This window comes from Salegentibacter sp. Hel_I_6, assembly GCF_000745315.1.
Lineage (GTDB): Bacteria > Bacteroidota > Bacteroidia > Flavobacteriales > Flavobacteriaceae > Salegentibacter.
Map to the genome: position 1 here is coordinate 403,700 of NZ_JQNQ01000001.1, position 57,671 is coordinate 461,370.

The 57,671-nt window shown below is 36.1% G+C and carries 57 protein-coding genes and 1 other RNA gene (2 of these 58 running past the window's edge); 34 read left to right on the top strand and 24 right to left on the bottom strand.

All coding sequences use genetic code 11. The features are described 5' to 3' along the window. Together kdsB and FG27_RS01855 are read right to left on the bottom strand one after the other, a co-directional pair. Positions 1–185 carry the beginning of a 3-deoxy-manno-octulosonate cytidylyltransferase gene (gene kdsB, locus FG27_RS01850; RefSeq protein WP_037314723.1) on the bottom strand. 559 nt of this gene lie to the left of the window's left edge, so only the first 185 of its 744 coding nucleotides appear in the window; its start codon is at positions 183–185; the stop codon falls past the left edge of the window. Positions 186–249: 64 nt separating this feature from the next. Further along, the gene (locus FG27_RS01855; RefSeq protein WP_037314725.1) at positions 250–1,686 is read right to left on the bottom strand and encodes an ATP-dependent RecD-like DNA helicase; all 1,437 of its coding nucleotides are present in this window, start codon (positions 1,684–1,686) and stop codon (positions 250–252) included. Between the two features lie 119 nt (positions 1,687–1,805). On the opposite strand from FG27_RS01855, the gene FG27_RS01860 reads away from it, so the two are divergent. Genes FG27_RS01860 through FG27_RS01875 form a run of 4 tightly spaced genes read left to right on the top strand, consistent with a single transcriptional unit; the run spans position 1,806 to position 4,222 of the window. Beyond that, a complete protein-coding gene (locus FG27_RS01860) occupies positions 1,806–2,456 on the top strand; it encodes a hypothetical protein (RefSeq protein ID WP_037314728.1) in 651 nt (216 codons plus the stop codon). Then, complete coding sequence (locus FG27_RS01865) at positions 2,443–3,261, top strand: DUF3822 family protein (protein ID WP_037314731.1); 819 nt, start codon at positions 2,443–2,445, stop codon at positions 3,259–3,261. Before FG27_RS01860 ends, FG27_RS01865 begins: the two co-directional genes overlap by 14 nt. Then, a complete protein-coding gene (locus FG27_RS01870; RefSeq protein WP_037314734.1) occupies positions 3,258–3,800 on the top strand; it encodes an RsmD family RNA methyltransferase in 543 nt (180 codons plus the stop codon). Before FG27_RS01865 ends, FG27_RS01870 begins: the two co-directional genes overlap by 4 nt. A gap of 50 nt (positions 3,801–3,850) precedes the next feature. Beyond that, positions 3,851–4,222 carry a hypothetical protein gene (locus FG27_RS01875; RefSeq protein WP_037314737.1) on the top strand — a complete coding sequence of 124 codons (372 nt, stop codon included), beginning with the start codon at positions 3,851–3,853 and terminating at the stop codon, positions 4,220–4,222. Here FG27_RS01875 and rnpB read toward each other — a convergent pair. Beyond that, an RNA gene (rnpB, locus tag FG27_RS18835) (RNase P RNA component class A) lies at positions 4,220–4,541 on the bottom strand. The genes FG27_RS01875 and rnpB overlap by 3 nt on opposite strands. Positions 4,542–4,674: 133 nt before the next feature. Between rnpB and FG27_RS01880 the strand changes: the two genes are divergently transcribed. Beyond that, positions 4,675–6,507 (top strand): DNA polymerase III subunit gamma/tau, encoded by a 1,833-nt coding sequence (locus FG27_RS01880; protein ID WP_037321902.1) that lies wholly within the window; start codon positions 4,675–4,677, stop codon positions 6,505–6,507. Between the two features lie 2 nt (positions 6,508–6,509). Next, a complete protein-coding gene (locus FG27_RS01885; RefSeq protein WP_037314740.1) occupies positions 6,510–7,091 on the top strand; it encodes a tRNA-(ms[2]io[6]A)-hydroxylase in 582 nt (193 codons plus the stop codon). A 72-nt stretch (positions 7,092–7,163) separates the two neighbouring features. Here FG27_RS01885 and FG27_RS01890 read toward each other — a convergent pair whose 3' ends face one another. From FG27_RS01890 to pdxH, 4 genes are all read right to left on the bottom strand, one after another. Continuing rightward, positions 7,164–8,060 (bottom strand): Ppx/GppA phosphatase family protein, encoded by an 897-nt coding sequence (locus FG27_RS01890; protein ID WP_037314743.1) that lies wholly within the window; start codon positions 8,058–8,060, stop codon positions 7,164–7,166. A 62-nt stretch (positions 8,061–8,122) separates the two neighbouring features. Then, entirely contained in the window at positions 8,123–10,243 is a 2,121-nt protein-coding gene (ppk1, locus tag FG27_RS01895) for a polyphosphate kinase 1 (RefSeq protein WP_037314746.1), read from the bottom strand. Between the two features lie 3 nt (positions 10,244–10,246). Continuing rightward, positions 10,247–10,732, bottom strand: a complete 486-nt coding sequence (locus FG27_RS01900; protein WP_037314748.1) for a histidine phosphatase family protein — start codon at positions 10,730–10,732, stop codon at positions 10,247–10,249. 78 nt (positions 10,733–10,810) lie between these two features. Continuing rightward, positions 10,811–11,458 (bottom strand): pyridoxamine 5'-phosphate oxidase, encoded by a 648-nt coding sequence (pdxH, locus tag FG27_RS01905; RefSeq protein ID WP_037314752.1) that lies wholly within the window; start codon positions 11,456–11,458, stop codon positions 10,811–10,813. Between the two features lie 346 nt (positions 11,459–11,804). On the opposite strand from pdxH, the gene FG27_RS01910 reads away from it, so the two are divergent. The 5 genes from FG27_RS01910 to FG27_RS01930 all read left to right on the top strand — a co-directional run bounded on the left by FG27_RS01910 (position 11,805) and on the right by FG27_RS01930 (position 23,919). Next, on the top strand, positions 11,805–12,245 hold the full coding sequence (locus FG27_RS01910) for a hypothetical protein (RefSeq protein WP_231563231.1): 441 nt from the start codon (positions 11,805–11,807) through the stop codon (positions 12,243–12,245). 411 nt (positions 12,246–12,656) lie between these two features. Further along, positions 12,657–13,163: a hypothetical protein gene (locus tag FG27_RS01915; RefSeq protein WP_037314755.1), complete on the top strand. Its 507-nt coding sequence runs from the start codon at positions 12,657–12,659 to the stop codon at positions 13,161–13,163. Positions 13,164–13,189: 26 nt separating this feature from the next. Beyond that, positions 13,190–21,115, top strand: coding sequence for an HYR domain-containing protein (locus tag FG27_RS01920; RefSeq protein ID WP_037314759.1), 7,926 nt, complete (start codon positions 13,190–13,192; stop codon positions 21,113–21,115). 12 nt (positions 21,116–21,127) lie between these two features. Next, positions 21,128–22,039, top strand: coding sequence for a type IX secretion system membrane protein PorP/SprF (locus FG27_RS01925; protein WP_037314762.1), 912 nt, complete (start codon positions 21,128–21,130; stop codon positions 22,037–22,039). A 17-nt stretch (positions 22,040–22,056) separates the two neighbouring features. After that, positions 22,057–23,919 (top strand): OmpA family protein, encoded by a 1,863-nt coding sequence (locus FG27_RS01930; RefSeq protein WP_037314765.1) that lies wholly within the window; start codon positions 22,057–22,059, stop codon positions 23,917–23,919. An 84-nt stretch (positions 23,920–24,003) separates the two neighbouring features. On the opposite strand, the gene FG27_RS01935 is transcribed toward FG27_RS01930, so the two are convergent. The 5 genes from FG27_RS01935 to pyrR form a co-directional block, all read right to left on the bottom strand. After that, entirely contained in the window at positions 24,004–24,510 is a 507-nt protein-coding gene (locus FG27_RS01935; RefSeq protein ID WP_037314768.1) for a CAP domain-containing protein, read from the bottom strand. A gap of 180 nt (positions 24,511–24,690) precedes the next feature. Beyond that, positions 24,691–25,599, bottom strand: coding sequence for a ribonuclease Z (locus FG27_RS01940; protein ID WP_037314771.1), 909 nt, complete (start codon positions 25,597–25,599; stop codon positions 24,691–24,693). A gap of 10 nt (positions 25,600–25,609) precedes the next feature. Continuing rightward, positions 25,610–25,942 carry a hypothetical protein gene (locus tag FG27_RS01945; protein WP_037314774.1) on the bottom strand — a complete coding sequence of 111 codons (333 nt, stop codon included), beginning with the start codon at positions 25,940–25,942 and terminating at the stop codon, positions 25,610–25,612. Positions 25,943–25,984: 42 nt separating this feature from the next. Next, complete coding sequence (locus tag FG27_RS01950; protein WP_037314776.1) at positions 25,985–26,914, bottom strand: aspartate carbamoyltransferase catalytic subunit; 930 nt, start codon at positions 26,912–26,914, stop codon at positions 25,985–25,987. A gap of 8 nt (positions 26,915–26,922) precedes the next feature. Further along, entirely contained in the window at positions 26,923–27,462 is a 540-nt protein-coding gene (pyrR, locus tag FG27_RS01955; protein WP_037314779.1) for a bifunctional pyr operon transcriptional regulator/uracil phosphoribosyltransferase PyrR, read from the bottom strand. Positions 27,463–27,641: 179 nt separating this feature from the next. Between pyrR and FG27_RS01960 the strand changes: the two genes are divergently transcribed. From FG27_RS01960 to FG27_RS19195, 5 genes are all read left to right on the top strand, one after another. Continuing rightward, entirely contained in the window at positions 27,642–28,034 is a 393-nt protein-coding gene (locus tag FG27_RS01960) for a DUF302 domain-containing protein (RefSeq protein WP_037314781.1), read from the top strand. A gap of 87 nt (positions 28,035–28,121) precedes the next feature. Next, positions 28,122–28,445, top strand: coding sequence for a phosphoribosylpyrophosphate synthetase (locus FG27_RS01965; protein ID WP_037314807.1), 324 nt, complete (start codon positions 28,122–28,124; stop codon positions 28,443–28,445). 113 nt (positions 28,446–28,558) lie between these two features. Then, positions 28,559–29,218, top strand: coding sequence for a cation-translocating P-type ATPase (locus FG27_RS01970; RefSeq protein ID WP_231563232.1), 660 nt, complete (start codon positions 28,559–28,561; stop codon positions 29,216–29,218). A 62-nt stretch (positions 29,219–29,280) separates the two neighbouring features. Further along, the gene (locus FG27_RS01975; RefSeq protein WP_037314813.1) at positions 29,281–30,219 is read left to right on the top strand and encodes a ring-cleaving dioxygenase; all 939 of its coding nucleotides are present in this window, start codon (positions 29,281–29,283) and stop codon (positions 30,217–30,219) included. Positions 30,220–30,309: 90 nt separating this feature from the next. Then, entirely contained in the window at positions 30,310–30,789 is a 480-nt protein-coding gene (locus FG27_RS19195) for a DUF6132 family protein (RefSeq protein ID WP_081912574.1), read from the top strand. A 29-nt stretch (positions 30,790–30,818) separates the two neighbouring features. Here the strand turns inward: FG27_RS19195 and FG27_RS01985 are convergent, their stop codons facing one another. The 4 genes from FG27_RS01985 to ychF form a co-directional block, all read right to left on the bottom strand. Beyond that, on the bottom strand, positions 30,819–32,021 hold the full coding sequence (locus FG27_RS01985; protein ID WP_037314816.1) for a hypothetical protein: 1,203 nt from the start codon (positions 32,019–32,021) through the stop codon (positions 30,819–30,821). A gap of 83 nt (positions 32,022–32,104) precedes the next feature. Continuing rightward, positions 32,105–32,833, bottom strand: coding sequence for a class I SAM-dependent methyltransferase (locus FG27_RS01990; RefSeq protein ID WP_037314819.1), 729 nt, complete (start codon positions 32,831–32,833; stop codon positions 32,105–32,107). A gap of 99 nt (positions 32,834–32,932) precedes the next feature. Then, positions 32,933–33,604: a hypothetical protein gene (locus tag FG27_RS01995; protein WP_037314821.1), complete on the bottom strand. Its 672-nt coding sequence runs from the start codon at positions 33,602–33,604 to the stop codon at positions 32,933–32,935. Between the two features lie 162 nt (positions 33,605–33,766). After that, a complete protein-coding gene (gene ychF / locus FG27_RS02000) occupies positions 33,767–34,861 on the bottom strand; it encodes a redox-regulated ATPase YchF (RefSeq protein ID WP_037314824.1) in 1,095 nt (364 codons plus the stop codon). A gap of 228 nt (positions 34,862–35,089) precedes the next feature. Here ychF and FG27_RS02005 point away from each other — a divergent pair, with 228 nt between their 5' ends. Together FG27_RS02005 and recQ are read left to right on the top strand one after the other, a co-directional pair. Then, the gene (locus tag FG27_RS02005) at positions 35,090–36,025 is read left to right on the top strand and encodes a C1 family peptidase (RefSeq protein WP_037314827.1); all 936 of its coding nucleotides are present in this window, start codon (positions 35,090–35,092) and stop codon (positions 36,023–36,025) included. A 121-nt stretch (positions 36,026–36,146) separates the two neighbouring features. Further along, positions 36,147–38,249, top strand: a complete 2,103-nt coding sequence (gene recQ / locus FG27_RS02010; RefSeq protein WP_037314829.1) for a DNA helicase RecQ — start codon at positions 36,147–36,149, stop codon at positions 38,247–38,249. An 11-nt stretch (positions 38,250–38,260) separates the two neighbouring features. On the opposite strand, the gene FG27_RS02015 is transcribed toward recQ, so the two are convergent. The 3 genes from FG27_RS02015 to FG27_RS02025 form a co-directional block, all read right to left on the bottom strand. Then, positions 38,261–39,052 carry a tRNA pseudouridine(38-40) synthase TruA gene (locus FG27_RS02015; protein ID WP_037314831.1) on the bottom strand — a complete coding sequence of 264 codons (792 nt, stop codon included), beginning with the start codon at positions 39,050–39,052 and terminating at the stop codon, positions 38,261–38,263. 30 nt (positions 39,053–39,082) lie between these two features. After that, complete coding sequence (locus FG27_RS02020) at positions 39,083–39,880, bottom strand: 1-acyl-sn-glycerol-3-phosphate acyltransferase (RefSeq protein WP_037314834.1); 798 nt, start codon at positions 39,878–39,880, stop codon at positions 39,083–39,085. A 172-nt stretch (positions 39,881–40,052) separates the two neighbouring features. Further along, positions 40,053–40,694, bottom strand: coding sequence for a CoA pyrophosphatase (locus FG27_RS02025; protein WP_037314837.1), 642 nt, complete (start codon positions 40,692–40,694; stop codon positions 40,053–40,055). On the opposite strand from FG27_RS02025, the gene FG27_RS02030 reads away from it, so the two are divergent. Beyond that, on the top strand, positions 40,693–41,454 hold the full coding sequence (locus tag FG27_RS02030) for a peptidylprolyl isomerase (protein ID WP_037314840.1): 762 nt from the start codon (positions 40,693–40,695) through the stop codon (positions 41,452–41,454). The genes FG27_RS02025 and FG27_RS02030 overlap by 2 nt on opposite strands. On the opposite strand, the gene FG27_RS02035 is transcribed toward FG27_RS02030, so the two are convergent. Next, positions 41,451–42,167 carry an RDD family protein gene (locus tag FG27_RS02035; protein WP_037314843.1) on the bottom strand — a complete coding sequence of 239 codons (717 nt, stop codon included), beginning with the start codon at positions 42,165–42,167 and terminating at the stop codon, positions 41,451–41,453. The genes FG27_RS02030 and FG27_RS02035 overlap by 4 nt on opposite strands. Before the next feature lie 34 nt (positions 42,168–42,201). Here FG27_RS02035 and FG27_RS02040 point away from each other — a divergent pair, with 34 nt between their 5' ends. The 7 genes from FG27_RS02040 to FG27_RS02070 all read left to right on the top strand — a co-directional run bounded on the left by FG27_RS02040 (position 42,202) and on the right by FG27_RS02070 (position 49,482). Then, on the top strand, positions 42,202–43,179 hold the full coding sequence (locus FG27_RS02040) for a stage II sporulation protein M (protein WP_037314846.1): 978 nt from the start codon (positions 42,202–42,204) through the stop codon (positions 43,177–43,179). Next, positions 43,160–44,017 carry a hypothetical protein gene (locus FG27_RS02045; protein WP_037314849.1) on the top strand — a complete coding sequence of 286 codons (858 nt, stop codon included), beginning with the start codon at positions 43,160–43,162 and terminating at the stop codon, positions 44,015–44,017. The genes FG27_RS02040 and FG27_RS02045 overlap by 20 nt, the downstream gene beginning before the upstream one ends. Beyond that, positions 44,017–44,775 carry a DUF4129 domain-containing protein gene (locus tag FG27_RS02050; protein WP_037314852.1) on the top strand — a complete coding sequence of 253 codons (759 nt, stop codon included), beginning with the start codon at positions 44,017–44,019 and terminating at the stop codon, positions 44,773–44,775. The genes FG27_RS02045 and FG27_RS02050 overlap by 1 nt, the downstream gene beginning before the upstream one ends. Then, positions 44,768–45,982 carry a DUF4350 domain-containing protein gene (locus FG27_RS02055; protein ID WP_037314855.1) on the top strand — a complete coding sequence of 405 codons (1,215 nt, stop codon included), beginning with the start codon at positions 44,768–44,770 and terminating at the stop codon, positions 45,980–45,982. The genes FG27_RS02050 and FG27_RS02055 overlap by 8 nt, the downstream gene beginning before the upstream one ends. Further along, positions 45,963–46,964 (top strand): MoxR family ATPase, encoded by a 1,002-nt coding sequence (locus tag FG27_RS02060; RefSeq protein ID WP_037314857.1) that lies wholly within the window; start codon positions 45,963–45,965, stop codon positions 46,962–46,964. The genes FG27_RS02055 and FG27_RS02060 overlap by 20 nt, the downstream gene beginning before the upstream one ends. Before the next feature lie 59 nt (positions 46,965–47,023). Beyond that, positions 47,024–48,295, top strand: a complete 1,272-nt coding sequence (locus FG27_RS02065) for a DUF58 domain-containing protein (RefSeq protein WP_231563365.1) — start codon at positions 47,024–47,026, stop codon at positions 48,293–48,295. Positions 48,296–48,525: 230 nt separating this feature from the next. Beyond that, complete coding sequence (locus FG27_RS02070) at positions 48,526–49,482, top strand: LysR family transcriptional regulator (RefSeq protein ID WP_037314863.1); 957 nt, start codon at positions 48,526–48,528, stop codon at positions 49,480–49,482. 50 nt (positions 49,483–49,532) lie between these two features. Here FG27_RS02070 and FG27_RS02075 read toward each other — a convergent pair whose 3' ends face one another. The 3 genes from FG27_RS02075 to FG27_RS02085 form a co-directional block, all read right to left on the bottom strand. Then, positions 49,533–49,730: a hypothetical protein gene (locus tag FG27_RS02075; protein WP_037314866.1), complete on the bottom strand. Its 198-nt coding sequence runs from the start codon at positions 49,728–49,730 to the stop codon at positions 49,533–49,535. Between the two features lie 135 nt (positions 49,731–49,865). After that, positions 49,866–50,666 carry a TIGR00266 family protein gene (locus FG27_RS02080; protein WP_037314869.1) on the bottom strand — a complete coding sequence of 267 codons (801 nt, stop codon included), beginning with the start codon at positions 50,664–50,666 and terminating at the stop codon, positions 49,866–49,868. Then, positions 50,663–51,124, bottom strand: a complete 462-nt coding sequence (locus FG27_RS02085; protein WP_037314876.1) for a DUF4442 domain-containing protein — start codon at positions 51,122–51,124, stop codon at positions 50,663–50,665. Before FG27_RS02085 ends, FG27_RS02080 begins: the two co-directional genes overlap by 4 nt. 145 nt (positions 51,125–51,269) lie before the next feature. Here FG27_RS02085 and FG27_RS02090 point away from each other — a divergent pair, with 145 nt between their 5' ends. The 8 genes from FG27_RS02090 to FG27_RS02120 all read left to right on the top strand — a co-directional run bounded on the left by FG27_RS02090 (position 51,270) and on the right by FG27_RS02120 (position 56,790). Then, a complete protein-coding gene (locus FG27_RS02090; protein ID WP_037314878.1) occupies positions 51,270–51,806 on the top strand; it encodes a DUF4870 domain-containing protein in 537 nt (178 codons plus the stop codon). After that, positions 51,803–52,147, top strand: a complete 345-nt coding sequence (locus tag FG27_RS02095; RefSeq protein WP_037314881.1) for a PadR family transcriptional regulator — start codon at positions 51,803–51,805, stop codon at positions 52,145–52,147. Before FG27_RS02090 ends, FG27_RS02095 begins: the two co-directional genes overlap by 4 nt. Beyond that, entirely contained in the window at positions 52,140–53,885 is a 1,746-nt protein-coding gene (locus tag FG27_RS02100) for a PspC domain-containing protein (protein WP_037314882.1), read from the top strand. The genes FG27_RS02095 and FG27_RS02100 overlap by 8 nt, the downstream gene beginning before the upstream one ends. Continuing rightward, positions 53,882–54,025, top strand: coding sequence for a hypothetical protein (locus FG27_RS19075; RefSeq protein WP_156101179.1), 144 nt, complete (start codon positions 53,882–53,884; stop codon positions 54,023–54,025). The genes FG27_RS02100 and FG27_RS19075 overlap by 4 nt, the downstream gene beginning before the upstream one ends. A gap of 63 nt (positions 54,026–54,088) precedes the next feature. Beyond that, positions 54,089–54,907 (top strand): GIN domain-containing protein, encoded by an 819-nt coding sequence (locus FG27_RS02105; RefSeq protein WP_037314890.1) that lies wholly within the window; start codon positions 54,089–54,091, stop codon positions 54,905–54,907. Between the two features lie 44 nt (positions 54,908–54,951). Then, a complete protein-coding gene (locus FG27_RS02110) occupies positions 54,952–55,188 on the top strand; it encodes a hypothetical protein (protein WP_037314892.1) in 237 nt (78 codons plus the stop codon). Between the two features lie 115 nt (positions 55,189–55,303). Continuing rightward, on the top strand, positions 55,304–55,921 hold the full coding sequence (locus tag FG27_RS02115) for an alpha/beta hydrolase (RefSeq protein ID WP_037314895.1): 618 nt from the start codon (positions 55,304–55,306) through the stop codon (positions 55,919–55,921). A gap of 14 nt (positions 55,922–55,935) precedes the next feature. Continuing rightward, entirely contained in the window at positions 55,936–56,790 is an 855-nt protein-coding gene (locus FG27_RS02120) for a pirin family protein (protein WP_037314897.1), read from the top strand. A gap of 95 nt (positions 56,791–56,885) precedes the next feature. Here FG27_RS02120 and rpsA read toward each other — a convergent pair whose 3' ends face one another. Next, positions 56,886–57,671 carry the 3' portion of a 30S ribosomal protein S1 gene (rpsA, locus tag FG27_RS02125; protein WP_037314899.1) on the bottom strand. 1,065 nt of this gene lie beyond the right edge of the window, so the window shows 786 of its 1,851 coding nt (coding positions 1,066–1,851); its start codon lies off the right edge, out of view — the gene reads right to left on this strand; it ends in the stop codon at positions 56,886–56,888.

The following is a 57,671-nucleotide window of genomic DNA, read 5'->3' on the forward strand; positions in this document are numbered from 1 at the left end:
TCAGCATAAATTTTATCACTATCGGTTACCACATATACCTCATCAAATAAATCTGTGCTTTTTGCAGCTTCGTAGGTTCTGGTGATTACTGTTTTTCCATTTAGATCTTTTAAAAGTTTTCCTGGAAATCTGGTCGCCTCGTAACGGGCGGGAATCATAGCAATTATTTTAAGGGGTTTATCCATTATAAATTTTGATTTTAGAAGTTAAATTTAGGTTTTAAAATTTGAATTGAAGCAGATATAAAAACTATTTATTTACGAAAAAATCGTCTTTAAAACCTATTAAATATAGTTTGTTTGTTGCCCGTGTTACAGCGGTGTAAAGCCATCTTAAATACTCTTTCCCAACACCTTCAGGCAGGTAAGGCTGCTCAATAAAAACCGTATTCCACTGCCCACCCTGTGATTTATGACAGGTCATCGCATAAGAAAATTTAATCTGTAAGGCATTAAAGAATTTATTGTTCTTCACCTTCATGAACTTCTTGTATTTAGAAGTTTCATCTTCATAATCTTTCATCACTTCCTGGTAAAGTTGGTTAGATTCTTCATAGGAAAGTGAGGGCGTATTGCTGGTTAGCGTATCTAACATCACCACGGTTTCAAAAGGTCGCATTTTAGGATAATCTACCATTTGCACCTGTACTTCGGCAAAGCGAAAGCCGTAAAGCTCTTTAATCCCGAAAATTTCCAAAACTTTTACAATATCCCCATTGGCTATAAAACCGGCTTCAGAACTGGGTTTAACCCAAAAATAATTATTCTTCACCACCATAAGATAATCTCCAGCTGAAATTTCCTCTTCCTGGAACAAAATTCTAGACCGAATTTGTTGGTTATACAAATTTGCCCTTTTATTTGATCTTACTATAAAACTGGTTTCTTCATTACCCAACTCATTATAACATTCCTCAATAGCATTCATAATTTCATAACCGTCCTGCAACCTTATAACATCTGCTTTTGAGGTGATTTCAAACTGAAAACTATCGTAAAAACCGTCTTGCAAGCTTTGTCTTATTTTCGTGGCATTTAATAAAATATCACTTTCTTCGGCTTGTCTAACAACTTCATCCAGTTCAATATGAAGTACGTCCTTATTATAAGAAAACTGAAGTTTCTCAGCTTCCAGTGCCGGGCTAATTTCCATTTTTACAGGTGGAAGCTGTGCAGTATCTCCTATTAAAATAAGCTGACAATTTTGACCTGAATAGACATATTGAATAAGATCGTCTAACAAACTTCCATTTTCCATTAATTTGGAATTTGTTGGCGTATCAGAGATCATTGAAGCTTCATCTACAATAAAAATGCTGTTTTTATGCTTATTTGGTTGAAGGACAAATTGAACCCCGCTCCCACCACTTTTCTTTGGAAAATAAATTTTTTTGTGAATGGTAAAAGCTTCCTTTTTAGAATAATTAGAAATTACTTTAGCAGCCCTTCCAGTGGGTGCCAGTAGCACCCCAGATTTTTTAATTTTCCAAAGATTTTTAACCAGGGTACTAATTATGGTGGTTTTACCAGTCCCGGCAAAACCTTTAAGCATAAAAAGTTCTTCCTTATTATTGTTTAAAACAAAACGAGAAAGTTGTTGCAAAGCAAGATCCTGTCCTGCTTTAGCCGTAAAACCCAGATCGCTTAAAAGAAGTTTATAAAACCCGGAAGCATCGAGATTTTCCATAGATATTTATAAAAAATCAAAGATAGGAAGGGATTTTTAGGAAAGAAACTTTTACGAATAAAAAAAAATTGTAGATTTGTCGTGAAACACTAGTAATTTTAAAACAAAATTTAAAAAGCATGAGACTTGCAATTCAATTACTTCTTTGGGTGGTTATCATTGGTTTAGCCTACCTTACTTTTAATGCTGTTTACGAACCAATTCAGTTTACTAAAGTTAAAGAAAAGCGTTATGCCAAAGTAGTTGAAAACTTAAAGGACATTCGTAATGCTGAACTGGCACATAAAGAAATTGTAGGTTCTTTCGAAGATGATTTTGATAAGTTGGTGAGATTTTTAGATACTGCTGAATTTGCAGTTACACAACGTCGTGATACCACAGTTTTAGACGAAGAATATAAAAAACAATACGGAGTTGATGAATATATTGAAAAAGTAATTGTTGACACACTTAGCTTTGTACCAGTACGAGATTCATTGTTTAAAGGTGATAAAGAGCGTTATTCTAATATGATTAATATACCGATAGAAGGTGTAGATGCTAAGTTTGAGCTTGACGCAGGAACTATTAAAAAAGGACAATCTGATATTCCGGTATTTAGAGCAAGAGTTGCAAAAAGTGTAGTACTTCAAGGATTAGATAGAGAGCTTATTTTACAACAAAACCAAGTGCAATCTGTAGATGATATAAACGGACGTTATATCAACGTTGGCTCGCTTGAAGAAGTTAACACAAAAGGAAACTGGCCAACTCAGTATGGCGACGAATAATAGCAAAAAACAAATAAATTTAGAACTGTCCATTCAGGTTTCCCTGGATGGACTTTCTTTTTGTACCCTAAATTCAGCTGAAAAAGAATTGGTTCAATTCAAAAAAATCCGCTTTCCCCAACAGCTTGATCCGGTTAAATTACTGGATGAAATTCACAAAATTTATGCTGAAGAAAATAGCATTGCTGAAGCCACCCAGGTAAAATTAATATTTGATAATGCCCTTTATAGTCTTGTTCCGGGAGAATTTTTTAAAGAAGAAAATGCTTCTGATTACTTAAAATTCAATACCAAAATCCTTAAAACCGATTTTATTGCTCACGAGGAAATTGGAAATACAGGAATTATTAATGTTTATATTCCATATACCAACATAATTAATTTCTTCTTTGAAAAATTTGGGGAATTTGAATATCAGCATCTCAATACTGTTTTAGTAGAAAATTTATTGGCACTACCAAAAACCGACAGGCCACAAATATATGCCCATATTAAAAATAAGCAGTTTGAACTGGTAGTGATAGACAATGGAAAACTATTACTTTGTAATTCTTTTAGTTTTATTGAAAAGGAAGATTTTTTATATTATATTCTCTTCACTGCTGAACAACTTAATTTGAATCCCGAGCGATTCAGGTTAATATTACTGGGAGCTATTACCAAGGCTTCTCCCCTTTTTAAAATTGCTTTTAAATATATTAAGCATATAGAGCTCTTGGAGACCAATTTCAGCTTTAATAAGGAAAATGAACTTTCTGCTTTAAATGAATTGGAAGATTATGTTTTATTAAAATCATTTACATGAGAATTATTTCGGGAACACATAAAGGAAAAAGATTAATTGCTCCAAAAAAGCTACCGGTACGCCCTACTACCGATATGGCTAAGGAAGCCCTCTTCAATATCCTGAATAATAATTTTCAGTTTTCGCATCTTAGTGTGCTTGATCTATTTTCAGGAACCGGTAATATCGCCTACGAATTTGCTTCGCGTGGTAGTGAAGAAGTTACCGCAGTAGATGCCAATTTTGATTGCGTGAAATTTATTAAGAAGACTTCCAACGAATTAGATTTAAACATAAATACAATTAAAAGTGATGTTTTTAAGTTTCTTGAAAAAGCTTTTGTAAAGGCTGATATAATTTTTGCCGATCCTCCTTATGATTTCGATAAAGAGAAATTCCTTAAAATCCCCGAACTTGTTTTTGAAAAAAATCTACTTAATCACAATGGTCAATTAATTATTGAGCATTCTAAACATACTGATCTCTCAGATTTTCCTAACTTTAGAGAAGGACGACGCTATGGAGGTTCGGTATTTAGTTTTTTTGAGAATGCAGAATAAATTCTTCTATTGAAGAATCAAGCTAATCCTGGCTTACAAATTTGATTTTTATGACGGAGTGGATTAAGAAAATTGAACTTATTGATATTTCCCTGGAATTTTATGAAGGAATGGTAATTTCTGAAGTGAAAGACGATGTGGTTTTTGAAATACAACACGTAGAACAAATTCTAAGAATTTGCAATGAGGTTTATGAAGGTGCAGATTTTGTTTACATATCTAACAGGAAGAACAACTACAACGTGAATCCCACCATTTATTTTGAATTGAAAGACGTGAAGTCGTTATTGGGAATAGCAATTGTTAGCGAACGTTTTGAAGCTTTAAAAGTGGCTAATTTTGAAAAACAATTCTCCCCGGTTCCTTTTGATATTTTCTCGAATCTGGAAGAAGCCCGAGCCTGGGCAAAAACATTTTTATAAAAAAGCAGGCCTGTAATCCGGATTCTGTTCCTCCCGGTAAAACCGGAATTCCCCTTATCATTTATCTCAGGTTTTTGTTGCCAAAAACTTTTAGCTGCCTACCCTCCGATAGCAAGCGAGCAGCTTGCAAACACCGGTTTACATGGCATTGCACCGCATAGAGTTTACCTGATTTCACTACAGCATTACCTGTACATCCTTTCTGTTGCACTAGTCCTGATCCCAAATGGAACCGGTGGGCGTTACCCACTATGCCGCTCTTTGGTGTCCGGAATTTCCTCCACCGAATAAATTCGTTGGCGATAAGGCGGCCTGCTTCTACAAAGGTAGTTTTTTACAAGGCATAGCAATTAAAAAATTGTTGATTTCTTGGCTTTAATTGTTTAAAAATATAAGTGATAGCCTTAGAACTTAAGGTGGCTATTTTTATATTTGTAGCTCAACAAAATTCAATGGAACATTTTATAGTATCAGCTCGTAAGTACCGCCCACAAACTTTTAAAGATGTGGTTGGCCAACAAGCCATTACCAATACTTTAAAGAATGCCATTGAACACAATCACCTGGCACAGGCTCTCTTATTTACAGGGCCTCGTGGAGTAGGAAAAACAACCTGCGCACGTATCCTGGCCAAAATGATTAACCACGATGGTACGCAAAGCCCAGATGAAGATTTTGCATTTAATATTTTTGAACTCGATGCCGCTTCTAACAACTCGGTAGACGATATCAGAAATTTAATAGACCAGGTGAGAATTCCACCACAGGTTGGGAAGTATAAAGTATATATTATAGATGAGGTACACATGCTCTCTCAGTCGGCTTTTAATGCATTTCTAAAGACATTGGAAGAGCCGCCTCAGCACGCTATTTTTATTTTGGCTACTACTGAAAAGCATAAAATAATCCCGACCATACTTTCTCGTTGCCAGATCTTCGATTTTAAAAGAATTACGGTAAGTGACGCTAAAAATTATCTAGGATATATCGCCGAGCAAGAAGGAGTAAGTGCTGATGAAGACGCGCTGAACATTATTGCGCAAAAGGCTGACGGGGCGATGCGAGATGCGCTTTCTATCTATGATCGTGTGGTTAGTTTTAGTGGAAAAGAACTAACAAGACAAGCGGTTACCGAAAATCTTAACGTGCTGGATTATGATACTTATATTAAAGTAACCGATCTTATTTTATCGAATAATATCCCGCAATTACTACTTAGTTATAATGATATTCTTTCTAATGGATTTGATGGGCATCATTTTATTAGCGGTTTAGCTTCTCACTTTAGAGATCTTTTGGTATGTAAAGATCAAAAAACTATTCAGTTACTGGAAGTTGGGGAACAAACAAAAGCTCGCTATTTTGAACAAGCTTCAAAAACCGATCATCAGTTTTTAATTAAAGCTATAGATCTGGCAAATGAATGTGACCTGAAGTATAAAACAAGTCAAAACCAACGTTTGTTGGTAGAACTTTCATTAATGCAGCTTGCCTCTATCACTTTTGATGGAGAAAAAAAAAAGTTTGAACAAGCAATAATTCCGGCTTCGGTTTTTGAAAAGCAACCTAACACGCTTTCTTCAGAAGAAAAAGTTATGGTTCGCGAAAATGAACATGGAGAGACTTCAGCAGAACCTCCAAAGGAAAATCAGTTGCCTTCAGGAGAAAATAAAATTCCAGATAGTCATTGCGCAGATGATAAGGAAGATGATTATCATTCAGATAAAACTATTGTTCCCGAAGCGAAAGAAGAAGAAAAAGAACCTGCTCCGGTTCCTCCAGCTCCAGAACCAAAACCGGTTACCGATCACGAAATAAAAAAGGAAAAGGTTTCTGGACTATCTCTAAAAAGTATTCAGAAAAAACGGGAAATAGAAGCCCGGCTACAAGAGGCTTTACCTTCAAAAGAGGTGGTATTAAACGGTGAATTTACCGAAACACAATTGCAGGCCACCTGGAATGATTATGTGAAACGCATAAAGAAGCAGGGATCTAAAATTCTCGCTTCCATTCTTGAAACCGATTTACCCAAACTACAGGACAAAAATCGTATTGTTATAGAATTACCTAACGAAACGATGAAAATTAACCTGGAGCGAGAACAGAATAAATTGATGTCTTACCTGAAGCAAAAACTTCAGAATACAGAAATTAGGTTAGTGATTAATGTTAATGAGCAGTCGGCCAAGAAATATGCCTTCACTCCTATTGAGAAATACAACAAACTAAAGGAGAAAAATCCTCTAATAGATAAACTAAGAAGTACATTTGATTTAGACGTATAGATATGCTAGGACTAAAACTTCCCACCGACCCACGTTGGGCTAATATTGCTGAAAAAAACATCGAAGAAATTCTTATAGATCACGCCTATTGTGAACAGAAAGCGGCTTCTACAGCAATTTCCTTAATTGTTTCTTTCCCCGAATATACCGAGTTGGTAGATGAAATGATCGCTTTATCCAGGGAAGAAATGGGACATTTTAAAATGGTTCACGAGCAGCTTTTAAAGCGTGGCTATGTTTTAGGAAGAGATAGAAAAGATGAATATGTAATAAAATTACTTGGTTTCTTTCCAAAAGGTGGTAGTAGAACCACGCAATTAGTTCACCGGCTCTTAATCGCAGGATTAATTGAAGCCAGGAGCTGCGAACGTTTTAGGTTACTTTCAGAAGAATTAAAAGATGAGGAACTCGCCGATTTTTATCATAGGTTAATGATTAGTGAAGCCAACCATTACACGATGTTCCTAAAATTTGCCAGAAAATATGGTGACCGGGAAGAGGTTGATAAAAAATGGCAGGATTTGCTGGATTTTGAAGCTGATATAATGAAAGATCTAAGCAAAGATAAATCCATTCACGGTTAATCTTTTTTAAATCTAAAAGCCCAGAATATCCGTTTTTAGGAATCTGGGCTGGTTTAGAAAATTTAAAAAAGTCTACTTATTTTTTCCGTTATAAAGTGATTTTATAATTCCGTCGGCAAGTCCAATTTTAGGAACGAAAATCTTATCGGCTCTCGCCCACTTCATAGAATTCAAGTAAATTTTTGAAGCCGGAATAATTACATCTGCCCGGTCACTCTTAAGCTGAAGGTCCATAACGCGTTCCTCGTAGCTCAAAGAATTCAGTAAATCATTATACTTTTTAATATAAGCCAGGCTTAAAGGTTTTCCTTCTTTTTTACCACTGGTTTTAAAGATATTATTGATATTCCCACCAGATCCAATTAAATCGATATCCTTATAAGGCTTTGTAGTTTCCCTAACCCATTTCTCCATTTCATCCCAGGCGCCATCTTCAACTAGATCATTTAGCAAGCGAACAGTTCCAACTTTAAAAGATCTTGAAGCAACAGTTTTCCCGCCGCTGTATAAGGTATATTCTGTACTACCACCACCTACATCAACATACAGGTAGTTGCAATCATTTTTAATAAGTTCGTGTAAATCTGTGGCAGCGATTATAGCGGCTTCGTGGTTGCCATCTATAATTTCTATTTCCATGCCGGTTCTGGACTTTATTCTCTCAACTACTTCCGCTCCATTTTTGGCTTCTCGCATTGCCGAAGTAGCACAGGCTTTATATTTAACGATTCCGTGAGATTTCATTAAAAGATTAAAAGCCTGCATGGTATCTACCATACGCTCAATATTTTTTTCTGAAATCACATTGGTTTCAAAAACATCTTCTCCCAGTCTAATAGGAACCCTTACCAGCGATGTTTTTCTAAAATCTGTTTCTTCTCTTCCTTTTTGTTCTGTAATGGTAGAAACAAGAAGTCTAACGGCATTGGAACCTATATCTATTGCTGCGTAGTTTTTTTGTGTAATCACGAGTTTTAATTTTATATCGACTCAATAAGTGAGATTAATAAATATTGAAGTTTTATACTTGGTTATTTTTTATGGTATTTTTCTGCCTCGCTGTCAGACAATTTATTTAAATAATAATCATATAATTCAAATTGAGAACGCAGCTTTTTAGACTTGCTGTTTCTATAAGCGTTATCCTGTTTTTCGGTGATCATCCTTGCCTTTACATTATCGTGCCAGCTAATATCAAAAGTTTCTATTATTTCCTGTTTAATAGCCTCATCATAAATTGGGCAGGAAATTTCAACACGTAGGTCCAGGTTTCTGGTCATCCAATCGGCTGAGGAGATATATACTTTTGAATTTCCAGCGTTTTTAAAGATGAAAACACGCGGATGTTCCAAAAATTTATCTACAATACTAATCACTTCAATATTATCACTAAGTCCTTCTACCCCGGGAATAAGGCAGCAAACTCCCCGAACAATAAGTTTAATTTCTACTCCTGCCTGGCTTGCCTGGTAAAGTTTATCAATCATAGGATAATCTGAAAGACTGTTGAGCTTTAAGGCTATTCCTGAAGGTTTACCCTCTTTAGCATTTTCTATTTCTTTTTGAATCAAGCCCACAAAAGCATTTCTACTATAGTGTGGCGAAACAATTAAATGCTTGTATTTATTAACTTTATAATTGATCTCGAAGAAGTCGAAAACCTTATTCACTTCTTTCAAAATTTCGGTATGAGCAGTAAATAAGGTATAATCGGTATAAATACGCGAAGTAGATTCATTGAAATTTCCCGTACTAATAAATCCGTAACGCTTCATTTTTCCTTCCTCTTCCCGCTCTATTACACAAGCTTTACAATGCACTTTAAGTCCGGGGACACCAAAAATAAGTTGCACTCCTTCGGCCTGCATTTGCTCAGCATAACGAATATTGGCGACTTCATCAAAACGGGCCCTTAGTTCAATTTGAACAATTACTTTTTTACCATTTTTCACCGCATTAATTAAAGAACTGGCGATGTGAGATATTTTCGCTAATCTATATATGGTAATTTTTATGGTTCTCACCTTAGGATCTAATGCAGCTTCTCGCAAAAACTTAACCGTATAGGCAAAACTTTGATATGGCGCGTATAATAGAAAATCTTTCTTTGCAATACTACCAAATAGGCTGGTTTGCAAAATTAGCCCTGGGATTGGTAACGGATCAATAGGCTTGTAGAGTAAATCTTCACGTCCCAGGCTGGGAAAGTTCATATAATCCCTTCTATTATGATAACGCCCACCGGGGATAATACTATCGGTAGATTCTATTCCCATTTTATTCATCAAATATGAGAGAGTGTCTTCGGCGATATTCATATCGTAAACAAACCGCACAGGTTCTCCTTTTATCCGATCTTTAACGCTGCTGGAAATTTTTTCAATAAAGCTTTTACTAAGATCACTATCAATGTCTAATTCGGCATCCCTTGTAATCTTTATCATATGAGCCGAAATACTTTCGTATTCAAAAATATTGAAGATAGTCCCAAGGTTATAGCGTATCAAATCGTCTAGTAAAATAATATACTGATTTCCATTCTCTTCGGGTAGCACTACAAAACGTTCAATACTTCGTGGAATTTCTATGAGAACATATTTACGGTCTTTTTCGGTTTTATCTAACACTTTTGAAATTCCCTTTTGTGGAATTTCATCTTTCATCACCATTTTAACTGCCAGATAGGCGGCACTATCTTTTAAGCTGGGGATTTCAGGAAGGTCATTGAGAATAATCGTTACTAACGCGGGGCTTACTTTGGAAAGGAAAAAGTTTTTGATAAATTTTTCCTGAGAATCAGAGACTTGTTGCTCGTTTATAATATGAATATTATGATCTTTTAACTGATGCTGAATATCATGTAAAACCTTTAAACTTTCGGCCTGGTGGTTTATTACAATTTTAGTGATTTCTTCAAGAAGTTTACTGGCCTTTATGCCGCCAAGAACACTTTTTCCTGCTTTACCGGCTAGATCAATTCTTTTAACAGTTGCATATCTAACTTTAAAAAACTCGTCTAAATTATTAGAGAAAATTCCCAGAAATCTTAATCTTTCTATAAGTGGTACCGTTTCATCTTCGGCTTCCTGTAATACCCGTGCATTAAATTGTAACCAACTAAGTTCTCTGTTTAAATATTTTTTCTGCGGCATAAATTAGCGTAGGTTTTTAGGGAATAATTGAAGTAAGGTTTTACCGTTTTTAATATTTTTCCAGCTATCAGATTCGAAATCTATTACGCAAAGTCCTGTGGTAGGCAAATTATCAAGGGCTTTATCTCCCAGCTGATTCACTAAACCTGTCATAGCAGGATTGTGACCAAAAACCATTAATTTTTCAATGTTAGCTGGACAACTATTAATAATGGCTAATAATTGATTTTCATCAAAAGTATAAAGTTCTTTTTTAATTGTGAACCTGTCTTCTGGAATTTCTAATTCTTCCTTAAAAAGTTGAGCCGTAGTATTTGCCCTAACTGCTGGACTACTCCATAAGGTTAAATTTCCGCTTTGAAATTCTTTGAAAGTTTTCAATACTACTTCAGCGTCGTGATAAGCACGTTTCTTAAGTGGTCTCTTTTCATCGGGTAAATTATTTTCCCATGAAGATTTACCGTGTCTAACGAGAATTAGTCTTTTCATTTCTTTACCAATTTAACCCTTTAAAGGGATTATTATATTCCTATACTTTTTTTAAAGCCAACATTATGTTGGTTCATTTTAAGGCGCCAATCGGTTTCGCTCCCACATATCTTTTTCTATGAATTCGTAAATAATCCTATCGTGTAGTCGATTGTTTCTACCCTGCCAAAATTCAAAACTTCGGGGGCTTACAATGTAACCTCCCCAATGTAAAGGTCGTTCAACTTCTTTACCCTTATATTTTTCTTCTAATTTCTTTATTTCATCCTCTAATTCTTCTCGTGATCCTACAATATTACTTTGGTTAGAGGCCCAGGCACCCAGTTGGCTCCCACGTGGCCGGGATGCAAAATAAGAAGATGAATCTTCTTCTGAGGTCTTCATTGCAATTCCTTTTATAATTACCTGGCGCTCTAAAGCAGGCCAGAAAAATGAAAGACAAACTCTTGGATTTTCCTCTATATCCCTGGCTTTTTCTGAATTATAATTAGTGTAAAAACTAAACCCATCTATCCCAAAGGATTTCAGGAGAACAATACGATTCTTGGGAAAACCTTCAATTCTGCAGGTGGCTAAACTCATGGCATTTACTTCTGCTATTTCCGGATGCGCTTCTGCTTCCTCAAACCATGCGGTAAATAAGGTTAAAGGAACCGGAGGAATATTTTCTTCTAAAAGCTCGCTTTTTCCGTAACTCTGTCTATAATCTTTAAGACTTTTCTGCATTATATTTTGCTTTGCTGCAATTTACAAGATTTAGGCAGAAGCCGGAAAATATTTAAATAAGATTACAGATGAAAATGCTTGATCTGTAAATAATCTATAGATGAACTGCTATTCATCTCCTTTATTTACCAAAATATATCGATGAAAAACATTAGGTAAATTCATTTTTTACATTTAATCCATTTTAAAAGTAATACGGCTAAAAGTTTGAAATATAATTCATTGTAAGAGAGTTGTGTCCTAAATTTGTTTGAAACACTTAAATAGTAGCTTTTTTTAAAACAGTATAAACAAGTCAGGACTAATGAATTTTCTAAAAAATAACTTGCCGATCAAAAGAAATTTTTTGAAAAAAATTTTAATAGTCATTATTTCCGTTAGTTTGGGTAGTTGTACCGCCGGAATGACTAATCCCGATAGTTATCAAAGAAATCACGAGGTCTTTGCGGTAGACTTTAATCCACATAATCTAAATGAATTAAAGATCTATAAAATGGATGAAGGGGATTGGATCCCTTTTGAAACAACCAAAAATGGAAACGGAGAACGTTATAGTATAGAGGTAGACAATGACTTTCTAACCGTTATATCACATAAAAATAAAATGGATGTCCCTACCTATCAAACCTGGTTAAATTATGCTAGAGAGCAATTAGGATATAGAGTACAGGATGAATATGATATTTTTACCACAATTGAAGAAGGTTATATCTACGAAATAGATCTTCAAGAACACCCTTTAATAGAAGGAGAAGAACATAGAATTTTGATGTATGAACTAAAATAAAAGTTCTAAATTTTTAAATTTTAAAACCACCTGTACAGGTGGTTTTTTTATGCAAAGAATCGCGTTTATTTATGTTTCGGTAATAATTTTTTGAAATTTCCACCCCCTGTTTTCCCTTAATTTTACCTCATATTTTGCTTTTGAACGAAAAAAGACACGTTTACATCTAAAAAAAATTGCAATCCCCATATTTAAGAGATTTTCACAGTAATTTTATACCAAGCTTAACATTTAAAAATAGGTCATCCCCCAAACTTTCCTATAAAATTTTTAAAAAATTTAAGTCTCCCCAAACGGATCTGTTTTATAAAAACAATTCCACATTGATCCTTCCCTATGGATTAGTGCTTGTTTATTAATTAAAATTTAGAAAAAACTATCCAGCAATAACTGGATTTTAAACTATTAGTTATGAAAGTAATTAGCTTCTATGGAATAATCCTAACCTTTCTAATAGCAAACACATTTACTGTGAGTGCTCAGGATTCTTACACTATAACCAATTTCGACGAATTAATTAAACAAAATTCGAACAGCAATAGAAATCAACAGAGCTATAGTGAGGAAGAAATTGAAATACTTAAGAGTCTTATTTTCGATTTAAATCCATTAATAATTATAAATGGCACCGAGAGTAAAAAACTGGGAGAAGGTAACCCTAAACTGGTTATCGTAAAGTCTGACAACTTATCTCAATTAGCTTCCAATATCGAAGAAATGCAAAATGTAATATTACTCAATATTAAACATTCTTTGAGCACTACACCTGGCTTACTGGATCTGAGTGCTATAAAAATCTCATCCTTAAAATATGTTTTGATAGAATGTGACTTTGAATGTAATACAAGAAATATTGAGAAGATATTAAAGAACACTTCTAGCGTAAAAGTGTTATACAGGACAACTTTAGAACAATAAGACTATCCACCTATAAACTCAGGATTATGGAAAAAAACTACTTTAAAGCTAATTTTATCACTTTAAATTTTAGCCTTGTTATATTCACGCTATTTTTTATATCCCTGGATACAAACGCCCAGGTAATCAAAGAATTTCAGCAACGAACTTCTCAATACTCTACTAGCAAGAAGATCTATAATTTAAAGGGAGATTTCACTATGATTGGGAATACTAATCTTAGCCTTTGGTTCTATGATGATAATACTAATAATAGCAACAACTTTATGAGGTTTGTTGATGCAGATGAAGATGATTCTACTAAAAACTCCTCTTCAGCGATTCTGCAGTTTTCTAACGAAAATGAGGCTAACCCCGAATGTTCAAATATAGTATATGCGGGACTTTACTGGTCTGGACGAACTAATAGTTCTGGGAATATAAACGATAAAAGGAAAATTAAATTAAAGGGACCAAATAATAGTAATTATCAAAATTTTACTGCAAACCAAAATGATATTCTATTCCCGGGGCCATCAAATATGTATGCTGCCTATGTGGAAGTTACCGAATTGGTAAGGAATAACGGTACTGGTGAATATTGGGTTGCCGATATGGAACTGAGTGAAGGTAATGGTGGTGCTACCGGATACTACGGTGGCTGGGGAATGATTGTGATTTACGAAAATTCCCAGATGAACTGGCGGGATATTACTGTTTTTGATGGTTATGCACACGTAGAAGGAAATGTTGTGGCAAACTATCAGTTACCAGTTTCAGGATTTAACACAGCACAATCCGGACCTGTTAATATGAAAATGGGAATTATGGCTGGGGAAGGTGATATAGCTATTTCAGGAGACTATTTTCAAATTAAGAAAAATAATAGCAATTCCTGGTTAAGTCTTTCCCACGATCAAAATACCTCAAATAATTTCTTCAATTCCTCTATTGAAAATAATGGAACTGGAAGAACACCTAATTTATCTAATAATACAGGGATAGATATAAGTATGTTCAATATTCCCAATCCTGAGAATTCCGTTATTGGTAATAATCAAACCAATACTACCTTTAGATATGGTTCTACGCAAGATACTTACTCCATTTTTTCCATAGCCATGTCGGTAGATGCTTACATCCCTGAAATTGAAGGGGTTTCAACTTTGAGCGCAATTAATGGAAATATGGCAGGTAATCCTCCATATAATGCAGTACCCGGTGACGAATTAAGCTATAAGGTAGAATTAAAAAATAAAGGGACAGAAAATGTAGAAGACGTAAAAGTGGTGATTCCTGTTCCATATAACGCTGATTACCTTCCTAATAGTCTATCACCCAATTTTTATTTCTCTCCCATTCCTCAAAATACCGAAGTATATTTTGATCCTACTTTAGGTGCAACCGGATCAATAGTGTGGGAAATAGATGAATTACCGCTGGCCAACAGTACAAATGATATTTTAGCCGATCTAACCATAAAATTTGGGGTAACTAAAAATTGTACTATTCTTTCCAATATCTGCCCGGGTTTTGATCTTATAAGATTTAATGGAAATATTAGTGGTCGCGGAGCTATAACAGGTACTACTTTTCAAAATAAAGGTCTTATCCAGGGTTATGAAACCGAAGGAACCTGCCAGGGTGAACCTATTACTACTCCTTTTGAAGTAGCCATAGACGCTACCAATTTTCGAGCTGAAAATTGCCAAAATTCAGATGAAGCAAGAAAATTTGTGTATTGTAATAGAGAAGATCCAATAGGTATTGCTGAGATCAATTCAGGATTTCCTAATGGAACAAGATTCTTTAACGAATCTCCGGTAACAAGTAACAGTACCGAATATACTCCCAATAATCCCATTCCAAATAATTCGGGTGCTACTGAATATTATGCGGTAATCCCGGGAACCGAGAATTGCGCAATACCTTTTACTATAGAAATTACAACTATAGCTTCGGTACCGGAAACTGAATCAATCACTTATTGCATTGACGATGAGGCAAATATATTAACAGCTGTAGCCACTAATCCCGATTTCAATTTATATTACTACATCAGCGAAGACGATACTTCACCCAAAGTTCAGATTATTCCATCCACTTCGCAGTCTGGTGAATTCATCTATTATGTTGCTGAAGGAGAATCGGCAAGTTGTATAAGCCCTAACAAGGCTCCAATTAAGGTTTCCGTAATAGGAGAACCAGAAATTACAGCACCTCAAAATCAAACAATTCAAACTTGTGATAAAGACTTTATAGACTACTCCATTCCGGGCTTGTCTAATAACTTTACAACTATTACTCAGCAAGTTTTTACAGATTTAGGTGGAAGCATTTCTTTTACTGAAGAGATTGAAAATATAAGCTATAAAGATATTTTACAACAACAGTCACCGGCAGTTTATCAGCGAATCTTCAGAATTACTTATGAATGTGGAAATATAGATGTTCAACAATCGCTTACGTTAGAAAATGTTAAAACACAACTGGAGCCTGTTTATACTAAAAAAGATCCTACCTGCGAGAATGAAAATGGAGTATTGACAATCACCAATTTTAATACTGATTATATTTATGAATTGAATTCAGCTACAGGAAATCTTGAATTAAATAATGCAACTAGTTCACTATCACCAGGGGTTTATACCTTATCAGTTGCTTTAAATGAATGCGTTTATACAACCAATAGTTTTGAAGTTCTACCTGCACCAGCCCTGCCTGAAACTCCTGAAATCATAGAAGTAGCTCAACCCACCTGTAATGTTGAAACAGGGAAGATTACGGTTAATGCTACTGAGGGATATTTATACAGTCTTGATGGAGAAATTTTCCAGGAATCAAACATTTTTGAAGAACTTTCACCTGGAAATTACGTGATATATGCTCAAAATGAAGATGAGTGTATCTCCCAGCCCTCTAAGAATGTAATTATCGAAGAAAATGAAGGTAGTCCTGAGCTACCAGAAGCCACTGTTTCTCAACAGCCGACTTGCCAAGATACTACCGGAACCATTTCGGTAACTACTGTAGAGGGAATTACTTATACTTTGCTTGATTCAAATGAAAATACATTAAACAATGCTATCGAAAACGGAGGTTTCAGTAATCTTTTAGCTGGAACTTATTTCGTTCAGGCAAGCAATGGAGATTGTGAAGCAACTTCTGAAGCAATTATCATTGAAGAAAACGAAGGAAGTCCGGCCCAACCAGAAGCCGTTGTTTCTCAGCAACCGACTTGCGAAGATACTACCGGAACGATTTCGGTAACAAATGTTGAGGGAATTACTTACACCCTTCTTGATGAAAATGAAAACGCTTTAAATAATGCAATTGAAAACGGAGATTTCAGTGGTTTAGCAGCTGGAACTTATTTCGTTCAGGCTAGTAATGGAGATTGTGAAGCAACTTCTGAAGCAATTGTGATTGAAGAAAACGAAGGAAGTCCGGTGCAACCAGAAGCCTTTGTTTCTCAACAACCAACTTGCGAAGATACCACCGGAACAATTTCAGTAACTACTGTAGAGGGAATTACTTATACTCTTTTAGATTCAAATGAAAACGCTCTAAGCAATACTATTGAAAATGGAGAATTTAGTGATATAGCCGCTGGATCTTATTTTGTACAAACCAGCAATGGAGATTGTGAAGCGATTTCAGAAGCAATTATCATCGAAGGAAACGAAGGAAGTCCTGAGCTACCAGAAGCAACTATTTCTCAGCAACCGACTTGTGAAGATACTAACGGAGCAATTTCGGTAACTACTGTTGAGGGGATTACTTATACCCTACTAGATGAAAATGAAAATGCTTTCAATAATGCAATCGAAAACGGGGTATTCAGTGATTTAGCTGCAGGAACTTATTTTATCCAGGCTATTAATGGAGATTGCGAAGCGATTTCTGAAGCAATTGTGATTGAAGAAAATCAAGGAAGTCCAGAGCAACCAGAAGCCACTGTTTCTCAGCAACCAACTTGCGAAGATACTACCGGAACAATTTCAGTAACTACTGTAGAGGGAATTACTTATACTCTTTTAGATTCAAATGAAAACGCTCTAAGCAATACTATTGAAAATGGAGAATTTAGTGATATAGCCGCTGGATCTTATTTTGTACAAGCCAGCAATGGAGATTGTGAAGCGATTTCAGAAGCAATTATCATCGAAGGAAACGAAGGAAGTCCTGAGCTACCAGAAGCAACTATTTCTCAGCAACCGACTTGTGAAGATACTAACGGAGCAATTTCGGTAACTACTGTTGAGGGGATTACTTATACCCTACTAGATGAAAATGAAAATGCTTTCAATAATGCAATCGAAAACGGGGTATTCAGTGATTTAGCTGCAGGAACTTATTTTATCCAGGCTATTAATGGAGATTGCGAAGCGATTTCTGAAGCAATTGTGATTGAAGAAAATCAAGGAAGTCCAGAGCAACCAGAAGCCACTGTTTCTCAGCAACCAACTTGCGAAGATACTACCGGAACAATTTCAGTAACTACTGTAGAGGGAATTACTTATACTCTTTTAGATTCAAATGAAAACGCTCTAAGCAATACTATTGAAAATGGAGAATTTAGTGATATAGCCGCTGGATCTTATTTTGTACAAGCCAGTAATGGAGATTGCGAAGCGATTTCTCAAGCAATTGTGATTGAAGAAATTCAAGGAAGTCCAGAGCAACCAGAGGCCATTGTTTCTCAGCAACCAACTTGCGAAGATATTACCGGAACAATTTCAGTAACTACTGTTGACGGAATTACTTATACACTTTTAGATTCAAATGAAGACGCTCTAAACAATACTATTGAAAACGGGGAATTCACCAATTTATCAGCTGGAACTTATTTTATCCAGGCAAGCAATGGAGACTGTGAAGCAATTTCTGAAGCGATTTTGATCGAAGAAAACGAAGGAAGTCCTGAAGCTCCAGTCATTACTGCGGTTACTAATACAACCTGTGAAGAAAATAATGGTATCATAGAGTTTGAGCTTAGTGAAGGTTTATCTTATATATTAAAGGATAGCGAGGAAAATGAATATTCTCACGAAAATGGAATCATTTCAAATTTGGCATCCGGAACCTATTACCTGGTAGCGCAGAATAATGATTGCGAAACCACTTCGGAAGTAATTGTTGAAGCAGATCTAGATGAAGAGGCACCGGTAATCATCTCATGTCCTACTGATTTAACAAGCGTAGCTGCTGACGAAGGAATGTGTTCTGCTTCTAATCTTGAACTTGGCGATCTTGTTGCTGAAGATAATTGTAATTCAGAATTAAGTATAACCAACGATGCTCCGGAAGTATTTGAACCTGGAGAAACAATCGTAACCTGGACTGTAAGCGATCTAGCTGGAAATGAAGTTATTTGTACACAAACCATCACAGTAATCGACAACCAGGCGCCGGTAATTGCTGATGTGGAAACTATCAATACAACTGCTGATGTTGATACCTGTGGCGCGATGATAGAAATTGCTGCTCCGCAAGTTAACGATAACTGTTCCGTTGGAATAGTAAGCGGAACCCGGGATGATAACCAGCCTTTAGATGCTGAGTATCCGGTAGGAACAACAACTATTATCTGGACAGCAACCGATGAAAATGGAAATGAAGCTGAGTCCGTTACTCAAACTGTTAATGTAGCAGATAACCAGGCGCCGGTAATTGCTGATGTGGAAACTATCAATACAACTGCTGATGTTGATACCTGTGGCGCAATGATAGAAATCGCTGCTCCGCAAGCTAATGATAACTGTTCCGTAGGAAATGTAATTGGAACCCGGGATGATAACCAGCCTTTAGATGCTGAGTATCCGGTAGGAACTACAACTCTTACCTGGACAGCAACCGATGAAAATGGAAATGAAGCTGAGCCCGTTACTCAAACCGTTAATGTTGAAGATAATCAGGCGCCGGTAATTGCTGATGTGGAAACTATAAATACAACTACTGACGCTGATACTTGTGGTGCAATGATAGAAATTACTGCTCCACAAGCTAACGACAACTGCTCTGTTGGAATGGTAAACGGAACCCGTGATGATAGTCAGGCTTTAGAGGCGGAATATCCGGTAGGAATAACAACTATTACCTGGACCGTAACGGATGAAAATGGAAATCAGGCGGAACCGGTGATTCAAACCGTAATGGTAACTGACAACCAGTCACCGGTAATTGAATGTCCTGAAAATATGATTTTTAGTACTGAATCCGGTGTTGATTTCGCAACAGTGAATTTTGAGAATCCGTTAGCCAGCGATAATTGTGAAGTGAATGTAGAACAAACCGGTGGAGCTACTTCTGGTTCTCAGTTTCCAATTGGCACGAACACTGTAACTTTTACGGCTACCGATGCTTCTGGAAATACTACCCAGTGTAGCTTTGATATCATCGTTGAAGATACTGAAAATCCAACTTTAGAATGCCCATCAGATATTATAAGTAGTACTGATAGCGGAATTTGCGGTGCTATTGTAGAATTTGAAATCCCCGAAGGTTTCGATAATTCGGGTAATGTAACTGTGGAACAAACCGCGGGTCTTTCTTCGGGAGAAGTATTTCCAGTGGGAACTACCACTATAACCTTTACCACTTCTGATGAAGCTGGAAATACAGCAAGCTGCAGCTTTGAAATAAGTGTAGTTGATGATGAAGCTCCGGTTATTGAAGATAAGAATGATATCACGGTAAATACCGATCCTGATTTATGCGGTGCCATTGTAGACTACGAGCTTCCTTCTGCAACTGATGATTGTGGATTAGAAAGTATAGCAATTACAGAAGGTTTGGCTCCTGGATCTGAATTTCCATTAGGACAAACAACCGTAACCTATACCGCAATTGATGTGAATGGTAATTCGGTTAATTCCAGCTTTGTAGTTACTGTCATAGATAATGAAGTTCCGGTGATTGCCTGTCCGGAAGATATTAAATTAAACGTTGAATTTGGAACCGAGACTGTAGTAGTGAATTATGCTACTATTTCAGCTACAGATAATTGTTCAGAAACGAATATAGAGCTAATCGAAGGTTATGCGTCTGGAGAAGAATTCCCTTTAGGAGAAACTATCGTGACTTATGAAGTTACTGATGCTTCAGGAAATACCGCGAGCTGTTCCTTTACAGTTAGTGTAGAAGAAGATCCGGAAGAAACTCCGCCTGCACCAACTGTCCCAGAAGTTGATTTAATTCAGCCAGATTGTGTTACACCAACCGGGGTAATCCTTATTAATACTGAAGACGGACTTATCTATAGTATTGATGGAGAAAACTATTTAGCTGTTGAGGAATTTACAGAGCTTGAACCGGGAATCTATCAGGTAACCGCCAAAGATGAGTTTGATCAAATTTCCGAAGCTACCATAGTAACATTGGAAGAACCGATAGCCAGTGAGATTGAAACCAGCACAATTAGTCTTTGTATAGACGACTCTACTTTTGATCTTTTTGAACTGCTTGAAGGCGAATATGACACTTCAGGTGTTTGGGTAGATACCGAAGAAACAGGAGCATTAATCAGGGACTTTATTGACCCGGCAATGTTGGCCATAGGCACCTATACTTTTGAATATCAACTTAACAATGGCAGCTGTAGTTCTACCACAGAGGTTACTGTTTCTATAAACGATGATTGTGTAGTATTACCTTGTAGCCTGGAAGATATTCGATCTAGTATTTCAAAGGCCGTAACTCCAAGAAATGGCGGCCCAAGTGACAACAAAAACGATTATTTCACCATAGATTTTGCCAGTGAATGTGGATTCACTTACGACCTGATGATCTTTAACCGATGGGGTAATAAAATTTATGAGGCCACGAACTATCAAAACGATTGGGATGGCTATTCTACAAATTCGGCAACAAGTTCTAATCAATTGCCATCAGGAACATACTTCTATATTCTGGAAATTAGAAATAGCGGCTTTGACCCATTACAAGGTTACATCTATTTAGGAACAAAATAAAAACAGAAAACTATGAAATACTTATACCTACTCCTATTCTGTCTTATGTTTTCCATATCTGGTTCAGCGCAGCAATTACCGCAGTTTACCCAGTATATGTATAATACCATATCTATAAATCCCGCTTATGCCGGGAGCAGGGACGGGTTCTCTATAACCGCCTTAAATCGTAATCAATGGGCCGGAGTTAGCGGAGCACCAAATACCCAAACGCTATCTGTTCATTCTCCACTTACTAACGACAAAGTGGGTCTTGGACTTTCGGTTATTAACGATAAAACCGGTTATGAGAATTACACCTATGCTTACGGAGATTTTGCTTATCGCTTAGATTTTAGCAATGATATCTCTCTGGCAATGGGTTTAAAGGCAGGAATGAGTTACTATAACCTGGATCAGGAATTATTTACCGATCAGCAGGTTTTGAATGATCCATTCTTTGAAGATCGGTTTAATAAATGGACTCCCAATTTTGGGATTGGTTTCTATCTTTCTTCCCAAAAATGGTATGTGGGAGCATCTGCTCCTAAGCTAATCAACAACAACAATCACGAGTATAGTGAGTTTTTAGCTATGGAACAGATTCATTATTATCTTACCGGTGGATATGTTTTTGATTTAAATGAAAACCTGAAATTCAGACCTACTTCTTTGCTAAAAATGACTAGTGGTGCCCCGCTTTCTGTAGATTTCTCCGGAACAATGATCTTCAATGAGCAATTTTACCTGGGAGCCAACTGGCGGATAGATGACGCTCTGGGCGCATTTCTGGATATTGAACTTTTTGATGGTTTTAGAGCTGGTTATGCCTATGAATATTCAATTTCAGATATTAGACCATACACCTCTGGATCTCATGAGATCTTACTTATTTATGAGTTTAGGTTCCAGAAAACCCGTTATAAATCTCCCCGATTCTTCTAAAATAAACGTTGCTAATTATGAAAAAACTATACTATTTAAGCCTATTTTTCTTCGTGTTTAGCATGTCGCTACAGGCACAATACGGCAAACAAAAAAAGGCAGATAAACTTTATAATAACCTGGCTTATATGGAAGCGGTAGAGATTTATAAAGATCTTATTGAAAACGATTATAGCACCAGGGACAACAGATTAAAGCTGGCCGAGACTTATATGAAATTAAGAAGCCCCGAAAATGCGGTTTTCTATTATGAAGATATACTTAAAGACTCTTCTGAAGTTTCTGCGGAATATTATTATGAATACGCAAAAGCATTACGAGGCGTAAAAAGATATGATGAATCGCGGGAATGGCTACAAAAGTATTTGGATAGTAAGGGTAAAAAATCAGGTAGAATGAACAATATACTGGAAAGTAAGCCTGCTGAAATTCAAACTACCTATACCCTAGAAAAAAGTGATTTTAATTCAGAATTCAGTGATTTTGGAGCTTTTAAGCAAAATGGTGAAACCTATTTCGTTTCAGCAAGAAATTCAGAGAATTCAGATAAAGAATATTCCTGGAATGAAGAGCCATTTTTAGATATCTATAAATTAAATTCCAGCGGTGAGGCCTCCCCTATTTCCGGAGAAATCAATACTAAATTGCATGATGGGCCTGTAAGTATTAGTCCAGATGGAGAAACTCTTTACTTTACCAGAAATAACTATTTTCAGAATAAAGAGGGAAAAAGAGATAAGGAAGCTACCAATCATTTAAAGATCTATTCAGCGCAAAGATCTGGGAATAGCTGGGAGAATATTCAGGAATTACCTATAAACAATAATGAATATTCTGTGGGCCATCCCTCGGTTTCTGAAGATGGAAGCAGCCTTTATTTCACCTCAAATATGCCGGGCGGTGAAGGCGGCACCGATCTTTATAAAGTTTCTATAAATGGCAATAATAGCTTTGGAAATCCAGAAAACCTGGGAGATTTAATTAATACCGCTGAAGATGAAAGTTTTCCTTTTATAGATGAAGAAGGAGCGCTTTACTTCTCTTCCACCGGCCACGGTGGTTATGGTTTAGCCGATATTTATAAAATTAATTTAAAAGATGAGACTTCTGAAGTTCAAAACCTGGGAGAAACTATAAATAGCAATCTTGATGATTTTAGCTATTTCAGGGAATCTGGCAGTAATGCAGGGTTTATAGCTTCAAACAGAGAGGGATCAGATAATATTTACGGGTTTAATCAATTACTGCCTCTTATATTAAAAGGAACAGTTACAGATGCAGTAAATGGAGATCCTATCGCTCAAGCAACAATTAGGCTTTTTGATGAAAATAACGAGCAAATCGCATTTTTGGAAACTGATGAAGATGGAAATTACCAAACTACTGTAAATAGAAATGTGCAGATTCCTCTGGAAGCAAAACAAATAGAATACAAAAATTTTAATGATACCCTAAGCACCCAGGATATGGAAGATTCTGAGGAAATGGAATATAATATCGCATTACAACCGGTTGCCGATGTTGATTACCTTGCAGAAATTAAAAATATTTATTTCGACTTCGATAAAAGTAATATTCGTCCAGATGCCGCAAAAGAATTGGATAAGCTTGTCACATTAATGCAAGAGAAATATCCCGATCTGGTACTGGAAATTGGATCGCATACGGACAAAAGAGGTAGTGAAATATACAACGAAGCTTTGGCAAAACGCAGGGCAAAAGCTACACGCGACTATTTAGTAGAAAATGGAATAAGCGAAGATAGAATTAAAGAAGAAGGTTATGGTGAGCGCCAACCGGCAATAGAATGTGATAGATGTTCTAAAGAAGAACATCAACTTAACCGACGTTCTATGTTTAGCGTTTTAAAAATGGAATAAGATAATATTGACTTGAATAAAAAAAGGTTCAGCAAATGCTGAACCTTTTTTCGTTTAACTTAATCAATCTATGAAAAACAAATATTACCTTCTAATAAAGATATTGGTGAAATAATTTCTTCCATTTTCATCGTCTACAACTGAAACTCCAAAATGAGAATGATTCCCTTCTATATTTTTTTTATGTCCTGCACTATTTAACCATGCCTTAACCACGGCATCAGCAGTACGGTATCCATAACCTACATTTTCACTAACGGCTTTTGCTCCTACAGTTTTCACTAAATTTTCATAACGCGCACCAAAATTATCGTGGCTCACTTCCCCTACTTCAAGCATGTAAAAATTATGAGATTCTGCTTCAACTGAAATTTCAGCAATTGGTTCAAGGGCTTCAAGATCTAAACTTTTTCTATGTTCATTTACTAAAGCGAGAATATCCCTTTCAATTTCAGAATAATTATAATTAACTTTTTCTTCAAATGTATGATTGTAGGAATTTACTTCTTCTACTAGGCTTTCTTTAGCACAAGAAACCGTTGAAACAGCGAGTAAAACAAGCATAAATAACCGTAGTGTACTTTTTCTCATAGTTAATCATGTTAGACAGGGAAGTTAAAAGTACACTTTTTATCGACTAAATGCATATTGAGATGTGCATTTCATCGATTTTATTTGTTTTTTAACATAAAAAGTAAGATTAGCCCTACTGGATTTGAGTGGGATAGAACAATTTACGTTAAAGATGTAGGTAGGAAACTATGAAAAGTGTTATTCAAAGACAAAAACCTTCCCATCATCGGCTAAATCAACCTCAGGGAATATGGTAGCGGCTTCTTCTCTAAACAAATTAATGTTGGTATATCGGGTAGAATAATGACCTAGAATAAGCTTTTTTACTCCGGCCTCTTTGGCAATTAGGGCGGCTTCTTTGGCCGTACTGTGTTTTGTTGGGAAGGCAAGACCGGCTTTATCTTCTAGGAAAGTAGATTCGTGATATAAAACGGTTGTACCGCTTATCTGCGGAATCATTTTTTGATTGAAAACAGTATCACTGCAATATGCATAGCTTTTTGAAGGAGCAGGTTCGTCAGTTACTAGTTGATTAGGAATTAGTTCTCCGGTTTCAGAAACCACGTCTTTTCCTTTTTTTAAACTTTTGTAAAGAGAAACATCAATATTATATTCTACGGCTCTATTGATAAGTAATTTACGATCTCCGGGCTTCTCTTTAAACAGAAAACCGTTCGTATAGATTCTATGAATTAGAGGAATAGTTTCTACAGTTACCTTTTCATCTTCATAAATAAGCTGAGGTTCTTTACTCGTTAACTCGTGAAAATATAGTGGATAATTAGTCCAGGAATTAGACAGTTTTAATTGTAAAGTGATAATTTCTTTAATTCCCCTAGGCCCATAAACGTGTAATTCAGATTCACGATTTAACAGTCTAAACGTAGAAATTAGACCAACCAGGCCGTAACAATGATCCCCGTGAAGGTGGGAAATAAATATGTGTTTTATTTTAGAGAACTTAATCTTATTTCGTCTTAACTGCACCTGCGTTCCTTCCCCACAATCAATTAGAAACAATTGATTTTTCATTTCCAGTACCTGGGAGGTAGGATTGGTGAAACTACGGGGAGTAGCGGCATAGCAACCAAGAATATTGAGCTTCATGAAAAAGATTTTATATACCCAAATCTCTTTGAATTTCGTCCATTTGAATAAGATCTTCAGCTTCCTTCAAAGAAGGAACCACAATGAGATCTTCGGGCAATTCGTCTATTCCAATTGCGTTGCTAACCAATACAAAAGATTTATTATTCAATTGGTGAACTTTGGAAATTTCTAAAAAACCAAGTACTTCTTCTTTTTGAAGTTGATGATAAGCTAAAAGACTTACCGCTACATTTTTATCTTCGAACCCCTCGTGCTTTTGAGTGAGCACCGAAACAAAATCTAAAACAGGTGCTTCTAAAGGCTCAATTAAAATATAATTCTCTTTTTCTGAAATCTTCATAGCTTGATTCTTTAAAATATAAAAGTATGGAAATATGATTTATTAACGATTAATCTTTGAAGCCAGCAAATAGATCACTGCCATTCTTACGGCAACACCATTTTGGACCTGGTCAAGAATAATCGCATTTTCCGCATCGGCAACATCACTGGTAATTTCAACGCCACGGTTTATTGGCCCTGGGTGCATAATTACTATTTCCTTATTCAGGCTTTCCAGCATTTTTTTATTCAGTTGAAATTGCTGAGCATATTCCCTGGTACTTGGAAAATAACTAATATCCATTCGCTCGTTCTGAACTCTAAGCATATTAGCAACATCACACCATTCCAGGGCTTTTTTAAGATCGGTTTCAACTTTTACGCCCAAAGACTCAATATGTTTTGGTAAAAGTGTTTTAGGCCCGCAAACCTTTACCTCAGCTCCCTGAAGCTTTAGTGCAAAGATATTAGAAAGCGCTACCCTACTATGTAAAATATCGCCTACAATAACCACTTTTTTGCCTTTAACTTCCCCTAAGCGCTCACGTATGGAATACGTATCTAAAAGCGCCTGGGTAGGATGCTCGTGAGCGCCATCTCCCGCATTGATTATACTTGCTTTTACATGGCGTGAAAGAAAGATTCCCGCCCCGGGGTTAGGATGCCTCATAACAACCATATCTACTTTCATAGATAAGATGTTGTTTACGGTATCAATAAGGGTTTCTCCTTTTTTAACCGAGGAAGATGCTGCCGAGAAATTTACAACATCGGCACTTAATCGTTTTTCGGCAAGTTCAAAGGAAAGTCTGGTTCTGGTAGAATTTTCGAAAAATAAATTGGCAATGGTAATATCTCTAAGCGAAGGGACTTTTTTAATGGGCCGGTTAATCACTTCCTTAAAATGATCGGCAGTTTTAAAAATAAGCTCAATATCTTCTTTGTTTAGATATTTAATGCCCAGTAAGTGATCTACACTTAATTCGCTCATAAATTTAGTTATTTAGAAACAAGATAAACCACGTCTTCGCCATCGTTTTCTTTCCAGTTTACTATTACTTTTTCTTCATTTATTGCATCTACCTGCCTCCCGTTATAATCTGGCTGAATAGGTAAATGCCGGCTAAATCGCCTGTCTATAAAACTCAATAATTCAATTTCGGCAGGTCTGCCAAAAGATTGAACCGCGGTTAAAGCAGCTCTAATGCTTCGGCCTGTGTATAGCACGTCGTCAATAAAAACAACTTTTTTATCTTCTACTATAAAATCAATTTTAGTCTTGTTGGCTTCAAGCGGTTTCTCTCCTCTTCTAAAATCGTCGCGGTAAAAGGTAATATCTAAATGCCCATAATCAAGGTCTTTAATTTGATATTCTTCCTTTAATATTTTAATAATCCGTTCAGCAAGAAAAACTCCCCTGGGCTGGATGCCAATAATTACAGTGTTTTTAAAATCGGTGTGATTTTCAACTAACTGGCAGGCAAGACGATGCAGAATAATATTTATTTCAACAGCATTCAGTAATATTCTTTGACCCATAGTTTAGTTTCAAAAAGTAGAAGTTCTAAAACAAAAGTAAGCTTTTTTATTTTTTTCTGAAGTTGAATAGCACTCATATTATAAATCTTTTCTTTAAGTATTTCTTCTTAGAAATCTACGCTCCACTTATTTTTTCTTCGTAAATTAATACTGAAAATTAACCGACTAAATATAAGATGATGAGCTATTATTTCTACACTACTTTAAAGGAAAAGGATTTTAACAAAGCCATAGACCAGGTTACTGCAGCTTTAAAAGAGGAAGGATTTGGTGTACTTACCGAGATTGACGTAAAAGAAACTCTTAAGAAGAAAATAGATGTAGAATTTAAGAAATATAAAATCCTTGGAGCCTGCAATCCAGAATTTGCGCACAAAGCGTTAAAAAGTGAAGATAAAATTGGAGTTTTTCTACCCTGCAATGTGATAGTAGAAGAAAATGATCATGGTGAGATTGAGGTTTCAGCGGTAGATCCAATATCTTCTATGCAGGCAGCTAAAAATAACGATTTAGAAGAAATCGCTACTGAAGTTCAGCAAAAGCTAAGGAAAATTATAGCCTCCTTGAATTAGCAAAACGCACATAGCAATAAATTACTGATATTCATTGTTTTAAATTCAAAAAACACTTACCTTAACTAGTAATATATCACTATAGCTATGCTGGTAGAAAGACACGATTACGAAACAGTTAGCCAGGCAATTAATGGTCTGGCTACGCGCGGTTATACTACCGATTTTCAATTAGAGCCCGAAAAAGATAAAATTATAGATCCTAAAGGTTCATTTGAACTTTCTCCCGAAGAATTTGAAATTGACGAAATTTATCGTTTTGAAGGAATGACAGATCCCGGCGATGAAATGATAGTATACGCCATCTCTTCCATTAATCATAAGGTTAAAGGTGTTTTAGTAAATGCTTTTGGCACTTATTCTGATTCAAATACTTATAACATTGTGAAACGGCTGCATAAACATCTTTAGCTATAGCCCGTATTAGCTTAGCAGTAGGAAAAGGAGGTAGTGAAGTCAGCCGAGATACTACGCCTTTAATCTTAATAAAAGATGATCTTTCGGGGATGCTTAAAGCCGTAGAAATGGGTAGGAGAATTTACAACAACCTAAAAAAGGCAATTCAGTATATAATTTCCATTCATATTCCCATAATTCTTACCGTATTTATACCGCTGGCTTTAGGATGGATTTACCCAAATATCTTTTCTCCTGTACATATTATTTTTCTTGAATTAATTATGGGGCCAACCTGCTCTATTATTTATGAGAATGAACCGGCTGAGGAAAATATTTTAAAACAAAAACCAAGAGCTGCAACCCAAAATTTTTTCAATGTAAAAGAATTAAGTTTAAGTATAATCCAGGGAATTGGTATTTCGGCAGGAACCCTTGGTGCGTATCAGTTTGCAGTTTCTTCAGGCTATTCTGAAGATCTTACCCGCAGCATGGTTTTTAGCTGTTTAATCACCGCAAATATTTTTTTAACTCTCGTAAATCGTTCTTTCTTTTATTCGGTAATTACTAGCCTTTCTTATAAAAACAAGCTTATTCCTATAATAATTGGGATTACCACATTATTAAGTGCCACCATGCTATACTGGAAACCTTTAAGGATTTTCTTTGAATTCGGGGAAATTTCAATAAATCAATTATTATTAAGCATCCTCATAGGGTTTTTATCGGTAGTCTGGATTGAAGTTTATAAATTGTACAAACGCAAGACAAAATTCAGTCATTTATAGGCATTTTTATACTTAATTTAACCGAAATTCGAATACTTTTTACTTAATTGAAGCAAAAAATTATGGAAGATAAAATACTTGGTTTACACCATATAACGGCAATAGCAGGAAGCGCTCAACGCAACTATGATTTTTACACTAAAGTACTTGGATTAAGAATGGTTAAGAAAACGGTGAATTTTGATGACCCGCAAACCTATCATTTTTATTTTGGTGATAAAGTAGGCAGCCCGGGAAGTATTCTTACTTTTTTCCCCTGGGAACGGGTAAAAAAAGGAAAAAATGGAGTGGGAATGGCAACCGAAATTGGCTATTCTGTGCCAGAAGGAAGCCTGGATTTCTGGCAAAAACGTTTTGAAAAATTTGGTGTTGAATTTGGTAAAATTAGAGAGCAATTTGGTGAGCAATATTTACAATTTCGCGATCCAGACGGACTTAATTTAAAACTGATAATTCCTAAACACGAAGACAATCGCGAAGCCTGGGAGACAGATGAAATTAAGAGAGAAGTTGGTTTAAAAGGTTTTCATAGCGTCACGCTTACCCTTTATAATGTAGGGCCAACGGCCAGTATTCTCACTGATATTTTTGAATATGAACTGGAAGAAAAAGCCGGTGAATTTTATCGTTATAAAACCAAGGCGGTAGAAAATGCAGCTATTATAGACATTCATGAAGATCCTACTGCCGAACCTGGAATTAACGCTGGAGGAACAAACCATCATATCGCTTTTAGAGTTAAAGATGAAGAAACCCAGATGCGTTTTCGGGAAAAAATTGTTCAGAAAGGTCTGCAAATTACAGACAAAATAGACCGTGATTATTTCTTCTCGCTCTACTTTAGGGAGCCCGGCGGAGTCTTATTTGAAATCGCCACCGATAATCCCGGGTTTACAAGGGACGAAAGCGTGGAGGAACTTGGAAGTAATTTAAAGTTACCCGATCAATACGAACAGGCCCGGGAACGAATTGAACGCCTGCTACCTGATCTAAAAATGTAATACTACTCATTTATCACCTAGTATCTAAGTGTAACAAAAGTGGCTGAAAACAGATGTTTTTCAGCCTATTTTGTTGCAAATATTAATACTATGAGTTTTCTGAATAATCATAAGCTTATCCTTGCAGGAGCCTTTATTGGTGCACTTGCCGGTTTCGTTTACTATAGTTTTATAGGATGCAATTCCGGAACCTGCGCCATAACCTCCCAACCGGTTAACAGCACAATTTATGGTGCTATGATGGGTGGCTTATTATTCAACATATTTAAATCTAAAAAAAGTGAAGTAGCTATGAACATAGAGCAATTAATCAAAGAAAATAAAGGAACTATTGTAGACGTAAGAACACCTAACGAGTTTCAAAGCGGGCATATAAACAACTCGGTAAATATACCCTTGCATGAACTTTCTAATCGATATGATGAATTTAGCAAAATGGAGAAACCATTTATTATGGTTTGCCGAAGCGGAAACCGCAGCGGTTTAGCTACAGAAATGCTAAATAAAAAGAATATTGAAGCTTATAATGGTGGCGCCTGGGATGCCGTTGATGGGATTCTAAATAAATAATAAACGGCGCAGTAAAAGCTTAAATTCTATTATTCTACAACATACATCTCATTAGAGGCCTTAATATATTCCTGAGGATTAAAAGTAGATTCAAAGCTATTACGCACCATATTCAATTTGGCTTTTAAATCGGCAATTTTGGTTTTTAGATATTCATCGTTTTCGTATTTCTTGATCAACGAATCGTATTTTTTCAGGTTTTCAAGGATTCTAAAAGTGATGGTTCCAAAACGGATTTTTAAATTTTGAACGGCAATCATCTGGTCATGGTAGTCCTGCTTCCAATTCTCTGGATTTTTAGCCTTCTCTTCAGCAATCTTATTCTCAGCAACTTTTGATATATCAAGGATATATTGCGTGCGTTTTTTAGCATCGGTCTCATTTGTGAAATTTCGTTCGAACTCAGCTGGATCGATTTCCAGAATTTGCACCAAATTTTCCTGCATTGCTTTTTCCTGAAGTTCTTTTAATTCGTCCAGGTTTTTATTTATAGATTCCCATTCGGTTTCGATAAGATCTTTATCGTGGGTAAATTGAGCCACAGTTGTGGTTAGTTTCAGCATTTCTGTACTTTGCTGTTTTAACTTTTTATCGCCCCAACCCAGGGAGTTTATAAAACTACCAATGCCGTCAAAAACGGTTCCGGCAAACATCCCGGTAAATGGCGTGCCCTGGGCAAGATCTCCGGTTACATTCATAATATGGCTTAAAGCCGAAAGCCTGGCATCGTTTTTCTTTTCTGCCTCCACAAAGTTTTTGAACTCGCCAAACCATTCCTGGTAACCTTCATAGTGCATAGGATTACTCACCTGGTCTAACGTAGCATAGAATTCACGGGAAGCATTAAAAAGATTTAGTGGCTTAATTTCACGTTCCATAGACGCTAAATTCAAAACCGCAGAGCTGTAATTATATTTATAAACGCTAATAGTATTTTTATCGATTTCCTCCTGGCGTTCTTCAAGAAATTTCACACGCTCCAAAAGTTTCTCTACCTTTTCTGCGGAAGAATTTGTGTTTTTTATACTCTCATCCAGGTTACTAATTTTAGAATCTATCTCTTTTATTCTATAATCAAGATTCTGACTCAATAAGCTACGTTCCCTATTAAGTTCCTGTAAAACCTGCTGGGTTACCGATTGATCTTCTGCAAAACTTTGTGACGAAGCATTCTGAAAAATCATTACTGAAAAAATCAGAAAAATAAAGCCTAATTTATTAATTTTCAACATATTTAGTCCAATATAATGTGATTAGATAACAAACCGAAGATAAACATTTTTTATGCCAGTTAATTTTCAGCTACTAAAATAGCTTAAATTTCACCTATCCTGGTTAAGATAGGAAAAACCACTTTATTCTGATTTCCAAAAGCTTTTTGTAGATCATTTTTAACCAAATCTACAGGATTTTCTCCCTTCGCATTTTCGTAGTGCTTTACGGCGCTCCAGGTTTTTAAATAACCAATAAGATGACCAAACGTCCATAAATACTCTTGCTTAAATTGCGGGGATTTTATCTCCCTGAACGGAAAAGGTATTGTTTGATAATGTTCATCTAAGTATTTTCGTTCCACATCCCAATATGGTCCAATCAGGTTTTCGTAAAAGTCTTCAATTATTTTATTGGTTTCAGGATTACTTTTAAATAAGGAATAACCAATTATAGCAATAATTCCATTGGGTTTTAAGACGCGTTTTGCCTCGTTAAAAAAAGCATCAAATTTGAACCAATGAAAAGCCTGCGCAACGGTGATAAGATCAAAACTATTATCGGGATAGTTCGTTTTTTCGGCTGGTTGAAGCGAATAATCAATATTTGAATGTTTTACCGCATTTTCTAATTGCTGTTTACTAATATCACTCGCCTTTACTTCCCTGAAGAATTTAGAAAGTTCCCCTGCTACCTGTCCATTCCCTGTCCCGCAATCCCAGGCCTTTTCTGTTTCAGCCAAATTTCTTTTCAAAAAAGCATATAATTCCTGCGGATATGTAGGTCTATATCTAGCATAAAAAGAGGACTGAGAAGAGAAATTATCTTTCATAAAGATGTCGGGTTATATAACTCAATTTAAGAAAATATAAGACAAAAAAAGAACCGTCTTAAAAGACGGTTCCTATAAAATTTTATTTAAAAGATTTTTCTATTGATCTACTTCTACCGTATCCGGCTCCTGGCTGTAGTCTGATTCGTCAACTGATCCTGGATTACTACTCATTGTACCACTAGTATTAGGAGCATCCATCTCTTCCATTACATCGGCAGCTTTATTAAAGAAAGACCTAAGTTTTTCTTTGGCATTACTAGATTTCATGTCTATTTCCTTAAGTTCAGCTTTAAGTTCATCTACTTCACCTGAAAGTTCTTCGTAAGCATTATCCTGAAGTTTCTCTAAAGCAGCAACTGCAGTTTGCAATTGCATATTCATATCATCGGCAGGATCGCTCAAACTATCGCCAATTACCTCTAATTTTTCATCAGCTTGCATCCCGAAATCTCTACTTCTTTCAGAAACCGCAGCTGCAAATTTCTGCAATGCTATTTCAGGATCAATTTCCTCCTGCATTTCTGCATATTCGTCATCACCATCAACGTAGGTAAGGTAATCTGCTACTGCATTACTTTCAAAAGCATAATTAGAAGTAGTGTCTTCATCTACCTCCATAGTTTGCTCAAACTCTATTTCTTCATCATTCTCCTTCTTATTTCCATCGTTACAAGAAAACATAATCCCAGAAGCCAAAAGAATTAGCCCGGTTTTCTTAATAAAATGTGGAGTGTCAATTTTAGATGTGATATTCTTTCTCAGTTTCATTTTTCTTAATTTTGGTTGTAAAATTTAAAATTAGGAAATAAATAAAAGCTGAGCTCAGTACGAATGATAAACTATTTCTAAAAATTTAGATAAAAGTCTAATTTTCGTTAAATTGAATGTGAAAATTTTTGAAATCAGAAATTTTTCTTAAAAAATCCGATTTTACACGTTAAACCTGAAGTGCATTACATCACCATCTTTAACGATATAATCTTTTCCTTCTACACGCATTTTTCCGGCTTCTTTTACTTTGGCCTCACTTCCCAATTGATCAAAATCTTCGTAAGCGATTACTTCGGCACGAATAAATCCCTTTTCAAAATCGGTATGAATTACTCCAGCCGCTTGTGGAGCACTGGAGCCTACAGGAATAGTCCAGGCACGAACTTCTTTAACACCTGCAGTAAAATATGTTTGAAGATTTAATAAACTATACGCCCCACGAATAAGCTTAGCAGCTCCAGGCTCTTCTAAACCTATATCCTGAAGAAACATTTGACGCTCTTCATAATCCTCAAGTTCGGTAATATCGGCTTCGGTTCCTACGGCTAGCACTAAAACCTCAGCATTTTCTTCCTTTACTGCTTCTTTTACACGTTCTACATGTGCATTTCCAGAAACTGCAGCACCTTCATCTACATTACAAACATACATCACCGGTTTATCGGTAATAAACTGTAATGGTTTTATAAATTCTTTTCTTTGGTCTTCGGTAAGATCAATAGCCCTAACAGATTTCCCAGCTTCAAGTCCTTGCTTTACTTTATTAAGAGCTGCTTCTTCTTTTTGTGCCTCTTTATTTCCGGTTCTAGCTGCTCGTTTTACTTTTTCAAGTTTCTTTTCTGCAGTTTCAAGGTCTTTTAATTGAAGTTCCATATCTATAGTCTCCTTATCTCGAATAGGATCTATGGAACCGTCTACGTGCACAATATTATCATTGTCAAAACAACGCAATACGTGAAGAATAGCATCGGTCTCACGAATATTACCCAAAAACTGGTTTCCAAGACCTTCACCTTTACTAGCACCTTTTACCAATCCTGCAATATCTACGATCTCTACGGTAGCCGGTTGTACTTTCTCAGGATTAACCAAACTTTCCAGGCGTTCTAATCTGGAATCTGGTACATTAACCACTCCTACATTAGGCTCTATGGTACAAAAAGGGAAATTTGCGCTTTGCGCCTTTGCATTAGAAAGACAATTAAAAAGCGTTGATTTTCCTACATTTGGTAATCCTACAATTCCGGCTTTCATAGTATATGATTTTTTGCGGCTGCAAATGTACGTTTTTTCTATTGTAGCCGCTAATTTCTTTTGAAGTCTATGTTTATCAATTTTAAAAAAAGCATATCCAACATTCACAATCCAATATCTTAGTTTCTGCCTTTTCCAAAAGTATTTTCCGAAGAAAATCAAAAACTATAGTAATTGGTGTGAAGATTGATACATTTTTACTTTCAATTTACATATCTCGTCTTAGCCATGAAAAAATTTCAAATTCTATTACTTGCCATTAGTCTAAGTGTAATTTCCTGTTATACTGATAGGGACGACTTAAATTCTGAAGGTAGAAATCCCAATAACCCCGAAATTCCACAAGAACACGAAAATCAATTTGTTACTGAAGATGGAGAAGTTTTTTCAACGGGTTTAGATTGCAATGGTACGGGAGAGTATAATATAGATTCTGCAAATTTACTTGAAAACATCAGCATACCTGATAGCATCCCAGCTAACTTTGATCTGTCCGAAAATCTTCCGCCGGTAAGAAACCAGGGCAACCTGGGATCTTGCGTTTCCTGGGCTACAAGTTATTATATGAAGTCTTTTCAAGAAAAAATTGAATCTGGATTACCTTATTCCGAAGCAAATATTTTCAGCCCGTCTTACACTTATAATCAACTTACCGGCGATGATTGTGGTGGGACTTCCATCCAAGAAACCCTCGCTTTAATTGAGGAACAGGGCGTTGCTACCTTAGAGCTGTTTCCCTATATGGACGATAATTGTACCACCCAACCAGACGAAACGGTAACTGAAGCGGCCAGCGATGCAAGAATATCAGATTTTAAAGCTTTAAGCGGGGAAAATATGATTGCTGAAATGAAAACCCTCATCACCCAACAAAATCCTATTGTTATAGGCGCAGTTCTTTCTCCTGAGTTTGGTAAAACCGATAGTTTCGGTTTGAGCGCCTACCGGGAACACAGTGTAGATTATGATGAAGTAACCTGTCACGCGATGTTAGTGATTGGTTTTGATGACGAAGTAAATGCCTTTAAAGTAGTAAATTCCTGGGGGCAAGGCTGGGGAGATGCCGGTTTTGTATGGATAGATTACCAGGCCTTTGAAAATGTTACCGATGAGAATGCTACATTTAAAGTAATCAATGAGGCTTATGTAGCTTTTGATCTTTAAAAAACAACAACTTTTTCTAATATACTAGAATTCCCGATAAACTAATTTAAAAATAAGTGTTTTCCCATATTTTAAGCACATTCGGGTTTGTGAATTGTGACTTTGCCCTAACTTTGCAGCTATGGAAAATACCCGGGTTTTACATACGCTTAAAGAATATTTTGGTTTTGATAGTTTTAGACCGCTTCAAAAAAGGATCATTGATTCTGTTTTTGAAGGAAAAGATAACCTGGTAATTATGCCCACTGGTGGCGGAAAATCTATTTGCTACCAACTTCCTGCTATTTTGCTTCCGGAAATTACCCTGGTAATTTCACCGCTTATCGCCTTGATGAAAGACCAGGTAGACGGACTTACCGCTAATGGCGTTCCCGCGGCATTTTTAAATAGTAGCCAAACCGAGAGCCAGCAACAGGAGATTTTCAAAAAAATTGATTCCAAAGAATTAAAACTGCTTTATGTTGCTCCGGAAAGTCTGCAGTTTGTAGACCGGTTTATGAGCGACGGAAAAATAAGTTTGATCGCAGTAGATGAAGCGCATTGTATCTCCAGCTGGGGGCACGATTTTAGACCGGCATATACGCAATTAGGTTATTTAAAAAATCGCTTTCCCACTACCCCAATGATCGCGCTAACCGCTACAGCCGATAAAGCTACGCGAGAAGATATTTGCCGGCAATTAAATGTTCCAAATGCCGAAAAGCACATTGCTTCATTTGATAGGAAAAATCTAAGTCTTGATGTGCGGCCGGGAATTAAGCGCTTTGAGCAAATCACCAATTTTGTAAAAACACGAAAAAAGGAAAGCGGAATTATCTACTGCCTAAGTAGAAAAAACACCGAAGAAATTGCTGAAAAACTGCAACGTAAAGGTTTTGAAGCAGAAGCATACCACGCCGGTCTACCGGCAGAGAAACGTATTGAAATTCAGGATAATTTTATCAATGATAATTCAAAGATTATTTGTGCTACCATCGCTTTTGGGATGGGCATCGATAAATCAAATATCCGCTGGGTAATTCATTATAATATGCCCAAAAACCTGGAAGGTTATTACCAGGAAATTGGTCGTGCAGGTCGTGACGGATTGCCCTCAGACACTATGCTTTTTCATAGCTATGCCGATGTGGTGCAGTTGCAAAAATTCGCTTCCAACTCAGGAAATGAAGAAGTTCAGTTAGCCAAACTAGACCGAATGAAGCAATATTCTGAAGCATTAAGTTGCCGCCGAAAAATATTGCTGAGTTATTTTGGAGAATTAAAACAGGAGGATTGTGGCAATTGCGATATTTGTAAGAATCCACCCCAATTTTTTGATGGCACGGTGATCGCTCAAAAAGTTCTTTCCTGTATTTTCAGGCTAAAAGAAAACGAACCGATTACAGTTTTAATAGACGTTTTAAGAGGTTCACAAAATGAAGCTGTTATTAGCAAAAACTATCAGAAAATTAAAACTTTTGGAATTGGCAATGATATTTCCTGGCACCACTGGCAGCAGTATATTATTCAGCTTATCAACCTTGGTTATGTAGAAATCGCTTTTCATAGAGGTAATAATTTACAACTTACGGAATTGGCTAAAAATGTTTTGTTTGAAGGTGAAAAAGTTCAGCTTGCTGAAGTTCCTGATCGCAAAAAACTGAAACGCCGTGAAGAAACAGAAGTTGCAGAAAAAACTTCAGATAATTCCCTTTTTGAAAAACTAAGACAGCTACGCTTAAAAATTGCCCGTGAAGAAGAAATTCCCGCTTACCTCATCTTTAACGATGCTACCTTAAAAGAAATGGAAAAATCCCGCCCTATGACCGATGATGAATTTCTTCAGATCAATGGTGTAGGGAGACAAAAAATGCAGGATTATGGGTATGAGTTCATAAAGGAGATCATCGCTTTCAGTAAAAAAAAACGTAGCACTAAAAAACGTAAAAAAGCAAATACCTACAAAGCAACTTTAGATTTATTAAATGAAGGTTTAAACCTGGAAGAAATTGCGAAAAAACGAGAGCTTGCAATTACTACTGTTTATTCGCATTTGGCAAAATTATATACTGAAAATGAAGCCGTAGATCCAATGAAATATGTTTCTAAAGCCGATTTTAAAGCTATTGAAAAAGCCAAAACTGAACTTGAGAATCCAGAAGGTTTAAAACCATATTTTGAACATTTTGAAGAAGCCATAGATTACGGAACGATCAGGTTAGCCTTAGCTGTTTTAGAAAAATAGGAAGCAGAAGTTTAAAAATCTTCCAGCCCAATTTTATTTAAAAGTAAGCCCGAGGCCGGCACTATATAATCCATCTGCATTTCAACGCCGGGTTTTAAGCTGTTTTCCAGATTTTCCAGTGTCAATTCACCTCTACCAAGTTGCAGCAAAGCGCCCATCATTAAACGAACCTGGTGCCTTAGGAAACCGGCGCTATGAATATGAAAAATATAAGATTTTTCAGGAAAAAAGTTTGCGGTGATTTCGGTATTTTCAACTAATTCAGACTTTATGATCTCACGCTCAAAAGTGCTGTTTTCTGAAACCCGCACACAATAGTTTCTAAACTGGTGTCTACCTTCAAAAAGCTTTGCTCCTTTTTTCATCAATTCAATGTCAAGGTCAAACTGAAAATTAGCCATTAAAGGCGCGCAAAAAGGATGATTTTTCTCTCCAAAACTAAATAAATAAGCATATTCCTTAAGTTTTGGATGCTGAATGATATTGAATTTCGCATCTACTTCAGTAATGGCAAGCGCTCGAATATCCTGTGGTAAATTCTGGTTGAATTCTTTTAAAAATTCATCCAGATCTGTAAGTGGTTCGTAATCCAAAAACAACTCAAATGCCGATTCCTGAGCAGAAACCATAGCATCGGTTCTACTGGTGCCTAAAATCTTAAACTTTTGTTCAGGCATCACATAACGTAGCGTTTTTGTAATTAATTCTTCTACTGTTTTTACATTTGGCTGCTTTTGCCAGCCGTGCAGACGATAGCCTAAATACTGAACTTTAATAAGGTAAAAATAGCGCTTGGCTTGCAAATTTTGCGTTTTTCGGGGTTTGGAATACTACTAATATTCCCTTTTTTTATTCAACTCTTCCATCTCCTTTACTGTTTCCGCAGGAATAACTTTTTGGAAAGAGGAATGCTGCTCTATGGCGTATTCTAGTTTACTTACAATATCTTCAATAGATTCATTTTCGTAATCTATTTCAAGTGGTTTCTTAATTTGCATTGTTTGAAGAATACCACGCTTTTTAATCCTAATTCCCTTTTTATCAAAAGAGCGTCTAAAACCGTCGATCACGATAGGAATTACAATAGGTTTATATTGTTTAATAATATGTGCCGTTCCCTTTCTAATTGGCTTAAAAGGTTTTGTAGTTCCCTGGGGGAAAGTAATTACCCAACCGTCTTTTAAAGCGGTCCCGATATTTTTAGTATCGTCAGGATTTACCTTTCGTTCAACTTCCTGCCCTTTTGCCCGCCAGGTTCGCTCTACACTAACGGCTCCCGCATAAGCCATAATTCGGGAAAGTAAACCGGCGTCCATGGTCTCTTTAGCAGCTACATAATAAATATTGAGTTTAGGCTGCCAAATGTATCCAACATTCTTTATAGAATCTACCCTACCGCTTAAGCTTGCATTAAAAACATGAAACATAGCGGTTACATCTGCAAAATAAGTTTGATGATTGGAAACAAAGAGTACATTGGTATAGGGTAGATTTTTAATAATTTCTGAACCTTCAATACTCAATTCGTTATAACCCCGATAACGGCGATGGGTCAACAATCCGAAAATACGGATAAGCCACTTTTTCAGAAATAAAATATGTCCAAACGGATTTCTTTTAAACAATCCCATAGTTTAAATTTCAGTTCTTACTTTCCTGTATACTTGTAGTTCGATTAGATTAGGAGAGAACACCTCACAAAACCTAAGGAAAAACAATTCAATTTTGACACAAACCGGGCACTATTTAAATCTCGATTATCGAGTAAAAATTAAGCCGGGCAAATATAGCAATTCTTAAATTTTAAAGGCTTTTTCTAAATATTTCTCGTATTTCACTCAACATCATACCTGTAGCACCCCAAACAATTTGTTCATTTAATTTAAATGCCGGTACAACCATTTTACTGGAATAACTAGTGCTTAATTCCTGATTTACAAAATTAGAATGATCCAGAAAATGATCCAGGTCTACCTCCAAAATACGCTCTACTTCGCTTTCCTGCGGAATTAAAGTTGGGGTTTTTTCCAGCAAACCTAAATAAGGTTGCACCCAAAAATTACTGGGCGGAATATACAATCGTGTTAATTCCCGAATCACTTCAATATTATTTCTGGGAATTCCAACTTCTTCTTCGGTTTCCCGCAATGCGGTTTGCTGCAGGTTATCGTCTTCAGGCTCTACACGGCCACCGGGAAAGCCTATTTGATTAGAATGCACCCCTTTATAAGTTTTCCTCAGAATTAGAACTAAATAAGTTTTTCCGAAATCATTTGGATAAAAAACAGCCATAACACCGGCTTCATTAGAATTAAGACTATTAATATCAAGATCTCTCATCTCTTCCCTACGATTACCCGGCACTAATTTATGATGCGCCTCTTCCCCCGGAAGGACAATTTTTTTTAATTTTGGTATCCTGTCTTTAAAATCCTGAAAATCCATGAAAATCTCGCTTTCTATATTTTATTTTTCCTTAATTCTTTTTTTTGCAAGTTGTGAAGATAAGGAAACTTCCAGTAAAAATACTTCGGAAAAGGCTTCAGCTAAAGAAGAAGTTACTCAAAAAACTTCCAAAATAGACTCCCTAAGAGCAAAATATAGTAAAGCTGACGAATCATCTTACCAAAGTGATTCTATTAAAAGCAACGAAGAATTTCCTATTGCCCAGGAAGAACTTATTCCTTTTTTAACCCAATATGGAAAAGAAAACCCTGAAACCCGGGTGAGAATTATTACCAGTTTTGGAAATATTGAGGTAGAATTATACAGGGATACACCACTACACCGGGCAAATTTTATAATGTTAGTTAAAGAAGGTTATTTTAACAGCACTTTTTTTCATAGAGTAGCGCCTGGCTTTGTGATACAGGGTGGGAATTCAGATAATACTGCTACTCCAAGAAAACGCTCAAATATCGGCAATTACCTAATCCCAAGTGAATTTGACGCAGGCCATAAACATTCTTACGGAGCTTTTTCAGCAGCAAAATATAGTGAGCAAAATGTGAGTAAAGCTTCTTCACCTTTTGAGTTTTTTATTGTTATCAAAGAAAATGGAACCCCGCACTTAAACAACGATCACACAGTTTTTGGACGTGTCACCAAAGGAATGGAGATCGCAGAAAAAATTGCCCAGGTTGAAACAGGCCAGTCAGAATGGCCTATAGACAATGTAGAGATGAACGTGGAAATAATTAATTAGGCGCGTTGGGTGTAATAATTATAATCGGTTATCACCTGCTCAATAAATTCGGTTGGTTTTTCTTCGGGCGTGGTCTCCAGTAATTGTGATAGTTTTTCTGATAAAGATAAAATAAGTCGGTGATTATGATTTCTTTTTGCCGTTTGATAAAGGTTTTTAATATCCTGTACATCGGCATCTTTTAAAATACTTACCTGGGGATATTTTGGCTGATAACCTTCTGGTATATCTACGGCCAAACTTCGGTTTAAATTGGTTCTGGGTTTTTCAGAAATTACAGTGGTTTTTGCAGCAAGATCGCCTAAACGCTGGCCTTTGCCGTTTAGCAAAATAGTCACAACAGCAATAGCGCCGCTACTAATAGAAATGTCTATAAATCGTAGCAACCACCTGATTAAATAATCAGCAAAAGCAGGCCGGCTGCCATCTAATTTCACCACTCTAATCTGTAATACTGCCTTACCGGGAGTTTGGCCATTATATAAGCTTTCCCATAATAAATAATATAATAATGAAGGTAAACCCATAACAAGGTAGTACACCCACTGCCCTGCCGCATCTAATCCTGTACCGGCAAGAGCCAGGGAACTTATAACCACATACAACCCAATAATAAAGATATCTACAATAAAAGCGAGGATGCGATCACCCACACTGGCAACATTCTGATTAATACTTATATTTTGAGCGGTTTCAATTTGAAAATTATCCATTTAATCTGTTTCTTTGAGTCATAATAGAAAAACCATGCGAGAGGCTGCTTTTGTGAAGCAAAATAAGGATAAATGGCTGAAGTTTGAAAGCCTGCTTCAAAATAAAAATAAGCTGCGGCCAGAGCGGCTTTCTAATATTTATATTGAAATAAGCGATCATTTAAGCTATTCAACAACATTTTATCCAAAAAGTAATACTACTACCTATTTAAATCAGTTAGCGGCTTCAGCACACCAAAAACTTTATAAAAATAAAAAGGAATCTCAAAATCGTTTTATCACGTTTTTCACTAAAGAATTTCCTTTATTCTTCTATAATTTTCAGAAACAATTACTACTTAGCTTTTTAATTTTCGCTCTTTTTTCAGCTGCGGGCGCTTTTTCAGCAGCTTCAGATCATACTTTCGTGAGAAGTATTTTAGGCGATGCTTATGTGAATATGACTTTGCAGAATATTGCTGAAGGCGATCCCATGGCGGTTTATAAAAAAATGAGTGAAACCGATATGTTCCTGGGAATTACAATAAATAATATTCGGGTCTCGCTAATGGCCTTTAGTATGGGAATCCTCGCAGGAATTGGTACGGTGTTTATCTTAATGCAAAACGCCGTAATGCTCGGGTCTTTTCAATATTTCTTTTATGATCAAGGCATACTTTGGGAATCGGCCAGAACAATCTGGATTCACGGTACTATTGAAATTTCTGTGATTATTATTGCCGGTTGCGCAGGACTGGTCGTGGGAAAAAGCATACTTTTCCCGGGAACTTACACTCGTCTAACCTCCTTTGTAAAGGGAGTTAAAAACGGACTTAAAATAGTGATTAGTACCATTCCATTTTTTATAGTCGCTGGATTCCTGGAAGGTTTTGTTACTCGGCAAACCCAAATGCCAGACTGGCTGGCGATTGTAATTATTAGCAGCTCCCTGGCATTAATTCTATTTTACTATATTTTTTACCCCATATTTTTACATAAAAAACAACAACTCCATGAAGCAGGATTACATTGATTTTAAGCAACAGCGGGAGCTGGGCGATATTATAAGCTATACGTTTAAATTTATTCGTGAAAATTATAAAGCCTATTTTACAAGTGTCATAAAGATTGCCTGGCCGGCGTTTCTGCTTTTAATCGCTGCCGTATCTTATTATTCGTATACCACGGTTGGCAATTCTTTAATGTTCAATCAGGATGGCGGGTTTTTTATCGGTTTTGGTTTATTAATGGTTGGATTACTCTTATATTTTTCGGTGATGAACGTGGCTGCATTTCATTTTATAAAATCTTATGTTAGCAATAGTGGAGAAGCCAGTCATCAGGAAGTTAAACAGGGCGTGAAAAAAGATTTAGGAAAAATGTTTGGTCTTGGTGCGATTACCTGGATCTTAATTTTTGCGGGACTTATAATCTTCATCATTCCTGGAATATATTTAAGTGTTCCGCTTAGTATAGCGGCCGCGGTGCTTGTTTTTAAAAGCGAAAGTATTGGCGGCAGTATTTCTGAAGGTTTTCACCTGGTAAAAGATAACTGGTGGATGAGTTTTATTAGCCTGTTTCTTATTTGGTTAATCGTGTATGTCATCAGCCTTATTTTTCAACTGCCGGTGCTAATTTATACTTTCGTAAAAATGTTTACAATTATGGAAGAAAATTCGGCTTCTTCAACAAATGTTGCCGAAGTATTTGACTGGGTTTATCTCACCTTAACCATAATTGCGTCTGCAATTCAATATCTTCTTTACGCCATTACGCCAATTGGGGTGGCTTTTGTTTATTATAATCTTAATGAAATAAAATACTTTACCGGCGCCTACGAAAGCATTGAAAATCTTGGTAAAAACGATTAATGATTAAAGTCTTTCTTCTTTTTTGTTTTATTTTCTTCGGAAACTTAATTCCGCAGGAACAAGCTATGAGTGATTCTACGGAAGTAGTTCAGAATTCTGCAAAAGAAAATCTGGAGAAAGCTAATTTTGATCCTGAAAAAATTGAAGCTTATAAAACTGATAAAGCATTTGATTATTTAGATAAAATTGAAGAGGATTCCTGGTGGACACGTTTAAAAAAATGGATCAACCTAAAATGGAATGCTTTTTTACAATGGCTTTTTGGCGATTACCAAACCAACGCATTTTGGAGCGCAGTACTCGCTACCCTACCTTATGTTTTATTAATTTTAGTACTTGGTTTAATCACCTGGCTTTTTATTCGCTTAAATCCTGGGAATGCTGTGATGGCTGAACCTCTTACTGGAAAAGTAAACTTTCAAAAGGAAGAAGATCTTGTTAAATCGGCTGATATTTCGTCTTTGATTCAAAAAGCTATTCAGCAGGAAAATTACCGTTTGGCGGTTCGTTATCTGTATTTAAAAAGCCTTCGTTTGCTAGATCAAAAAGAGCATATTTCATATCGATTTCAAAAAACCAACGAAGATTATATCAATGAAATAAGAGAAACTGAATTAAAAAGCCAATTCACCAAAATCACGCGTCTTTACGATTTTATCTGGTATGGGGATTTTGACCTTTCTAAATCGCGTTTTGAAAAAGTAAACCAGGAATTTTCGCAAATGGAAAACAGTTTAAAACCGGCAAATAATGGGTAAAACATCAAAACTGTTTTTCGGTTTTTTTCTGCTACTGGTTATTTTCCTAACCTACCTCGAGGCTACAGAACCGGAACCCGTAAACTGGACGCCAAGTTATATGAGTGACGATAAAATCCCACTGGGAAGTTTCGTTTTTTATGAAAGCTGGAAAAATACTGAAAACTATGAATTCGAAGAAATTAATATTCCGCCTTTTGAAAAACTAGCTGACAGCCTGGGCAATGGCACATATTTTTTCCTGAATAATTCAGTAGGTTTTGATCCAGATGAACTGGATAAAATACTGGAATGGGTTGCTGATGGAAATCAACTTTTTATTTCTGCCAGGGGTATTAGTGCAGGATTATTAGACACACTTCGGCTAGAAACCAGGGTTTTTATTCCTGAAAATGATCTAAGCTCTAAACCGCAATTAAATTTTGAAAATTTGGGTTTAAAAAGTAAATCTGGATTTAAATTTAAAAATGAATTTCCACCGCTTTATTTTCATTCAAAAGATAGTGCCGAAATTGAAATCCTGGGACAAATAAATATTCAGGGGAATGACAAAATCAAACAACCAAATTTTATAAGTTCTAAAATTGGAGACGGAAAAATCTACCTACACACCACCCCGGAAGCTTTTGGAAATTACTTTCTCCTTAGCGATAATAATTATGAATATGCTGAAAAAATTCTGGCATATATAAATAACGAAAACCCGGTGTTTTTAGATAATTATTATAAAGCAGGGAAAAGTTTCTACTCTTCTCCCCTATATATTCTGTTAAGCGATAACCGATTGAAATGGGCCTATTATTTTCTACTGGCAGGCAGTATCTTATTTATTATTTTTGAAGGGAAAAGAAAACAACGGGCAATTCCGGTTGTAAATCCTTTAAAAAATCAGAGCTACGAATATGCTAAAACTGTAGGTGATCTTTATCTGGAAGAAAAGGAATACCAGGAATTGATCACGAAAAAAATCAATTTATTTTTAGAATATATCAGGACTAATTATAAAATTTCAACTAAAACCATAGACGAAGAATTCCATACCTTACTTGCAGCTAAATCTGGAAACAGTGTGGCTTCAGGAAAGGAACTTTTTAATAAAATGGAAGAATTCTCTAACAATACCACGGCTGGAAAAAGCGAATTTTTTAAACTTTCTGAGGCTATAAACAATTATAAATCAAATTCGAATGGAAAACCACGAAAATAAAGAAACCGAATCGCTTAATTTTGATAGTAGAATTCCCTTAGACGACCTAAAAGAAGCCGTTTCGAGATTAAAAAATCAGCTGTCTAAAGTCATTGTTGGTCAAAACGATTTTGTAGAATTATTAATTGCCGGTTTGCTTTCTAACGGTCACGTTCTAATTGAAGGTGTTCCCGGAGTTGCCAAAACTTTAACCGCTAAATTATTCGCAAAAAGTTTAGATACTAACTTTAGCCGAATTCAATTTACACCAGATCTTATGCCGAGTGATGTTTTAGGAACTTCGGTCTTAAATGCGCAAAAAGGCGAATTTGAATTTAAACCAGGTCCTATTTTTTCCAATATTATTTTAATAGACGAAATTAACCGTGCCCCGGCTAAAACCCAGGCTGCATTGTTTGAAGTGATGGAAGAACGGCAAATCACCATAGACGGTGTTCAACATGATCTTGATGCTCCATTCATGGTTCTCGCCACTCAAAACCCTATTGAGCAGGAAGGAACTTACGCTTTGCCCGAAGCACAATTAGACCGGTTTTTATTTAAAATTCAGGTAGATTACCCCGGTCTAGAAGACGAAGTAGATATTCTAAAAACCCACCACGAACGCAAAGGCTCGCTCCCAATTTCACAAATTGAAGCGGTTTTAAATCCTGAAAATCTAAACGAACTAAAAAACCAGATCCAGGAAATTATCGTCGAAGAAAAACTGATGCATTATATTGCCAGTATTGTGGGTAAAACAAGAAATCATTCTCATATTTATCTTGGTGCTTCTCCCCGGGCATCTATCGCGGTAATGAATGCATCAAAAGCTTTTGCCGCTATTAACGGCAGAGATTTTGTAATTCCGGAAGATATTAAAAAAGCCCTTAATCCTGTTTTAGCTCACCGATTAATTATTAGTCCCGATCGTGAAATGGAAGGAATTACTACCAAAGAAGTAATAGAAATGATCTCGCAATCTGTAGAAATTCCACGTTAGTGCTCAACTTCTTTAAATCCTTATATTTAAACCAACGGTTTTTTTATGCGATATCCGGCATCGCTGTGCTTTTTCTATTTTCTTATTTTATTGACTTTCTTTTCGGAATAACCTGGATCTTAAGCCTCCTGCTTTTATTTTTATTTCTTGCCGATTTGGTGAGTCTTTATAAGAAAAACAAGATAAATGCCGAAAGAATACTTCCGCAGAAATTCTCGAATTCCGATGAAAACGAAGTAGAAATAATTCTGGAAAATAATTACGGATTTTCTGTTAATGCTGAAATTATAGATGAAATTCCCATACAATTTCAGAAGCGGGATTTTTTAAAGAAGCTAAAAATTCCAGCCGGTGCTACTGAAAAGTTCAGCTATTTTTTAAGACCGGTGAAGCGCGGTGAATATTTCTTCGGAAAACTGAATATTTACACGTTTACTAAAATTGGATTGGTAAAAAGAAGGTCAGTTTTTGGGAACAAGCAAATGCTAAAAGTATATCCCTCTTTTATCCAAATGAAAAAACTGGATTTTTTAGCTATAGATAACCGTTTATCCCAATCTGGCTTAAAAAAAATACGCCGAATTGGACATACTATGGAATTTGAGCAAATTAAGGAGTACGTGCCGGGAGACGATGTGCGAACCATAAACTGGAAAGCCACCGCCAAACAAGGTGATCTCATGGTGAATCAGTTTCAGGATGAAAAAGCACAGCCAATTTATTCTATAATAGATACCGGCCGAGTGATGAAAATGCCTTTTAATAGCTTGAGTTTACTTGATTATGCAATTAACAGTAGCCTGGCTTTTTCTAATATCGCACTAAAGAAAAAGGATAAAGTTGGTTTAATTTCTTTTTCATCGAAAATTGAAAGTATCCTAAAGGCAAACGCAAAATTGAGCCAGTTGCAACTAATAATGGAACGCCTGTATAATATCAACACGCAATTCCCAGATTCAGATTTTAGTATGCTTTACAGCAATTTGCGTAAAAAAATTACACAGCGGAGCTTACTATTGTTATACACCAATTTTGAGCATATTTCAGCTTTAAAAAGGCAGCTTCCTTATTTAAAAGCAATTAATAAAAAACATGTTTTAGTCGTGATTTTCTTTGAAAATACCGAGATGGATAAAATTGTAGAAAGTAATCCAGATAATACAACAGATATGGCTCACCAGGTAATTGCAGAAAGCTTTGTGCACGATAAAAAACTAATGGCAGCTGAATTGCGAAAACACGGCATTAATACATTACTCACTAAACCCAAAGATTTAAGTATTAATACCATTAATAAGTACCTGGAAATTAAAGCCCGTGGGATACTCTAAATTCCTGAATTTTCAGCACTTCATTCCTCATCAAAGTTTATTCGTTAGTTGAACAAGCATATTACATTGCAAGTTACTTTTTAGACTAGAAAAGAATGCACTTAAAAGTAAGCATGAAATTAATTTTCCGAAGTAAATTCCAGTCAATTTTAAATAGATAAAATCATATTAAATTTAAATTAGAATAGAAAAAACTAATACATTTGTAGTAACAATAAGGCTTCAATTTTATGACTATTACTCAACTGCATTATGTGTTGGCCGTTGCCGAACATAAAAATTTCACTAAAGCAGCGCAAAAGGTTTTTGTAACCCAGCCTACGCTAAGTATGCAAATACAAAAACTGGAAGAAGAACTGGACGTACAGATCTTTGACAGAACAAAAAAACCTATTCAGCTTACTGAAACGGGACAAAAGATCGTGCAACAAGCCAGGAATATTGTAAATGAAAGTGACCGAATTAAAGATATTGTAGATCAACAAAAAGGTTTTGTAGGCGGCGTTTTTAAATTAGGTGTAATTCCAACGGTTATGCCTACTTTATTACCGATGTTTATTAATAATTTTATCAAAAAATATCCTAAAGTAAAGCTCAAGATAGAAGAGTTAAATACCGAAGCTATTATTGAACGTTTGCGAGAAGGACATTTAGACGCTGCGATTGCTGCTACTCCTTTAGAATTACAGGGAATTAAAGAAAGTGTTCTTTACTATGAGCCTTTTGTAGGTTATATTCCAAATATGCACCGACTCCATAATAATGAAAAGATTGAAGTTAATGATCTTGATATTGATGACATGCTGCTCTTAGAAGACGGGCATTGTTTTAAGGATGGAATTATAAACCTCTGTAAATCTTCCAGAAGTTATGATGAAGACCATTTTCAACTGGAAAGCGGAAGTTTTGAAACTTTAATAAAATTGGCCAATGAAGGTCTTGGAATGACGCTTCTACCCTATTTACACACACTGGATATCAAAGATTCTGAAAAGAAAAATTTAAGAATGTTTAAAGATCCTGTACCCGCGAGAGAGGTTAGTCTTATCTACAACCGCAGCGAATTAAAAATGCAAATTATTGAAGCAATAAGAAGTACCATAGCTGGTGTAGTTAAAGGAGCTATTGCTTTTCATAATGTAAATATTATAAGCCCTTTAAACAAGAAAAAAGAGTTTCAGGAATAATGAGAATCAGTGAGATTCAATAAAAAAAGCGGCCCGAAAGCCGCTTTTTTTTATGTATTTAAAAGAATTAAACATTGGTTAAGTTCCGGATTTTGGCGTGTTAAGGCTATTATCCAGATACGAAGTTCCTCTATCTCATGAGGTAAAAGTCGCTGAAGTGCTTTTTTCACTTCTCTGCAAAACAGGCTTGGATCAAAACTGACTTTATCAAGAACAGTTTTGGTGTATTCAAACATCGCTCGCGCCATAATTTGAAGGATTTAAATTAGAAGTTAGTTTATAAAAAGAGTAGAGATTTATAATAGGCTATAGTGTTTTTTAAAACCTCCTAAATATACTAAAATATTCTCGATCCATTTATAATTCACAACTGTTTAACACATCTAAAATCTGCGATCTCCACTAATCACATCTCCCAAACCGCCAAGGATGCTTCCTTCCCCTTTATCTTTGCCTCCACCCTGAGGTGCCGCCTGCCAAATTCGGTTCGCCAATCGGCTAAAAGGTAGGGATTGCACGTACACGGTTCCCGGGCCGGTAAGTGTTGCGAAAAATAATCCTTCACCACCAAAAATGGTATTTTTTATTCCACCTACAAATTCAATATCATAATTTATATCCTGGGTAAACCCAATAATACAACCTGTATCAATTTTCAATTTTTCTCCGGGAGATAATTCTTTTCTAGCCATAGTACCGCCGGCGTGAACAAAAGCCATCCCATCACCTTCCAGCTTTTGCATAATAAAGCCTTCACCACCAAAAAATCCGCGGCCTAGTTTTCTACTAAATTCCATCCCAACTGAAACCCCCTTCGCCGCACACAAAAAAGCATCTTTCTGGCAAATAAATTTGTTGCCATAACGGGTAAGATCTATAGGAATAATTTTACCGGGATAAGGTGAAGCAAAACTAATACGCTTTTTCCCCTGAATTTCATTGCTGAAAATTGTCATAAAAAGGCTTTCCCCGGTAAGTAAACGTTTTCCGGCTCCCAAAACTCTACCCAGAAAACCTTCATTTTCTTTAGAACCATCGCCAAAAATTGTGTCCATTCTAATCCCGTCATCCATCATCATAAAATTGCCTGCTTCAGCAATTACGGCTTCCTTAGGGTCTAGTTCCAATTCTACATATTGCATCTCTTCCCCAAATATCTGGTAATCTATTTCATGTGCATTCATAATTTTTGTTTTGCTCTTATGGTCCATTCAAATTCAAAAACGGCTACCTGCTCGCCGGTTTCGTTTATTCCGGTAGATTTCATCCAAAAGGTTTGTCCTTCTCCGGTTGTAAGAGTTTCTTTTATAGCTTCATCTATTAAATGACCATCGTAACAATAAAAGCTGATCTTTCCTGTAGCTTTTTTGGTGAATTTAGCACGGTTTTGAGCCACTAACATAGAAATCTTTCTATTACATTTCTGAATTTTCCCCATCACTAAAGCTCCGGTACTTAATTCTGCTGCCATAGCCTGCACGGCAAAATACATACTTTTAAAAGGATTCTGATTAATCCAGGTATGCTTTACAGTAACCTTACAGGTATTTTCTTCAAATTCGTTTACCCGAACGCCGCAAAGCCAGGCGCTAGGTAGTTTTAGCATTAGAAATTTATTGAGTTTGCTTTTATTTAATGTCATTATAAAGGGTTTGTTTTTATTAAATGTATTCAATTTAATTAATATGACTTCAGAAATTATTTCATAAAAATATGTTAAATTTTAGTACTATGCTTTGCAAAATACCTTCTTTTAGATATATATTTGTAATATAAATTATTAGGTTATGAACTCAAATATAGTAAAAGAAGAAAAAACACTGGCCACGATCTTACATTTATCGGTCTTTAGCAAGTTTATTATTCCATTTGGGAATTTTATTTTTCCGCTAATATTATGGCTTACTAAAAAGGAAAAACCATTTATAGATGATCACGGCAGAAGAGCAATTAATTTCCAGATTAGTCTCTTTTTATATACCGTTTTGATAGTGGCTACAGGAATTGCTATTATTCTTTTCCAGGCAATACGTTTAGATGCGCAGTTTCCTTTTGTAATAGGACCCGATCAATTTTATATAGACGAAATGGGACAGGCTATTTCTATAGTCATCACTATTACTGTATTTGCCATTCTACTCTCTGCCTTATTTATTCTTGAACTTTTTGCAGTAATAAGCGCGAGTATAAAAGCCAGTAATGGAGAAAATTACTCTTTTCCTTTAAGTATTAATTTTATTGGAAAAAATTCAGATCATCATCATATTAACCATCAACAATCAAAAAATGAACAGTTTAACAACCCTCAAAATCAAACGCTATGAAGATAGAAAACACCAAGGCTCAAATGCGTAAAGGTGTTCTGGAGTACTGTATTCTTTCGGTATTAAAAGACGAAGATGCGTATGTAGCAGAAATACTGGACACCCTTAAAGACGCCAAATTACTGGTGGTTGAAGGCACTATTTATCCTTTATTAACCAGGTTAAAGAATGCAGGATTACTCAGTTATCGCTGGGAAGAATCTAGCAGCGGACCACCAAGAAAATATTATGGCCTTACCGATACCGGCAAACTCTTTCTAAAAGAACTTACCGGTACATGGAACGAACTCCAAACCGCTGTAAATGTTGTAACCAATCAAAAAAACAGGAATCATGAATAAGACAGTAAATATAAACCTTGCCGGTGTATTCTTTCATATAGACGAAGACGCATATGCCAAATTGCAGCACTATCTTGATGCCATAAAACGCTCTTTCACTAATACCCAGGGTAAAGATGAAATTATAGCAGATATTGAAGCTCGTATTGCTGAATTGTTCAATGAGAAGAAAAAAGACGACCGCCAGGTTATCGGCTTGAAAGAAGTTGAAGAAGTAATCGCTATCATGGGGCAACCCGAAGATTATATGGTAGATGAAGAGATCTTTGAAGATGAACCAGAATATACAAAAACCACAAAGTCTTCATCAGGAAAACAATTATTTAGGGATACCGAACATTCTTATGTAGGAGGTGTTTCTTCTGGACTGGGACATTATTTAGGGATAGATTTTATTTGGGTACGTATACTTTGGATATTACTTACCGTTTTTTCCAGTGGTGCGTTTATTCTTATTTACATTGCCCTTTGGATCTTTGTACCAGAAGCTAAAACTACGGCCGATAAACTCGCAATGCGTGGTGAGGAGGTAACCATTAGTAATATTGAAAAAAAGATTCGTGAGGGTTTTGATAATGTTACCGGGAAGGTGAAGGATGTAGATTACCAGAAATACGGTAACCAAGCTAAAACCGGTGCAACCTCTGCAGCTACAGCGATAGGTGATGTCATCACATTTATCTTAAAGGTTTTTGTAAAATTAATTGGAATTCTACTAGTTCTTGTTGCTGGTTCTGCACTCATAGGTCTATTCATTGGAATGTTTACCGTAGGTACATTTGGACTTATAGATGCACCCTGGAGTAGTTATGTAGATATGGCCGTTAGTGGAGCACCACTATGGTTATTATGGCTCTTGAGTTTCTTATTAGTGGGTATCCCCTTTTTCTTCCTATTCATACTAGGATTAAAAATCCTGGTAGGTCGTTTAAGGTCTATTGGAACTCCGGCAAAACTGGTTTTACTGGGACTTTGGTTGTTGGCACTCATCGGTGCGGCGGTAATAGGAATTCAGCAAGCCACCCATCGCGCTTTTGATGGTGAGCAGGTTAATTTAGAAACGCTCCCCATAACAGCAAATGATACGTTATACTTGGGAATGCAGGGAAATTCCAGTTTTTCATCAAGTATTTACAGAAGTACCGATTTTAAAATTAAATATGACGATAATGATCAAAAGGTTCTCTATAGTTCTAATGTTCGTTTAATTGTGAAACCAACCAAAGATTCCCTTGCTAAACTGGAAATAGTAAAGTCGGCGGAAGGTAAAGATTACAAAGAAGCAAAAGAACGTGCTCAAAATATAGATTACGGCACCAGTTTCAGCGGAAATGAATTATTACTGAATAGTTTTTTCATATCAGCCACAAAGTATAAGTACCGTGACCAAAAGGTGAAACTTACTCTATATCTACCCGAGGGAACTACCTTATTTGCTGATGAAAATACCAATAGTTTTCATCGAAATACTGATTATTGGGGAGATATTTTAATAGATGGTGACGAAGAAAAATTCTTAAAGATTACTGAAGATGGAGCCATTTGTGAAGATTGCCCAATTGAGGAATGGGATAGTGAGAGTGAAGATGAATGGAATGAAGATGGGGATTTTAATGCGAGAATTAATTCCGGTGATGAAGAAGTGAATATTCAAATTAATCGGCGAGGTGTAACGGTAGATAAAAAACCGGTAGAAAATAATTATAAAGATGAGAGGAATGAAAATGAGGAGTTATGATACAAATTATCTTACAATTACTGCTGGTAGTCTTTCCGTTAGGAGAGCCAGTGGTTGAAAACGATGACCTGGTTAAAGAATACATAGAATGTCATAAAGTATTAGCCAAAAAATGTGTGGTAGCTACCTACGAATGCTAACCAACTCTTAAAGCCTCCAAAATGGGGGCTTTTTAGTATATTTGTGATAAACACTCATTTTATATGAAAAAAATAATACTCTTACTAAGCATCCTAATGGCTTTTAGCTGTGGCGCAAAAAAAGTAAAAGGAAGCCGAAATGTAACTACTGAAAAAACACGCTTATTAGATTTCCATAGTATAGACATAGCTGGTGATTTTGAAGTAACCCTCAAAAAAGGATCTACCGGAATGATCGAGGTTGAAGCCGATGATAATTTGCACCGTATTATAAGAGGTGAAGTGGTAGACCAGGTTTTATACTTAAAACCGACTAAAAAAATAGGAAAAAGTAAATCTCAGGAAATTACAATTACCTTTCCTGAGAACCTTCAAAACATAACGGTTTCAGAAAATATTGAACTCGCATCAGCCGAGGAACTGTATACAGAAAATCTCAAAATTACAACAGCGGACGACGCTGAAGTTTATCTCACTATAACTGCCACTAAATTTGACCTTTTTAATGGTGGAAAGTCTGATGTAGAATTAAACCTTACTGCAGAAGATGCATATTTTCAATTGAACGAATCTAGTGAGATTAAAGCCCTGGTAAACGCACCAAAATTCAAGGTTGATATTTATGAGAAAGCCAAAGCTAGAATCGAAGGAGAAGTAGACGATTTACAACTACGCTCAGAACATTCTACCAAATTTGATGGTAGAAGATTAACTGCGCGAACCGCAGTCGTAACAGCTGAAGGTAAATCTAAAAACGAGCTTGAAGTACTGGAAACACTCACACTAACTGCTAAAAATAGAAGTGAAATAGAACTTTATGGAAATCCAAAAGTCAATTTGGAAGAATTTTCAGAAAAAGCGGTACTCGCGAAAAAGGATTAATATTTTTCGCTACATTTAATCTACTAATCAAAACACCTTTTACTATGAAAATTGCCTTAAAATCAATATTGCTAATCCTGGCGTTAAGCCTAAGTTTTGTATCCTGTAGAGAACAAGAAGAAGAAAAATCGGAAATTGAACAATTGGCCGAAGAAGAAGATGCAAAAGTTAAAGTGAAGGATAACAAGGTTAAAGTAAAAACTGACGATAAGAAAATCAAGATCAAGGAAGATGACGGCGAAGTGAAGAAAAAAGTAAAAATTGATAATGACGATAACTAATTAGATTAGCACTATCAATTCTCAAAAAGTGAGTCAAATCTAAAAATTGTTTTAAAAGTCCCGTTTTTCGGGACTTTTTTATTGGTATTTAGTATCTTAAATTAAAATTATAGATATGCATAGAAAAGAGATATATACCTCAGGAAAAGAGCTTCGGGAAGCCGAGAAAGTTTTGGTTTTAATTCACGGTCGGGGTGGAAATGCTAAAGAATTCCTCTCGCTGGGCAATCATTTAAACACCACAGATTTTGCCATTCTTGCGCCACAAGCCACCGATTTCACCTGGTACCCAAATTCATTTATGGCTGCGGTTTCCCAAAATGAACCGGAATATTCTTCAGCCATAGCAATTTTAGATGAATTATTAGCCGATATTAAAGAAACAGGAATTGCATCAGAAAATATTTACTTTGCAGGATTCTCCCAGGGAGCTTGCCTAACGCTGGAATTTGTTGCCAGAAATGCTCAAAGATTTGGCGGGGTGGCAGCATTTACCGGAGGTCTAATTGGCGATAAACTTTATACCGAAAATTATTCGGGAGATTTTAATGGAACTCCGATTTTTATAGGTACCGGAGATCCAGATGCTCACGTGCCAGTAAAGCGTGTAGAAGATTCTGCTGAAATTTTAAGGGATATGAATGCAAATGTTGAAGTAAAAGTTTATAAAAACAGACCGCATTCAATTTCTGAAGATGAACTAAATCTAGCCAACAAACACATATTTAACTAGAAGCAATTAATATTATGCGAAGCATTAAAAAAATACATACCGCGGTAAATTCACCCATCGCCGATCTTATAACCTACCGCGCCCTACCAACTAATTCAATAGATCATATAGATCCGTTTTTATTTCTCAATCATCACGGCTACCAGGAATATGCTGAGAATAATAACGGGCTCCCGTTTGGCCCTCACCCCCACCGCGGATTTGAAACGGTTACTTTTATTTTAAAGGGCGATTTAACGCATAAAGACAGTAGCGGGTTTGAAAGTGTGATTAAAGCCGGTGGCGTGCAATGGATGACTGCAGGAAAAGGCCTTATTCACGCTGAAGTTTCTTCAGATGAGTTCAAGAAAAAAGGCGGTGAGCTGGAAATTCTTCAGCTTTGGGTAAACTTGCCGGCAAAACATAAAATGACTGAACCCAATTATACAGGTTTACAAAAAGAAAATATTCCGCAGTTAAGTTTAGATGAAGGGAAAGTAAAATTAGCTGTAGTTTCAGGAAATTGGGAGGATAAAAAAGGTGCTTTTGATCCATTGAATGATATACAGATGGCTACTGTAAATTTTGCTGAAGGCGGTAAATATTCCGTTGAAATCACTTCAGAAAGAAATATTTTCTTCTATGTAGTAAAAGGTAAGGTGAAGGTAAACGGGGAAGAAGCCAAAATTCATAATTTAGTTGAATTCAATAATGAAGGAGACAAAATAGAAATTGAAGCCCTGGAAGAAAGTATTTTGCTTTTAGGCCACGCTGCGCCTTTTAACGAACCAATAGTTGCGCAGGGACCTTTTGTAATGAATAGCCAGGAGGAAATTCAGCAGGCATTTCAGGATTATCAAAACGGTGAGTTTGGAAATTGGAATGGATAATAAGAAATATTCAGTATAAAAAAACCTCCTTAGCGCAAACTAAGGAGGTTTTTATTTATGATAAATTAGGGATTCCCAATTTCGTGGGAATAAAATTACTTCCCTTCCATTTTATCTTTTAAAGCTTGAAGATCTGCATTAACATCACCAATAGTGGTTTTGTCATTGTTTTGCGAAGCTGCTTTTTTAGCGGCTTGCTTAACGATTTGCTGCTCTTCTTCTTTGTGAATAGCCATATGTGAAGCTACCACTCTTTTGAATTCTTTATTGAATTCAATGATCTGAAACTCTGCAGATTCACCTTTAGTTAATTTGTTTCCGTCTTCTTTTTCAAGATGTCTGGTTGGAACAAATGCAGTGATATCTTCGTTAAAGTCTATGGTAGCACCTTTGTCTACGATCTCTGCAATCTCTGCGGTATGTTTAGTACCAACAGCGAACTCAGTTTCGTATTTATCCCAAGGGTTGTCCTCAACCTGCTTGTGACCAAGGCTCAACTTACGACCATCAACGTCTAATTCAAGAACTACAACCTCAAGCTCATCACCTACGTTAGTAAATTCTGATGGGTGCTTGATTTTCTTAGTCCAGGAAAGATCAGAGATATAGATAAGTCCGTCAATTCCTTCTTCTAATTCTACGAATACCCCAAAGTTAGTGAAGTTACGTACAATTCCTTTATGTTTAGAACCAACAGGATATTTAGTAGTAATATCTGTCCATGGGTCTGGAGTTAATTGCTTAATTCCAAGAGACATTTTACGGTCTTCACGATCTAAAGTTAAGATTTGAGCTTCAACCTCATCTCCAACATTTACGAAATCCTGGGCTGAACGCAAGTGCGTGCTCCATGACATTTCAGAAACGTGGATAAGACCTTC

What these genes read in the sequence shown, in the direction of transcription:
- FG27_RS01935 (WP_037314768.1), bottom strand. Translation starts at nt 24,510, where the DNA reads ATGAGAAAAAGTACACTACGGTTATTTATGCTTGTTTTACTCGCTGTT.
- FG27_RS02020 (WP_037314834.1), bottom strand. Translation starts at nt 39,880, where the DNA reads ATGGGATTGTTTAAAAGAAATCCGTTTGGACATATTTTATTTCTGAAA.
- FG27_RS01925 (WP_037314762.1), top strand. Translation starts at nt 21,128, where the DNA reads ATGAAATACTTATACCTACTCCTATTCTGTCTTATGTTTTCCATATCT.
- ychF (WP_037314824.1), bottom strand. Translation starts at nt 34,861, where the DNA reads ATGAAAGCCGGAATTGTAGGATTACCAAATGTAGGAAAATCAACGCTT.
- FG27_RS01965 (WP_037314807.1), top strand. Translation starts at nt 28,122, where the DNA reads ATGCTGGTAGAAAGACACGATTACGAAACAGTTAGCCAGGCAATTAAT.
- FG27_RS02050 (WP_037314852.1), top strand. Translation starts at nt 44,017, where the DNA reads ATGATTAAAGTCTTTCTTCTTTTTTGTTTTATTTTCTTCGGAAACTTA.
- FG27_RS01915 (WP_037314755.1), top strand. Translation starts at nt 12,657, where the DNA reads ATGAAAGTAATTAGCTTCTATGGAATAATCCTAACCTTTCTAATAGCA.
- FG27_RS02110 (WP_037314892.1), top strand. Translation starts at nt 54,952, where the DNA reads ATGAAAATTGCCTTAAAATCAATATTGCTAATCCTGGCGTTAAGCCTA.
- FG27_RS01920 (WP_037314759.1), top strand. Translation starts at nt 13,190, where the DNA reads ATGGAAAAAAACTACTTTAAAGCTAATTTTATCACTTTAAATTTTAGC.
- FG27_RS02025 (WP_037314837.1), bottom strand. Translation starts at nt 40,694, where the DNA reads ATGGATTTTCAGGATTTTAAAGACAGGATACCAAAATTAAAAAAAATT.
- FG27_RS01970 (WP_231563232.1), top strand. Translation starts at nt 28,559, where the DNA reads ATGGGTAGGAGAATTTACAACAACCTAAAAAAGGCAATTCAGTATATA.
- FG27_RS01885 (WP_037314740.1), top strand. Translation starts at nt 6,510, where the DNA reads ATGCTAGGACTAAAACTTCCCACCGACCCACGTTGGGCTAATATTGCT.
- pdxH (WP_037314752.1), bottom strand. Translation starts at nt 11,458, where the DNA reads ATGCAGAAAAGTCTTAAAGATTATAGACAGAGTTACGGAAAAAGCGAG.
- FG27_RS01865 (WP_037314731.1), top strand. Translation starts at nt 2,443, where the DNA reads ATGGCGACGAATAATAGCAAAAAACAAATAAATTTAGAACTGTCCATT.
- FG27_RS02040 (WP_037314846.1), top strand. Translation starts at nt 42,202, where the DNA reads ATGCGAGAGGCTGCTTTTGTGAAGCAAAATAAGGATAAATGGCTGAAG.
- FG27_RS02105 (WP_037314890.1), top strand. Translation starts at nt 54,089, where the DNA reads ATGAAAAAAATAATACTCTTACTAAGCATCCTAATGGCTTTTAGCTGT.
- ppk1 (WP_037314746.1), bottom strand. Translation starts at nt 10,243, where the DNA reads ATGCCGCAGAAAAAATATTTAAACAGAGAACTTAGTTGGTTACAATTT.
- pyrR (WP_037314779.1), bottom strand. Translation starts at nt 27,462, where the DNA reads ATGGGTCAAAGAATATTACTGAATGCTGTTGAAATAAATATTATTCTG.
- FG27_RS02005 (WP_037314827.1), top strand. Translation starts at nt 35,090, where the DNA reads ATGAAAAAATTTCAAATTCTATTACTTGCCATTAGTCTAAGTGTAATT.
- FG27_RS01940 (WP_037314771.1), bottom strand. Translation starts at nt 25,599, where the DNA reads ATGAAGCTCAATATTCTTGGTTGCTATGCCGCTACTCCCCGTAGTTTC.
- FG27_RS01960 (WP_037314781.1), top strand. Translation starts at nt 27,642, where the DNA reads ATGAGCTATTATTTCTACACTACTTTAAAGGAAAAGGATTTTAACAAA.
- FG27_RS01985 (WP_037314816.1), bottom strand. Translation starts at nt 32,021, where the DNA reads ATGTTGAAAATTAATAAATTAGGCTTTATTTTTCTGATTTTTTCAGTA.
- FG27_RS02060 (WP_037314857.1), top strand. Translation starts at nt 45,963, where the DNA reads ATGGAAAACCACGAAAATAAAGAAACCGAATCGCTTAATTTTGATAGT.
- FG27_RS02055 (WP_037314855.1), top strand. Translation starts at nt 44,768, where the DNA reads ATGGGTAAAACATCAAAACTGTTTTTCGGTTTTTTTCTGCTACTGGTT.
- FG27_RS02035 (WP_037314843.1), bottom strand. Translation starts at nt 42,167, where the DNA reads ATGGATAATTTTCAAATTGAAACCGCTCAAAATATAAGTATTAATCAG.
- FG27_RS02095 (WP_037314881.1), top strand. Translation starts at nt 51,803, where the DNA reads ATGAAGATAGAAAACACCAAGGCTCAAATGCGTAAAGGTGTTCTGGAG.
- FG27_RS01860 (WP_037314728.1), top strand. Translation starts at nt 1,806, where the DNA reads ATGAGACTTGCAATTCAATTACTTCTTTGGGTGGTTATCATTGGTTTA.
- FG27_RS02115 (WP_037314895.1), top strand. Translation starts at nt 55,304, where the DNA reads ATGCATAGAAAAGAGATATATACCTCAGGAAAAGAGCTTCGGGAAGCC.
- FG27_RS02045 (WP_037314849.1), top strand. Translation starts at nt 43,160, where the DNA reads ATGAAGCAGGATTACATTGATTTTAAGCAACAGCGGGAGCTGGGCGAT.
- FG27_RS02090 (WP_037314878.1), top strand. Translation starts at nt 51,270, where the DNA reads ATGAACTCAAATATAGTAAAAGAAGAAAAAACACTGGCCACGATCTTA.
- FG27_RS01870 (WP_037314734.1), top strand. Translation starts at nt 3,258, where the DNA reads ATGAGAATTATTTCGGGAACACATAAAGGAAAAAGATTAATTGCTCCA.
- FG27_RS19075 (WP_156101179.1), top strand. Translation starts at nt 53,882, where the DNA reads ATGATACAAATTATCTTACAATTACTGCTGGTAGTCTTTCCGTTAGGA.
- FG27_RS02085 (WP_037314876.1), bottom strand. Translation starts at nt 51,124, where the DNA reads ATGACATTAAATAAAAGCAAACTCAATAAATTTCTAATGCTAAAACTA.
- FG27_RS02120 (WP_037314897.1), top strand. Translation starts at nt 55,936, where the DNA reads ATGCGAAGCATTAAAAAAATACATACCGCGGTAAATTCACCCATCGCC.
- FG27_RS01930 (WP_037314765.1), top strand. Translation starts at nt 22,057, where the DNA reads ATGAAAAAACTATACTATTTAAGCCTATTTTTCTTCGTGTTTAGCATG.
- FG27_RS02100 (WP_037314882.1), top strand. Translation starts at nt 52,140, where the DNA reads ATGAATAAGACAGTAAATATAAACCTTGCCGGTGTATTCTTTCATATA.
- FG27_RS01975 (WP_037314813.1), top strand. Translation starts at nt 29,281, where the DNA reads ATGGAAGATAAAATACTTGGTTTACACCATATAACGGCAATAGCAGGA.
- FG27_RS01900 (WP_037314748.1), bottom strand. Translation starts at nt 10,732, where the DNA reads ATGAAAAGACTAATTCTCGTTAGACACGGTAAATCTTCATGGGAAAAT.
- FG27_RS01875 (WP_037314737.1), top strand. Translation starts at nt 3,851, where the DNA reads ATGACGGAGTGGATTAAGAAAATTGAACTTATTGATATTTCCCTGGAA.
- recQ (WP_037314829.1), top strand. Translation starts at nt 36,147, where the DNA reads ATGGAAAATACCCGGGTTTTACATACGCTTAAAGAATATTTTGGTTTT.
- FG27_RS01945 (WP_037314774.1), bottom strand. Translation starts at nt 25,942, where the DNA reads ATGAAGATTTCAGAAAAAGAGAATTATATTTTAATTGAGCCTTTAGAA.
- FG27_RS01950 (WP_037314776.1), bottom strand. Translation starts at nt 26,914, where the DNA reads ATGAGCGAATTAAGTGTAGATCACTTACTGGGCATTAAATATCTAAAC.
- FG27_RS19195 (WP_081912574.1), top strand. Translation starts at nt 30,310, where the DNA reads ATGAGTTTTCTGAATAATCATAAGCTTATCCTTGCAGGAGCCTTTATT.
- FG27_RS01880 (WP_037321902.1), top strand. Translation starts at nt 4,675, where the DNA reads ATGGAACATTTTATAGTATCAGCTCGTAAGTACCGCCCACAAACTTTT.
- FG27_RS01990 (WP_037314819.1), bottom strand. Translation starts at nt 32,833, where the DNA reads ATGAAAGATAATTTCTCTTCTCAGTCCTCTTTTTATGCTAGATATAGA.
- FG27_RS02080 (WP_037314869.1), bottom strand. Translation starts at nt 50,666, where the DNA reads ATGAATGCACATGAAATAGATTACCAGATATTTGGGGAAGAGATGCAA.
- FG27_RS02030 (WP_037314840.1), top strand. Translation starts at nt 40,693, where the DNA reads ATGAAAATCTCGCTTTCTATATTTTATTTTTCCTTAATTCTTTTTTTT.
- FG27_RS02070 (WP_037314863.1), top strand. Translation starts at nt 48,526, where the DNA reads ATGACTATTACTCAACTGCATTATGTGTTGGCCGTTGCCGAACATAAA.
- FG27_RS02075 (WP_037314866.1), bottom strand. Translation starts at nt 49,730, where the DNA reads ATGGCGCGAGCGATGTTTGAATACACCAAAACTGTTCTTGATAAAGTC.
- FG27_RS01855 (WP_037314725.1), bottom strand. Translation starts at nt 1,686, where the DNA reads ATGGAAAATCTCGATGCTTCCGGGTTTTATAAACTTCTTTTAAGCGAT.
- FG27_RS01995 (WP_037314821.1), bottom strand. Translation starts at nt 33,604, where the DNA reads ATGAAACTGAGAAAGAATATCACATCTAAAATTGACACTCCACATTTT.